Annotated in this window: 64 protein-coding genes and 1 pseudogene; 49 read left to right on the plus strand and 16 right to left on the minus strand. The window is 65.9% G+C overall.

The genetic code is table 11. The features are described from left to right. Positions 1 to 147: 147 nt before the first annotated feature. The 5 genes from DWV11_RS16500 to DWV11_RS16520 form a co-directional block, all read right to left on the minus strand. Positions 148 to 558: an ImmA/IrrE family metallo-endopeptidase gene (locus tag DWV11_RS16500; RefSeq protein WP_136017929.1), complete on the minus strand. Its 411-nt coding sequence runs from the start codon at positions 556 to 558 to the stop codon at positions 148 to 150. A gap of 30 nt (positions 559 to 588) precedes the next feature. Then, entirely contained in the window at positions 589 to 1590 is a 1002-nt protein-coding gene (locus DWV11_RS16505; RefSeq protein ID WP_136017930.1) for a hypothetical protein, read from the minus strand. Continuing rightward, positions 1574 to 2131 carry a DUF6932 family protein gene (locus DWV11_RS16510; protein WP_115790012.1) on the minus strand — a complete coding sequence of 186 codons (558 nt, stop codon included), beginning with the start codon at positions 2129 to 2131 and terminating at the stop codon, positions 1574 to 1576. The genes DWV11_RS16505 and DWV11_RS16510 overlap by 17 nt, the downstream gene beginning before the upstream one ends. Before the next feature lie 72 nt (positions 2132 to 2203). Then, positions 2204 to 3259, minus strand: a complete 1056-nt coding sequence (locus tag DWV11_RS16515; protein WP_136017931.1) for a hypothetical protein — start codon at positions 3257 to 3259, stop codon at positions 2204 to 2206. 20 nt (positions 3260 to 3279) lie between these two features. Further along, positions 3280 to 3912 carry a hypothetical protein gene (locus DWV11_RS16520; protein ID WP_136017932.1) on the minus strand — a complete coding sequence of 211 codons (633 nt, stop codon included), beginning with the start codon at positions 3910 to 3912 and terminating at the stop codon, positions 3280 to 3282. 229 nt (positions 3913 to 4141) lie between these two features. On the opposite strand from DWV11_RS16520, the gene DWV11_RS16525 reads away from it, so the two are divergent. From DWV11_RS16525 to DWV11_RS16695, 39 genes and pseudogenes are all read left to right on the plus strand, one after another. Continuing rightward, complete coding sequence (locus DWV11_RS16525) at positions 4142 to 4441, plus strand: helix-turn-helix domain-containing protein (RefSeq protein WP_115790015.1); 300 nt, start codon at positions 4142 to 4144, stop codon at positions 4439 to 4441. After that, positions 4438 to 4713 carry a hypothetical protein gene (locus DWV11_RS20175; RefSeq protein WP_168404738.1) on the plus strand — a complete coding sequence of 92 codons (276 nt, stop codon included), beginning with the start codon at positions 4438 to 4440 and terminating at the stop codon, positions 4711 to 4713. The genes DWV11_RS16525 and DWV11_RS20175 overlap by 4 nt, the downstream gene beginning before the upstream one ends. Before the next feature lie 68 nt (positions 4714 to 4781). Further along, a complete protein-coding gene (locus tag DWV11_RS20180) occupies positions 4782 to 5030 on the plus strand; it encodes a helix-turn-helix domain-containing protein (RefSeq protein ID WP_168404740.1) in 249 nt (82 codons plus the stop codon). After that, a complete protein-coding gene (locus tag DWV11_RS16535) occupies positions 5027 to 5587 on the plus strand; it encodes a hypothetical protein (protein WP_115790017.1) in 561 nt (186 codons plus the stop codon). Before DWV11_RS20180 ends, DWV11_RS16535 begins: the two co-directional genes overlap by 4 nt. After that, complete coding sequence (locus DWV11_RS16540; RefSeq protein ID WP_115790018.1) at positions 5584 to 5859, plus strand: hypothetical protein; 276 nt, start codon at positions 5584 to 5586, stop codon at positions 5857 to 5859. The genes DWV11_RS16535 and DWV11_RS16540 overlap by 4 nt, the downstream gene beginning before the upstream one ends. Then, positions 5856 to 6041 carry a hypothetical protein gene (locus DWV11_RS16545; RefSeq protein WP_115790019.1) on the plus strand — a complete coding sequence of 62 codons (186 nt, stop codon included), beginning with the start codon at positions 5856 to 5858 and terminating at the stop codon, positions 6039 to 6041. The genes DWV11_RS16540 and DWV11_RS16545 overlap by 4 nt, the downstream gene beginning before the upstream one ends. Before the next feature lie 112 nt (positions 6042 to 6153). Beyond that, positions 6154 to 6501, plus strand: a complete 348-nt coding sequence (locus DWV11_RS16550; protein ID WP_115790020.1) for a hypothetical protein — start codon at positions 6154 to 6156, stop codon at positions 6499 to 6501. After that, positions 6498 to 7907 (plus strand): ParB/RepB/Spo0J family partition protein, encoded by a 1410-nt coding sequence (locus DWV11_RS16555; RefSeq protein WP_115790021.1) that lies wholly within the window; start codon positions 6498 to 6500, stop codon positions 7905 to 7907. The genes DWV11_RS16550 and DWV11_RS16555 overlap by 4 nt, the downstream gene beginning before the upstream one ends. Further along, a complete protein-coding gene (locus DWV11_RS16560; protein ID WP_115790022.1) occupies positions 7900 to 8193 on the plus strand; it encodes a hypothetical protein in 294 nt (97 codons plus the stop codon). The genes DWV11_RS16555 and DWV11_RS16560 overlap by 8 nt, the downstream gene beginning before the upstream one ends. Next, complete coding sequence (locus tag DWV11_RS16565) at positions 8190 to 8471, plus strand: hypothetical protein (protein WP_115790023.1); 282 nt, start codon at positions 8190 to 8192, stop codon at positions 8469 to 8471. The genes DWV11_RS16560 and DWV11_RS16565 overlap by 4 nt, the downstream gene beginning before the upstream one ends. Continuing rightward, entirely contained in the window at positions 8472 to 8603 is a 132-nt protein-coding gene (locus tag DWV11_RS20495; RefSeq protein ID WP_281269630.1) for a hypothetical protein, read from the plus strand. 844 nt (positions 8604 to 9447) lie between these two features. Further along, positions 9448 to 9690 (plus strand): annotated as a pseudogene (locus DWV11_RS20435) (DNA translocase FtsK); the annotation flags it as partial. A 2-nt stretch (positions 9691 to 9692) separates the two neighbouring features. Then, positions 9693 to 9956 carry a hypothetical protein gene (locus DWV11_RS16575; RefSeq protein ID WP_115790024.1) on the plus strand — a complete coding sequence of 88 codons (264 nt, stop codon included), beginning with the start codon at positions 9693 to 9695 and terminating at the stop codon, positions 9954 to 9956. Continuing rightward, a complete protein-coding gene (locus DWV11_RS16580) occupies positions 9953 to 10345 on the plus strand; it encodes a DUF6085 family protein (RefSeq protein ID WP_115790025.1) in 393 nt (130 codons plus the stop codon). The genes DWV11_RS16575 and DWV11_RS16580 overlap by 4 nt, the downstream gene beginning before the upstream one ends. A 240-nt stretch (positions 10346 to 10585) precedes the next feature. Then, positions 10586 to 11755, plus strand: a complete 1170-nt coding sequence (locus DWV11_RS16590) for an HNH endonuclease (protein WP_115790027.1) — start codon at positions 10586 to 10588, stop codon at positions 11753 to 11755. Next, positions 11752 to 12555 carry a hypothetical protein gene (locus DWV11_RS16595; protein WP_115790028.1) on the plus strand — a complete coding sequence of 268 codons (804 nt, stop codon included), beginning with the start codon at positions 11752 to 11754 and terminating at the stop codon, positions 12553 to 12555. The genes DWV11_RS16590 and DWV11_RS16595 overlap by 4 nt, the downstream gene beginning before the upstream one ends. A 40-nt stretch (positions 12556 to 12595) precedes the next feature. Then, positions 12596 to 13039, plus strand: coding sequence for a hypothetical protein (locus DWV11_RS16600; RefSeq protein WP_136017933.1), 444 nt, complete (start codon positions 12596 to 12598; stop codon positions 13037 to 13039). A 613-nt stretch (positions 13040 to 13652) separates the two neighbouring features. Next, positions 13653 to 14129 carry a hypothetical protein gene (locus DWV11_RS16605; protein ID WP_115790030.1) on the plus strand — a complete coding sequence of 159 codons (477 nt, stop codon included), beginning with the start codon at positions 13653 to 13655 and terminating at the stop codon, positions 14127 to 14129. Continuing rightward, positions 14122 to 15582 (plus strand): hypothetical protein, encoded by a 1461-nt coding sequence (locus DWV11_RS16610; RefSeq protein WP_136017934.1) that lies wholly within the window; start codon positions 14122 to 14124, stop codon positions 15580 to 15582. The genes DWV11_RS16605 and DWV11_RS16610 overlap by 8 nt, the downstream gene beginning before the upstream one ends. Continuing rightward, a complete protein-coding gene (locus tag DWV11_RS20185) occupies positions 15579 to 15752 on the plus strand; it encodes a hypothetical protein (protein ID WP_168404742.1) in 174 nt (57 codons plus the stop codon). The genes DWV11_RS16610 and DWV11_RS20185 overlap by 4 nt, the downstream gene beginning before the upstream one ends. Next, entirely contained in the window at positions 15749 to 16906 is a 1158-nt protein-coding gene (locus DWV11_RS16615; protein WP_115790032.1) for a phage portal protein, read from the plus strand. The genes DWV11_RS20185 and DWV11_RS16615 overlap by 4 nt, the downstream gene beginning before the upstream one ends. Then, positions 16906 to 17589, plus strand: a complete 684-nt coding sequence (locus tag DWV11_RS16620) for an HK97 family phage prohead protease (protein WP_168404744.1) — start codon at positions 16906 to 16908, stop codon at positions 17587 to 17589. The genes DWV11_RS16615 and DWV11_RS16620 overlap by 1 nt, the downstream gene beginning before the upstream one ends. A 97-nt stretch (positions 17590 to 17686) precedes the next feature. Next, complete coding sequence (locus DWV11_RS16625) at positions 17687 to 18922, plus strand: phage major capsid protein (protein ID WP_115790034.1); 1236 nt, start codon at positions 17687 to 17689, stop codon at positions 18920 to 18922. A gap of 87 nt (positions 18923 to 19009) precedes the next feature. After that, complete coding sequence (locus tag DWV11_RS16630) at positions 19010 to 19423, plus strand: hypothetical protein (RefSeq protein ID WP_115790035.1); 414 nt, start codon at positions 19010 to 19012, stop codon at positions 19421 to 19423. Continuing rightward, the gene (locus DWV11_RS16635; RefSeq protein WP_115790036.1) at positions 19423 to 20217 is read left to right on the plus strand and encodes a hypothetical protein; all 795 of its coding nucleotides are present in this window, start codon (positions 19423 to 19425) and stop codon (positions 20215 to 20217) included. The genes DWV11_RS16630 and DWV11_RS16635 overlap by 1 nt, the downstream gene beginning before the upstream one ends. Next, on the plus strand, positions 20217 to 20693 hold the full coding sequence (locus tag DWV11_RS16640; RefSeq protein ID WP_115790037.1) for a hypothetical protein: 477 nt from the start codon (positions 20217 to 20219) through the stop codon (positions 20691 to 20693). The genes DWV11_RS16635 and DWV11_RS16640 overlap by 1 nt, the downstream gene beginning before the upstream one ends. An 8-nt stretch (positions 20694 to 20701) precedes the next feature. Next, positions 20702 to 20977, plus strand: coding sequence for a hypothetical protein (locus DWV11_RS16645; protein ID WP_115790038.1), 276 nt, complete (start codon positions 20702 to 20704; stop codon positions 20975 to 20977). Then, positions 20974 to 22002 (plus strand): phage tail tube protein, encoded by a 1029-nt coding sequence (locus DWV11_RS16650; protein WP_115790039.1) that lies wholly within the window; start codon positions 20974 to 20976, stop codon positions 22000 to 22002. Before DWV11_RS16645 ends, DWV11_RS16650 begins: the two co-directional genes overlap by 4 nt. After that, complete coding sequence (locus tag DWV11_RS16655) at positions 22002 to 22592, plus strand: hypothetical protein (RefSeq protein WP_136017935.1); 591 nt, start codon at positions 22002 to 22004, stop codon at positions 22590 to 22592. Before DWV11_RS16650 ends, DWV11_RS16655 begins: the two co-directional genes overlap by 1 nt. An 8-nt stretch (positions 22593 to 22600) precedes the next feature. After that, a complete protein-coding gene (locus DWV11_RS16660) occupies positions 22601 to 23032 on the plus strand; it encodes a hypothetical protein (protein ID WP_115790041.1) in 432 nt (143 codons plus the stop codon). A gap of 38 nt (positions 23033 to 23070) precedes the next feature. Beyond that, positions 23071 to 23199: a hypothetical protein gene (locus DWV11_RS20500; protein ID WP_281269632.1), complete on the plus strand. Its 129-nt coding sequence runs from the start codon at positions 23071 to 23073 to the stop codon at positions 23197 to 23199. Positions 23200 to 23221: 22 nt separating this feature from the next. Beyond that, on the plus strand, positions 23222 to 25390 hold the full coding sequence (locus tag DWV11_RS16665) for a phage tail tape measure protein (protein ID WP_115790042.1): 2169 nt from the start codon (positions 23222 to 23224) through the stop codon (positions 25388 to 25390). Further along, on the plus strand, positions 25390 to 26190 hold the full coding sequence (locus DWV11_RS16670; RefSeq protein ID WP_115790043.1) for a hypothetical protein: 801 nt from the start codon (positions 25390 to 25392) through the stop codon (positions 26188 to 26190). The genes DWV11_RS16665 and DWV11_RS16670 overlap by 1 nt, the downstream gene beginning before the upstream one ends. A 4-nt stretch (positions 26191 to 26194) precedes the next feature. After that, on the plus strand, positions 26195 to 28417 hold the full coding sequence (locus DWV11_RS16675; RefSeq protein WP_115790044.1) for a hypothetical protein: 2223 nt from the start codon (positions 26195 to 26197) through the stop codon (positions 28415 to 28417). 75 nt (positions 28418 to 28492) lie between these two features. Continuing rightward, on the plus strand, positions 28493 to 30691 hold the full coding sequence (locus tag DWV11_RS16680; RefSeq protein WP_115790045.1) for an SGNH/GDSL hydrolase family protein: 2199 nt from the start codon (positions 28493 to 28495) through the stop codon (positions 30689 to 30691). A gap of 129 nt (positions 30692 to 30820) precedes the next feature. After that, positions 30821 to 31258 (plus strand): hypothetical protein, encoded by a 438-nt coding sequence (locus DWV11_RS16685; RefSeq protein ID WP_115790046.1) that lies wholly within the window; start codon positions 30821 to 30823, stop codon positions 31256 to 31258. Between the two features lie 64 nt (positions 31259 to 31322). Further along, positions 31323 to 32009: a hypothetical protein gene (locus DWV11_RS16690; protein ID WP_115790047.1), complete on the plus strand. Its 687-nt coding sequence runs from the start codon at positions 31323 to 31325 to the stop codon at positions 32007 to 32009. Beyond that, positions 32009 to 32134 (plus strand): hypothetical protein, encoded by a 126-nt coding sequence (locus DWV11_RS20505; protein WP_281269633.1) that lies wholly within the window; start codon positions 32009 to 32011, stop codon positions 32132 to 32134. The genes DWV11_RS16690 and DWV11_RS20505 overlap by 1 nt, the downstream gene beginning before the upstream one ends. Further along, on the plus strand, positions 32134 to 32472 hold the full coding sequence (locus tag DWV11_RS16695; RefSeq protein ID WP_210725775.1) for a hypothetical protein: 339 nt from the start codon (positions 32134 to 32136) through the stop codon (positions 32470 to 32472). The genes DWV11_RS20505 and DWV11_RS16695 overlap by 1 nt, the downstream gene beginning before the upstream one ends. 59 nt (positions 32473 to 32531) lie before the next feature. Here the strand turns inward: DWV11_RS16695 and DWV11_RS16700 are convergent, their stop codons facing one another. Together DWV11_RS16700 and DWV11_RS16705 are read right to left on the minus strand one after the other, a co-directional pair. Next, entirely contained in the window at positions 32532 to 33002 is a 471-nt protein-coding gene (locus DWV11_RS16700; RefSeq protein ID WP_115790048.1) for a hypothetical protein, read from the minus strand. Next, positions 32999 to 33355 carry a hypothetical protein gene (locus DWV11_RS16705; RefSeq protein WP_115790049.1) on the minus strand — a complete coding sequence of 119 codons (357 nt, stop codon included), beginning with the start codon at positions 33353 to 33355 and terminating at the stop codon, positions 32999 to 33001. Before DWV11_RS16705 ends, DWV11_RS16700 begins: the two co-directional genes overlap by 4 nt. 488 nt (positions 33356 to 33843) lie before the next feature. Here DWV11_RS16705 and DWV11_RS16710 point away from each other — a divergent pair, with 488 nt between their 5' ends. After that, on the plus strand, positions 33844 to 35196 hold the full coding sequence (locus DWV11_RS16710; protein WP_115790050.1) for an ABC transporter substrate-binding protein: 1353 nt from the start codon (positions 33844 to 33846) through the stop codon (positions 35194 to 35196). Positions 35197 to 35288: 92 nt separating this feature from the next. On the opposite strand, the gene DWV11_RS16715 is transcribed toward DWV11_RS16710, so the two are convergent. The 4 genes from DWV11_RS16715 to DWV11_RS16730 are packed head-to-tail and all read right to left on the minus strand — an operon-like array spanning position 35289 to position 39330. Then, positions 35289 to 36074 carry an ABC transporter ATP-binding protein gene (locus DWV11_RS16715; RefSeq protein WP_115790051.1) on the minus strand — a complete coding sequence of 262 codons (786 nt, stop codon included), beginning with the start codon at positions 36072 to 36074 and terminating at the stop codon, positions 35289 to 35291. After that, on the minus strand, positions 36071 to 37072 hold the full coding sequence (locus tag DWV11_RS16720; protein WP_115790052.1) for an ABC transporter ATP-binding protein: 1002 nt from the start codon (positions 37070 to 37072) through the stop codon (positions 36071 to 36073). Before DWV11_RS16720 ends, DWV11_RS16715 begins: the two co-directional genes overlap by 4 nt. After that, positions 37069 to 38040: a branched-chain amino acid ABC transporter permease gene (locus DWV11_RS16725; protein ID WP_115790053.1), complete on the minus strand. Its 972-nt coding sequence runs from the start codon at positions 38038 to 38040 to the stop codon at positions 37069 to 37071. The genes DWV11_RS16720 and DWV11_RS16725 overlap by 4 nt, the downstream gene beginning before the upstream one ends. A 9-nt stretch (positions 38041 to 38049) precedes the next feature. Continuing rightward, positions 38050 to 39330 (minus strand): branched-chain amino acid ABC transporter permease, encoded by a 1281-nt coding sequence (locus DWV11_RS16730; RefSeq protein WP_115790054.1) that lies wholly within the window; start codon positions 39328 to 39330, stop codon positions 38050 to 38052. A 414-nt stretch (positions 39331 to 39744) separates the two neighbouring features. On the opposite strand from DWV11_RS16730, the gene DWV11_RS16735 reads away from it, so the two are divergent. Further along, positions 39745 to 40680: a Bax inhibitor-1/YccA family protein gene (locus DWV11_RS16735; RefSeq protein ID WP_115790055.1), complete on the plus strand. Its 936-nt coding sequence runs from the start codon at positions 39745 to 39747 to the stop codon at positions 40678 to 40680. A gap of 59 nt (positions 40681 to 40739) precedes the next feature. Here the strand turns inward: DWV11_RS16735 and DWV11_RS16740 are convergent, their stop codons facing one another. From DWV11_RS16740 to galT, 3 genes are read right to left on the minus strand one after another with little or no spacing between them, the layout of a single operon-like run. Further along, positions 40740 to 41978 carry an acetyl-CoA C-acetyltransferase gene (locus tag DWV11_RS16740; protein WP_115790056.1) on the minus strand — a complete coding sequence of 413 codons (1239 nt, stop codon included), beginning with the start codon at positions 41976 to 41978 and terminating at the stop codon, positions 40740 to 40742. 43 nt (positions 41979 to 42021) lie between these two features. Next, entirely contained in the window at positions 42022 to 43206 is a 1185-nt protein-coding gene (gene galK / locus DWV11_RS16745; protein ID WP_115790057.1) for a galactokinase, read from the minus strand. After that, the gene (galT, locus tag DWV11_RS16750; RefSeq protein ID WP_115790058.1) at positions 43203 to 44366 is read right to left on the minus strand and encodes a galactose-1-phosphate uridylyltransferase; all 1164 of its coding nucleotides are present in this window, start codon (positions 44364 to 44366) and stop codon (positions 43203 to 43205) included. The genes galK and galT overlap by 4 nt, the downstream gene beginning before the upstream one ends. Before the next feature lie 80 nt (positions 44367 to 44446). Between galT and DWV11_RS16755 the strand changes: the two genes are divergently transcribed. The 4 genes from DWV11_RS16755 (at position 44447) to DWV11_RS16770 (ending at position 48654) form a co-directional block, all read left to right on the plus strand. Next, on the plus strand, positions 44447 to 45385 hold the full coding sequence (locus DWV11_RS16755) for an aldose 1-epimerase family protein (protein ID WP_245953741.1): 939 nt from the start codon (positions 44447 to 44449) through the stop codon (positions 45383 to 45385). Positions 45386 to 45446: 61 nt separating this feature from the next. Further along, positions 45447 to 46784 carry an AI-2E family transporter gene (locus DWV11_RS16760; protein ID WP_115790060.1) on the plus strand — a complete coding sequence of 446 codons (1338 nt, stop codon included), beginning with the start codon at positions 45447 to 45449 and terminating at the stop codon, positions 46782 to 46784. A gap of 3 nt (positions 46785 to 46787) precedes the next feature. Continuing rightward, positions 46788 to 48026, plus strand: a complete 1239-nt coding sequence (ilvA, locus tag DWV11_RS16765) for a threonine ammonia-lyase (protein ID WP_115790061.1) — start codon at positions 46788 to 46790, stop codon at positions 48024 to 48026. A 10-nt stretch (positions 48027 to 48036) separates the two neighbouring features. Beyond that, positions 48037 to 48654, plus strand: a complete 618-nt coding sequence (locus DWV11_RS16770; protein ID WP_115790062.1) for a rhomboid family intramembrane serine protease — start codon at positions 48037 to 48039, stop codon at positions 48652 to 48654. A 92-nt stretch (positions 48655 to 48746) separates the two neighbouring features. On the opposite strand, the gene greA is transcribed toward DWV11_RS16770, so the two are convergent. Then, on the minus strand, positions 48747 to 49241 hold the full coding sequence (greA, locus tag DWV11_RS16775; protein ID WP_115790063.1) for a transcription elongation factor GreA: 495 nt from the start codon (positions 49239 to 49241) through the stop codon (positions 48747 to 48749). Positions 49242 to 49393: 152 nt separating this feature from the next. Next, positions 49394 to 49852, minus strand: coding sequence for a DUF4307 domain-containing protein (locus DWV11_RS16780; protein WP_115790064.1), 459 nt, complete (start codon positions 49850 to 49852; stop codon positions 49394 to 49396). A gap of 123 nt (positions 49853 to 49975) precedes the next feature. Between DWV11_RS16780 and mca the strand changes: the two genes are divergently transcribed. From mca to DWV11_RS16800, 4 genes are all read left to right on the plus strand, one after another. Then, positions 49976 to 50881, plus strand: coding sequence for a mycothiol conjugate amidase Mca (gene mca / locus DWV11_RS16785; RefSeq protein ID WP_115790065.1), 906 nt, complete (start codon positions 49976 to 49978; stop codon positions 50879 to 50881). 87 nt (positions 50882 to 50968) lie between these two features. After that, positions 50969 to 51241 carry a hypothetical protein gene (locus DWV11_RS16790; protein ID WP_115790069.1) on the plus strand — a complete coding sequence of 91 codons (273 nt, stop codon included), beginning with the start codon at positions 50969 to 50971 and terminating at the stop codon, positions 51239 to 51241. After that, a complete protein-coding gene (locus DWV11_RS16795) occupies positions 51213 to 53459 on the plus strand; it encodes a thioredoxin domain-containing protein (RefSeq protein WP_425452073.1) in 2247 nt (748 codons plus the stop codon). The genes DWV11_RS16790 and DWV11_RS16795 overlap by 29 nt, the downstream gene beginning before the upstream one ends. Further along, the gene (locus DWV11_RS16800; RefSeq protein WP_115790067.1) at positions 53456 to 53956 is read left to right on the plus strand and encodes a DUF2087 domain-containing protein; all 501 of its coding nucleotides are present in this window, start codon (positions 53456 to 53458) and stop codon (positions 53954 to 53956) included. The genes DWV11_RS16795 and DWV11_RS16800 overlap by 4 nt, the downstream gene beginning before the upstream one ends. The last annotated feature ends 79 nt before the right edge of the window (positions 53957 to 54035 follow it).

Raw genomic sequence — 54035 nt, forward strand, 5'->3', positions numbered from 1 at the left:
GTAGCCCGGGAACAGGATGCCGTGAGAAGCCCCGGGGCCAGAAATAACCGTCCTACCGGGGCCAAATAGAGTTGACATACTCATTCGGGCGACGCTTCTTCGGTCCTTCGGTTTCTGACATGGCTTCCCCTCCATGGTCTGATGCGATTAGAGCTGCTGCAGCTCCACTTTGAATAGGATCAGCAACTCTTCCTCAGTGAGGTTGGCGAAGCGATCCCGCAGGACTTCGGGAGTGACCCAAAGCTCATCCGCCAGCTCATTGAAACTGATCCGACTGGACCAGCTGAGGGCTTTGGCGAGGTGGTCTAGTCGGACCAGACGGCGTGCGGCCTCGGCCCGCACTTTCGCCTCGACGCCCGGAGGCTGGCAGCCCTCGTGGGCGTGCTCGATATGGATCAGCTCGTGGGTGAGCGCGCAGCGCCTCTCAACCTGGCTCAGGCGTTTATCGAGCCAGATTACATCGCGTCCATTGGTGCGCCCAGGCACACCATCGGGCATTGAAACCCAAGACAAACGGATATGAGCTAGCGCATTAAGAATCCCCCACGGATGAAACACTGGCCGATCGTAGCGCGCCCCTAGGACACTTTAGACCTCAAGCTCGGGATCGTCGTCCGCCCGAACAATGTCATTCAGGGAACCTTCCCAGGTTCTGATGTTGCGAGCCTTTAGAGAGCGAGAAGGGGCGCGTCCGGGCGCCTGAGTGATAGTCATGGAAGCGTCGATCTCGACTAGATCATCTGGATTCCACTCGGCCCATGGACGCCCCCCAAGGTCGGAGACGTCAATTCCCACCTTCCCGAATTCGGAATCGAGCAGTTCCCATTTCTGGCCATGGCTGACTGTGCGAAGCACCCCGTGGACTTGGACGTCTTCGGCGTCTAGCTTTTGCCCCGAGATTAGGCGCGCAATCCAAACAGCGTCCCTGGACGAAAGACTAAAATCGACCGTGGCATGCAGAGGCTGGGCCCACGTGAATTCCATGTTGAACCGGCTCCCGGAAGTGACCTGAGCGAACACTTTCAATGCACTCGCTACTCGAGGACCTAGCTCTCGGACTTCGGCAGAAAACCGTTCGGTGAGTCCCGATTCTTGTTCTGTCGCGGCGTGCATGAGAACGCCCAGGGACGTCATCACTTCATCAACCAACTGGCTGTCGGTCTCGTTGATAATTTCGCCTCTGCGTCGGAGTTCGCTAATTGGATCGACCTTCGGCGCGAGGTCAAGAATGATGGAGCCCTGTCGGGGTGCCGCACGCAGGCCGAGGACAGTCTTGTTGCTGATGTCGCTCGGGATGCGTCCTCGTATAGCTTTGAACCCGCGCAAGGACGCACCGACGCTCGAAACCAGTTTTTGAAGTGCTGACCCCATAAGGGAGACATCTTCAAGTGAAGCTTCGTGTCCGTCGACGCCCGGACCCGTTAGGCGCATTGCACCGGCTGAGGGTGCTGTCCGAGCCAGCTCGTGGTGCCCGGCATGTCGTTCTATGCTCACTCGGCCGAGGTCGGTGGAAGAAAGAACCGGCTGCCCTTCGATTTGGTCCTTGAACAGCGCGAAGAGCTCGGCGTTGCTGTCAGGCAGTGAAACCATCCAGAACCACCTCCACATATCCGCGCACTGGCAGTGCGTCCTCTTCCGTTGCCAACGTCTTGCGGTCGGCTTTATACCGTTGCAGCCAGTCGTCCCAATACCCGCGATTGGCAAGTTCGATGTGGTCCCGGTCTGTCTCGGGTCCGTTGCTCGGTCGAGGCCTCCATGGCAGCACGTACGAATCAACGCAGAGCCCCTTTTGCTTGAAGACTCCACCACCGGCGAACAGGCCCACTGTCTGCTTTGCCTGTTCATCTTGCAATTGATCGTACTCTTTGGCTCTGACGATATAGACGGCATCGACATCCGAGGGCTTTTCCTTTGACGACAGAAAGGATCCACCGATCCAGACAGCGGCGACCGGTACCACTGAACGCAGCCAAGAGGTCGTCTGCTGGAAGTGGGACCAGACTTCTTGCCGGTGCGTTATCCCGTAATCGGCGGGGGGACAGTATTTCTCAGCAACCTGTTCCATGGTCCAGCGATGACGGCCGGGGGCCAGGAAGTCGTCTGAGATCTGACCATTCAATTTGTCCCCCATTATTGCCGCTCTTTCAATCCCTAGATACTGTGCAATTCTCGACTGCGGTTGCTCGAAGTCAACCTTCCATAGTTACTTGCCTAGTAGCTTGGCGGCTACAGCTGCGGCGTTTTCCATTGCGCCCGCTGACGGGGCGACCGATGGCTCGCCCTTCATTGCCGGGTGATCGCCGAAGGCCCGCAGCGCGAAGGACTTTCTGAGATCATCCTTGACCGCCGAGTTATCGATGGGTGCGAGGTATGCCTCGAACGTCTTGAGTTGGACAGCCAGGGCGCCGGCCCAGTTTGCCAAGCTCCGGTGGTGGTGCGCCGGCCGCGCAAAGTAACCGGCTAGACCGAAGATTGCCGCGGTTACGATCACCCGTTGTAGCAGATGCACATAATCCGACGGTTCGATCTCGAATACGCCAAATTCCGGTAGCACCAGAAACGCCGCAGTCGTTAGGCCTGCAACAACGCCGCCTGCAATTGTCGCCCATCTGAATCCGTTGGCCGAGGTTTTTTCGCTCGCTGCCAACTCGGCATAGAAGGAGGACAGTGCAGCATCGCCCGCGGTGCCCGCTGCGGTCGAAGCCGACGAGGCTGAGGTTTCTGCGGTCTCGGCAGATGCTTCAGCTTTCGCGACCGCGTCTTTGGCCTTCTCTACCGCCCTGGAAAGCTCGCTTGCTTTCTCAATCTGGCTAAGTGTCAGGCCTACTCCCTGCATTTCCCCAAGGAGGCGCAGCGCGGCCGTTGGCCCAAGGAACTCGGAAAAGCGTCCTTCCGCCCGCTCCACAGCCGTCCGGATCTCGCGCTGCAAGCCAATTGTCGTGACGTTGACGTACTGCAAGTTCGAGCTGGTCGAAAGGTAGCTTCGTAGGTGGTGAATTTTGCTTTCAATGCTCTGCAGCGTGTCGTCTGTGACCGGCTGCCGTCCACGAAGGTTTATTGGTGCCTTGACGTAGGCCTCAGCGACCAGTTCCCCTCCAAGTAATGAACTCAGGAGGGTCAGCGTGTTACTAAGGGCCTCCGAATCGATACCATCCTCGGGCAATGTGTTACCGAGGAGCCCCTGCAGGTCCCGTAGGAATCGGTCAACTATCTCGCGAACCCTGCGGAGGTTCTCAGCGCGGACCTCGTACTCTGCCATTGCATTCCCAGGCAGTTCCATCAGGACTCTCCTCCTTCTGGATGACCTTCCTGTGACTCTTCGCCTCGTTCATCCCATTCGCGCTGGCGCTCGATGTGCCTGGTCGAGCCGCCGCTGTACGCGGCGAGGTCCTGCCAGTTGTCCGGAAGGGGAATGTTCCCGTTCTCGTCCTCGTCCGGGTGCTTCACGGCGCGCAGCCGGCGCTCACCCGTCTTCTGTCCAGCGCCAGGGTCACCGGGTTCGGCGTCCTGGTCTCTGACGTCGGCCGGCTGTTCGGGGTCTTCGGTGCTACTTGCATTGGCGTTCTTCTCCAGGTCCACGAGGACCCGCGCCATTTCGATGATGACTTTTCGCGACTTCGGCGAAAGGTTATCGACTCCGGGCGGCAGGTCGTCGGCAAACGGGGGACCGGGGACAGGCTGTCCCGCGGCAGTGAACGCAACCGCTTCGCTGACGCCGGCGAGCCAGGCGATCGCTCGGATGGTCTCGGTAGTGGGTGCGGACTTGTAGGCACCCGTCCGGATATTGCCAAGCGTCGTGCCAGCAAGCCTGAAGCCATGCTCCTGGGCCTTGAAGCTCAGTTGGCGGATCGAGGTGTCGTGGCGCCGTACGGCGAGGTCCACGAGATCCCGGAGGCTCTGCGGTTGATTCACGACGCCGACTCTCCCCTGTGACTTGGCGCTTTTGGAAGTTCCAAACACCAAACGAAAAACAAGTAACTTGTTCATCTTTGCAGACGGCGCCCGGGAAAGTCCGCTTGTCGTGTTTACAAGTAGATGTAAAACGCGCTACAGTGCACTTGTCATTCCAACAAGTGGAGGTGTAGAAATGGTTCTGCAAGCAACAAGGCGGCGCCCGCCGCAAAATCGGAAGGATGTTTGGATGAAGGTCATCGACCCAGCCCGCATCCGTCGCTGGCGAAAGCAAGAGCGCTATTCGCAGGCCCAGCTCGGAATGCTGGTCCGGCGATCGCAGAACACCATCCACCTTCTTGAGACTGGCGGTATGAAGACCTGTACGGAAGGTCTTGCCCTCGCGCTCGCGGCGCGTCTCGGCGTGCCCTGGGAGGAGCTGTTCGAAGCGGAAGAGCATGATGTTTTGCATCGAATTACAAATGCGCCAAAGCGCGTTTCGAGCAAAGCGCCGAATGAGGGGCCCCACTCGAGGAAGATCCCGGCATGAGCAGCGGCCCTGGCTACAACACGGCGTGGCTCGCCAAGGCTCCGGAGAGCTGGAACCGCGTGGAGCTGCTGCGTTGGAACTCGGAAGCGATCAGTCTCGTCGCGCTGACCTCGGACTACGACCGCGAGAACATCACGTTCCCGGTCTCCGACCTCGACGCCATGATCGACCTACTCCAGCACGCGAAGACCGCGCTCGCGGATCTCAACAAAGACCCCGGTGCGGCGGCATCTTCCCCCGCTGCCGTCGCACCGGTTATTCCCCAGGCATAGGAATGGCCCTCACCTGGTCGCAACAGATGAGGGCCGAGAAATACCGATCACCAAAGAAAGGAACTTCCATGGGAAGCGTAGCAACATTCCCCGGCCCGAGAGAGGCCAAGGCCGACGGGCGCGGGGTTACCGCGCTGCTGACGATCATCGACGCGGCCGAGGTCCTTGGCGTCTCCAAGCATTACGTGCAGGACCGGATCAAGGATGGCGAGCTTCGCATCGTCGAGCTCGGATCGAACATCCGTGCCAAGCTCCGTGTGCGCGCCGACGACCTGCAGGCCTTCATCGACGGCCGCACCTCGGCAGGTGCCGCATGACGGCGACGACCGAGCGCGAGCTGCTGCCGCGCAACCTCTATTTCGATGCGGTGGACCGCCAGCTTTACACCGAGGGCCTCGCGACGAAGGTGATCCCGTCGGAGGTCGGACGCCGGCACAAGCTGCTGCAGACCTCGATCAAAGACGCCGAGCAGCTGATCGCGGCTTTCCGCTCGGCGTACCACTTCGACCGCCCGGGGAATATCGAGCTGGTCCTTCCGCAGATCGCGGACACCCTGGACGACCTGACCAAGCACGCCCGGAACTTCATCGCCGACGTCGAGACCAGCGCGGAGCGCTACCGCCGCGTGAACCGGTCAATCAACTTGGCCGATGGGGATCCCGCCGAACCCGCGGACACTGCCGTCGAGCCTGACCCTATGGCTCCGGCAGCACCCGCAGAAGCTTCCTCGCCCGCGTCCGCCATCGCGGACGGGAAAACCATCCCCGCGCCGAAGCCCGGCCCGGGCCTGGTCAACATCGCGGTGTTCGACCCGGCCAAGTCGCCGGCCGCGCAGCTCTTCGAACTCGATCGAGCGATCGGAGCCAGAAGATGAGCAAGGCGCGCGTGAAGCGGTTCGCCGTCGTGCGGCCGATCGGGACCAAGCCGTTTCCGGAGCGGCCCGAGCTCTGCTACCGGGACAACCGGGAGCTGACCGAGCAGCTCGGGAACTTCGCAAAGCAGAAGTGGCCGGCTCCGCAGCAAGTGACGGTGGACGTCTTCGCGGAGCAGATCATTGTGGACGGCCGGGTGGCCGGCGATTACTCGCTGCACGAGCACCACAGCGGCGCGGACCGGACCGAGGCGCTGCCCGGAGTGGGAGCGTGAGGCGCCCGACGGCGCGGGTCGGCCGGAATCGCCGCCGCGTCTGCCTCTACACCACCGCGGTCCTGGTCGGCGCCGCCCTGTTCCTCACAGCCCCGATCGCCAATGGCCAGTACCTGGCCGGCCTGCTGCTGCTCCTCGCCGGCACTGGTGGCTTCGTCCTCGATTCCGAGCCGCAGCGGTGAGCGCGTTCGACCACGCGCTGCTCCGCATCGAGTGGGGCATACGCGGCCTCGCGTGCCTGCTGCTGGCCGAGGTCATGCTCGAATCCGCGATCTACACCGCAGGGGGCACACTATGACCAGACACGACGGCGGCGCCCCACCACCAGGCACCGCCCCAGCAACCCCCAGCGGGGACGCTGTCCCGGACTTTACTCAGAAGGCCCAGGAGAACGCCCACCACGAGGACCCCATCACGGAACAGGCATGGCTCGGCAACGAGCCCGACCTGTTCCCGTGCTGCGGCTCGTCACCGGCGTCCTCAGCCACTCGCCTCCTCCGCATCGAGCGGACCGCCCGCCGCGCCCTCACCGCCTTCGAGAACGGCGAGTTCGAAGCCGGCGTCACCCACATTGAGAACACGCTCAGCCTTGCCATGCTGCACCGTGCTCTCGAACTGACCACCGAAGGACTCAAGCAATGACCACCAGATTCGCCGAGCTGCCCATCGAGCAGCTGGAGATCCACCCGAAGAACGTCAGAAGAGACGTCGGCATCGTAACCGACCTCGCGAACAGCATCACCGCCCAAGGCATCATGCAGCCCTTCGTCGTCGCGCCGGTCCCGGAGACACCCGGATTCCCCGAACTGAACGGCCGCTACATCATCATCGCTGGCCACCGCCGGCACACCGCCGCCAAGCTCGCCGGCATCGACGTCGTCCCCTGCGTAATCCGCGAAGACCTCGACACCGAACCGAAGCAGCTCGAAGCGATGCTGGTCGAGAACACCCAGCGCACCGACCTGACCGTCATGGAAGAGGCCCGCGCTTACCAGGCGATCCTCGACTTCCCGGGCTACAACCTCAAGACCGTATCGAAGGCCGTCGGGCGCTCGCAGAAGCTCATCAAGGACCGGGCCAAGTTGACCACGATCCCGGACGCCGCCGTCGAAAAACTCGAGGCCAAGCAGATGACCCTCGATGACGCCATGGTGTTCGCTGACTTCGCCGACGACGAGAAAGCAACGCAGCGCCTGCTCGACGCCCACGGCACCTACAACTGGAACTGGGAAGTCCGGAACGTCAAGCACGCCCGCGAAGCCGCGCAGCGCATCACCGAATCCACCACGAAGCTCACCGGTCTCGGCGCCACCATCATCGAGCGCCCTGAAAACCTGAACAGCAAAGAGTCCGAATGGGTCTCAGCCCGCTCCTACGCCGAGTACGAGGACTTCGACAGCGCCCAGCACATCGCCGCCGGCCACACCGCCGTCGTCGATCGCGACACCAGCGGCCTCGTGCTCTGGCTCATGCCGGCCGACCAGGCACCCGAACGCCCGGAGGAAACGGAACCCGAACTGACTCCGGAGCAGCTCGCTGACCAGCAACGCCGCGAAGAGATCAAAGCCGGCCTCAGCATCGCCGCCCATGTCCGCCACGAACACCTGCGCTCGCGGGCGCTGGAGCCGACGCAGGAGCTGCTGGACTACGTCCGGGAACTCAGGATCAAGCAGATGGTCAAGGGGCTGGAGCCCTCGGAGCTGGAGTTCTACCTGAACCTGTCGCGGGACTCCAAGCCTGCGGTTATCCGCGAATGCCTGGAGCAGTTCACGCAGCAGCAGCTCGACGTGCTGCAGCTGATCGTCGGCAACTGGTACGCGGAGCAGGAACTGCTCAGCGTTTCCGGTTGGGGACCGAGCCAATATGGCTCCGACTATGCCAAGGGCTGGCGCGAAAAGGTTACCGGCGTCTTCGGTTACGAGCTGTCCGACATCGAGCGCCAGGCAATCGAGTATGTGGCCGAGAAGCGCGCGGCCGAGGCCGAGACCAAGGAAGCGGCCGGCGCCGAAGACGACGAAGACGAGTGGGAGGACGAAGACGATGAGTAAGAACCTGGAGAATGTCACGGACCTGCCGGAGCGGAAGCCCTCGCCGTCGGACCCGTTCGACGTCGGCGCCGAACGCAGCTACCCGCGGGCCAGCGTGAGAAGACAAGCGGATGGCCGTTGGCGCCTCACGCTCTGGGACGCCCCTGGAGTGTTCCACGTGCTGGAGGGCACCGGGGACGAACTCGGGCCGGACTATCCGGACCCGTACAGCGCGTTCGGGATGGGCTGGCTCATCATCGGCGCTCACCGTAAGACCGGCACCCGCCTGAACGGCATGGCAGCATGACGGCCACCCTCACCCGGGCCATGGTCTACCGTTCCCGCTGGCACGAGGCCCGGATGATCGTGGACGCCTGCGCGGCCCGCATCCGGTTCCTCCGCCGGCGGATCGATGACCCGGCCACGGACGAGCACGCCCGCGCCTTGCACGGCCGCCGCCTGGAGCAGTACGAGACCGAACTCGCCAGGGGACGCCGGGCAGAGTCCGCGGCGTGGGCTGAGGTCAGCGCCGAGGAGCTCGCCGCCGAAACCGCCCGGGCCGCTGCCCGGTACAAGGGGCACTGAATGCCGGACATGTTCGAACCCGACGCAAGCGCGCTGGCCGCCCTGCTGTCCAAGCCCCGCGTAGTCACCAGGTGCGAGTCCTGCAAGGCCCCCCTGAACGACCAGACCGGCGAATGCAAGTGCTCAGCCTGACCACCACCACGAGAGGAGTAGCCCCGTGATTATCGATGTGAACACCCCGGACTTCCGGGCCGCGCTGCAGTCCGTCATCCCGCACGCTGCGACCGGCCAGGCCATGCCCGAACTCAAGGCCGTGGCCTTCACGGTCACCCCGCACAACGTGTACGTCTCCGCTACCAACCGGATCAGCGTCGCCCTGGCGATCGCGTCCGTCTACCAGTCCGACGGGCTGACCGGCAGCGTCGCCGATGACATCTTCGATCTGTCCCTCGACACGGCCAAGGAGCTGCTGCAGCTCTTCAAGTCCGCCGGGTCCAAGGAAGAGGGCGAGATCGGCAACGCGCTCCGGATCACCGTCGCCGAGGACAAGCTCACCTTCCTCGACGTCTCCGGCCTGTTCCCGGGCAAGCTCTTCCAGGTCCCCAGATCCGACGTCGAAGCAGCCGCCCGCAAACTCATCCCCACCCTGCTCGGCTCCATCCTGGCCGAAAAGACCGTCCCGGCCCGCCTCGCCACCCACGGGCCCGCGATCCGCGCCTTCGTCGCCGCCGGCAGCGCCTACGGCCAACCGATCCTCATCGAGCCCACCGGCGACGACACCCGCATCGTGATCAGCTGCGGCGAGTCCTTCCTCGGCCTCCTGATGCCCGTCCGGGCCAGCGACGACACCCAACTGGCTGCCGAGCTCAACCAGTGGCGCCAGAACTGGCTCGACCGGCTCCCCGAGATCCTCGACATCGAACCCCAGACCGCCGCCGACCTCCTCAAGCACGGCCGCGGACCCGGCGGCGGCCCCGTGATCATCAACGCCGCCGACCTCGACCAACTCACCAACGCGCTCGCCGAGGAAGTCCAGGACATCTTTGAGGACTTCGCGCTGCTGCAGCAGGCCGTCGAGCTGGTGGTGACAACTCAGTTCGGCTCGACGTCGATGGTGCAGCGCAAGCTGCGGATCGGGTACGCGAAGGCCGCCCGGCTCATGGACCGGCTGGAGTCCGCCGGCATCGTCGGCCCGGCCGACGGCAGCAAGTCCCGCGATGTCCTGTTCAAGCCGGAAGACGTCGCCAAAGCGGTCGAAGCCCTGGAAGGCGGCGAAGCAGCATGATCAGAAACACGCACATCGAAGAAGCGTTGGACAACATCCGAGGCGCCGAGGAAGTCCATGGCCACGAGCCCGAAGACCGCATGGTGCTAGCCCAGATCGCGCAGACGCAGGCAACTCTCGCACTCGCCCACGAGCAGCGCACCGCGAACATGATCGCTGCATTCACCGCGATGGAGGACAGCCAGGGTGCGACCTTCCTCGGCGACCAGCTAAGCGGGGCGAAGCTGGCCAACCTGATCGTAGAACGGCTGGGCGAATGACCGCGGCCACGGACGCGCTTGCCGCTGACCCAGAAGGCCGGCGCCTGGTGCAGGACATCCTCGACCGCAAGGTGATGACTGCTGACCCGAGGATCGAAGCCGCCGCTGAGGCCTACATCGCCCAGAGGAAGAGGCGGATCGTTGTTCGGGACATGATCATTGCCATCCTCGCCGCCGCAGACGCAGTTGACCCGCTCCGGCAGCCTGGGCACGTCATAGACCTTCGCGAGACCGGCTACGGGCTGCAGCACCCGCCAGAATGCCGGCCGAACCTCTTGGACTGTGAGCTTGACGTCTTCCTGTCCAAGCTCGACGAGGCACCAGCAGCACCGGGGCAGTACCGTGTGGAGCTCAGTGACGGCGAACTGATCATGGAGCCCGCCGAGTGATCCGCGGCCCGATCTGCGTCAACACCGCCAGGATGCTCCGCTACGCCGTCACAGCGGCCCGTGCGGACTTCAAGAGAGCCCAGGACCTCCCTGAGGATCACCGCGAGGGCTTCCTCGACCGCATGTACCAGCACGGCGGGTACATGTTCGGTGCCACCGAGCAACAGGTCTACGTAATCGTCCTTAGCCGCCTACTGGGGCGGGCTAGGGCATCCACCGAACAGGGCCCGGAAGGAGATCATGTTCTTCCAGGTCGATGACCAGTTCCACGTCAACCAGAAAGCGAAGGAGCTCGCCCGAAAAGCGCTCATGAACGACGTCCGCGGGCTCGCGGCCGTCGGTCTCTGGACGATCGCCGGTTCGATGTGCCAAGCGGCGCTCACGGACGGTGTCACCACGGTGGAAGACCTCGTATCGATCACGCTGAACCACGCAGTAGCTGTTGAGCTCGCAGGCCTCCTGGTCTCCGCAGGGCTCTGGCACGCAGAGGGTCACGCTTGCGATCGCTGCCCCAAGGTCGCCACAGGCACCTACCTCTTCCATGACTGGTTTGCGCTCGGCTACGACAAGGGCGAGCAAGTCAAGACGAAGCGGGCCAAAGCGAAGGAACTCAAGGACCCGAACCTGATCGCGGCCGTCTGGGCACGTGACTGCACCGACGACCCGGCGAATCCCGCCGTCGGCCTCTGCCGCTACTGCCAGACCGAAGTCCGCCGACAGGACCGCAAGTCCGAGATCCGCCCCGAAATGGACCACGTAGACCCGCGCAAGGCCTGCGGCGTCCGTAACGTCGTCCTCGCCTGCAACAAGTGCAACCGCACCAAAGCGACCCGCACGCCCGAGCAGGCAGGCATGACCCTGCACCCCGCCCCGCGCTCGCAGGAGCCCGCCCAGGACGCCGAGAACATCTCGCCCGCGCTCGCGGCCGCTGAGGCTCCTCAGGCCCCGGCAAGGCCCGCACAGCCGAACGTGGTGCAGATCAGGCCAGCAGATCAGGCTGATATCAGACCCGGATCGGCGCTGATATCAGAGGAAAAAGCTATCCCCGTGGGCGCGCGCGCGGGCACGCGCCCGGGTGGGGCAGGGCAGGGTGGGGTACCCGAAGGGTTAAGAGACGGGGTTACGCAGACTGAACACGCCCCCAGACCTTCCAGAAGACGGGGCAAGCGCAGAGGTAGGGGCAAGAACGCGCCTGCTGCCCCTGGGCAGCAGGCAACCCAAGCAGGACAGCACCAGAACACACTCAGGTCTCAGCACGATGCAGGAGAAGCTCCAGCTGTGTCAGCACCGGGCCGGTTCGGCTCACCCTGGCACGGATGGATCGGCAAGCCTTCCGAAGTCACCGAGACCACTTGCTATGACCACAACGAAGAACAGCCCTGCTGGAAATGCTCGGAGGAGAGCGCGTGAACACCGATCTTGAGTACAAGTACCGGATCAACGCCGGCGCCGCGGTCGAGCTGGTCCCGTACCGGGTGGCCGTCCTGTTGACCGACTACCAGCCGTTCTGCATGTACCACGCCGAAACCCCAATCCATGCCGTGAGGAAGACCCACCTCTGCCCGGCCTGCACCGCGGACCTCACGAAGGCCTTCCGGCTGATCGCCGACAACTGGACAGGGCTGCAGGATGGCCTCGCCCGCGCCGGCCGCGCTGCGTCATCAGAGCGCGTGGGAGGCTCGACTGATCCGTCCATCGGGCCACTGCCGATCAACACCGACGTATCCGACGCCATGGGCCTCGCTCGATCCGCCGTGTGGTCCACCGTTGGCCAGCTGATCCAGGACCGCCCCGACCTCCGGCTGCCCGAGGACCACAGCACCGATGTCCTCGCTGACTGGATCGCCCGCCGGCACATCGACTACCTGGCATCGCACCCGGCCCGGGAGCACCTCGCCGCAGTGTTCGCTACCGTCGCGGACGCGGCCCGGGCTGTCCAGCACCAGGCGTATCAGTGCGCGCCGGTCGAGGTCGAGATGAAGCACAGCCACTGCCACCAGTTCACCGACGATCCCGCCGGCGGCCGCACTCCATGCCCGGGCCAGCTCGTCGGGATCCTGTTGCCCAGTGGCAGGCAGGTGGTCGAATGCAGCGCCGACCCGCTCCACCGCATCCCAGCCGATGCATGGTTCCAGATCCAAGCACGACGGGCGCCGCGGCCGGCCCGCACAATGAACACCCTGAAAAGGAAGTACCTGAGGAGAACGTGAATACACTCGCTATCACGACCTATCGATTGGAGGCATGAGGGTGGACGTCGTTGACAAAATCCTGCCCGCTGCGGCTGGACTCCTTGGCGTCGCACTTGGCGGCGGGATTCAGTTGCTTCTGGCGCAGCGCCTGGCGAGGCGGGAGGACGCTCGCGAGACCCGCAAAGCCGTTGCCGCATTCCGCCACGCGGTCCATCTTTACCTCCGGTTCGTTCGCTCGCTCGCGCTTCATCCAAAGGAAGATGAAGTGGCCGGGAAGGAACTGGGCTCGAGGTACCGGGCTGGTGTAGCCGCCGCCCATGAACTCGTTGCGTTGCCTAATGGTGCAGTTGCGCAGATGGGTGTCGCGGCATTGGGCCTGCTGGACCAATACGCCGAGGAAATTGAAGGAATAACCAGCGGCCGCAAAGGCCCATGGGCAGAGCCAACCGAACTCAATGCGATCCTGGATGAATTGCTAGAGATGGTAGCGGTCGAGCAATGACACGCGCACGAACTGGGATATCCAGAAGGTCCTTGACTTAGACGGGTAAGTTATCTGGTGAGCTGGTGTTTCGCATCCAACCACCGAATTGAGCCTCGACCGATTAGCCGGTCGGGGCTCTTCCCGTATGTGCAGGTGGTGAACTGGTGGCCGCGCTTGATGAATGGGACCCACGCCGTGGGCGCAGTGGCCGGCCATGGCAACGCCTGGTCAAGACCTATTGCGTGCCCGGCTCGGTGTGCGCGTGGTGTCGGCAGCCGATCGTGTTCGGCCTGCGTCCTCGTCATCCGCTCGGCCCGTCTCTGGATCACATCGTGGCCCTGATCGACGGCGGCCACCCGACGGCACCATGGAACCTCCAGCCCATGCACCTCGGGTGCAATGTGAAGAAGGAAAACCAAAGACGAAGGCAGGCCAAGGCCGCTGTCGAAAAGCGTGCCAGACCTCGCACGAAGCTCCGCCCGCGATGAAGAAACCCACAGGTCAGGCCCCGTTTTTAGGATTTGGCCACTGTGGGCGACCCGCGCATCTTCCATTTTTTCTCTCCCCTTGAATATCCCGGGAAGCGCCCTTTTCGGGAGGGCGGACCCTTAGCGATCGGAGGTGGCTCCCCATGGGCGAAATCAACCTCAAGCACGGCAACGCCGGCCCCGGTGTCAGTGGATACCGGAAGGGCTGCCGCTGTCCCGGCTGCGTGGGCAAGAAGCGCGACGCGAACGCCGCCTACCGGGCGCGGAAGAAGCTGGAAGCAGCTGGCGGCGTCATGCCGTCCGCGCCCGGGATGCTGCCGCCGGCCGTCGAGGCCTCCACTCTGGCGATCGCCTGGGCGGCGCCGGCCGGGCCCATCGAGTCAGTCCTCACCGAAGAGCTCGACGCGCTGATTGGGGAACCCCCGTTCAAGAAGACTCTGACCGTGCTGGCCAAGTACAACGCCCGCGTGCTGGACCAGATCCCGAACCTTGACCGGCCGGACCTCATCAGCGGCATGCAGTCACGCCTGTTCAACGTGTTCGACCGGCTACGTCGCGTCGAGACTCCCGTCGGGTCTGACAGTTGGGACCTGGCCGCGCTGCTGAAGGAAGATGACTAGCCCCAGGAACCCGCCGCCTCGGTACGCCACTCAGAGGAACCCGGACCGCAAGACTCTTGGCGGAGCCGTCTGCAAGGTCATGACCGCCCTGGGCAACGACCCGATGCCGTGGCAGCGGGATGCCCTGGCCGTCGCATGCGAGATCGACCCCGCGACGGGCGGCTTCTACTACGACACCGTCATCATCGTGGTGCTCCGACGTGCCGGCAAAACAACCATCTCCCGCGGCAAGACCAAGCACCGCGCCCTGACCACCCAAGATGCCGTCATGGTGTACACGGCGCAGAACCGCATCAAGGCGCTGTCTCGCCTGCGGAAGGACTTCTACAAACCGTTCCAGCGCTCGCCGTTCGCCGGGGCCATGGCAAAGCCACGGTGGCGCGGGGGCGAGGAAGCGCTGCAGTGGAAGAACGGCGCCGAGCTGGCGATCGACGCCGTAGGGAAAAACTCCGGCCATGGTGAGACGCTGCACGAGGGACACATCGACGAGGCGTATGCACACGTCGATTCGACCCTCGAAGGCGGCCTCGCCCCAGCGCTAATGACCGTGGTCGGATCGCAGCTGTGGATCCTCTCGGCGGCCGGCACCAGTAACTCGACCTACCTCAAGGGGAAAGTCGATCTTGGCCGGGCCCTGGTCGAATCCAAGCTCCAGTCCCGCACCTGCTACATCGAATACAGCGCGGACCCGAACGCGGACCCGGACGACCCCGAGACCTTACACAACACCCACCCCGCGGTGGGCCACACCCTGGACGCAGACAGAATCATGGGTCAGCGCGTCGCCAAGGATGAGGACTCGCTGCGGGAATGGGAACGTGCCTGGTACGGGTGGTGGCCGGTAGCGAAGGCCCCGCCCCGAGTGATCCCCACGGCGGGGTGGGAGTCGAACTACGTCGATGGCGAAGAGCCAGAGACATGGACCGGGACACCGTTCTGGGCGATCGACACTTCGCCGGATCGGGACTACACGTCCATCGCAATGGCGGCCAAGTCCACGGACCCCAAGGCCCGCTGCTATGTGGAGCTGTACGACACCTTGCTGGGGACAGCCGGGGTTGTCGATCAGATGGTCAAGCTCCGCAGCGACTTCGGCGGGAACATCATCGCCATGGACGGGAACGGCGCAGCGAAGTCATTGAAGAAGGACCTCGAGGACAAAGACTTCGAGGTGGTCCTGGTCTCCGGGCCGAGCCGCGTGGACGCCTGCGGCGGCTTCTACGACGACGCGCTCATCGGCGCGCTCCGGTTCGAAAACGACCCCGAACTCAACAAGTCCATGGGCAACGCCGTCAAGCAGTCCGTCGGCGGCGCCGCATACATCTGGGGAAGAGGCCGATCCCTCGGGGACATCTCCGGATTCTACGGCGTGACCTTCGCGCGATGGCTATTCCACGAGAAGGCCGCGGAAACCTACGACCCGCTAGACACCATCTTGGGAGGACGCCAATGAACCTGACGACGATCCTTGACCTGCTCGGCGCGCTGCTGCTCATTGTCGCGCTCGGTCTGGCCGTCGCCGCCTGGTCCGTGCCGGCCGCGCTCGCAGCCACCGGCGCGGCCCTGCTGTTCCTGTCATGGCTGGCAGACAAGCTGAACAAGAGTAAGGGGGGCAGCACGTGAGCCTGTTCCGCCCCTCTCCCGAGCGCCGTTCCTGGGACTCCGCGTTCAGCAGCTTCGGTGTCGGCGGCGGCACGGTCCTAGGGAACTCCATGAAGTCGGCGCTGCGGCTCATCCCGCTGTACTCAGCCACGGGCCAGATCGCTGACTCGCTGTCCATCATGCCCGTAGCGGCCTACGAGACCAGCGGCGGCAGCAAGCAGAAGCTGGCGACACAGCCACAGCTGGTCTGGTCCCCGCACATCAACCCGGTCTTCACCCGCGTGGAATGGCTGCACCAGTTCGCCACCTGTTACCTGCTGCGCGGCAACGCCTACGGTCTCATCGTGGCGATCGACGAGACCGGCACACCGAGCAAGATCCAATGGCTGCACCCGGACGCGGTGACCGTCGATGAACAGTCAGCGGTCCCGAAGTACTACTACAACGGGAAGCTGCTCGACCTGGCCACCGTCGTGCACGTCCCCTGGTACCCAGCACCCGGCAGCATCGTCGGGCTCTCGCCCATCGGGCAATTCAGGATGCAGCTCGAAACCGGGTACGCCGCGGCGAAGTACGGCAACGACTGGTTCCGGCACGGCTCGATGCCATCCGGGCATCTCAAATACGGCAAGGGCCCGCTGGACCAAACAGCATCGGCGCGCACGAAAGCCCAGTTCAAGGAAGCTGTAGCGGGCAATGACATCTTCGTGTCTGGCAACGATTGGGAATGGACAGCGCTCTCGGTCAAGCCTGAGGAAGCCCAGTTCCTGCAGACGATCAAGGCCACGGCAAACGACATTGCCGCGATCTACCGGGTGGATCCCGAAGACATCGGCGGCCAGTCCGGGAACTCGCTGACGTACTCGACCTTGGAAATGAACCAGATCAAGTACCAGACCCGGGCGCTGCAGCCGATCTTCACGAAGCTCGAGCACCACCTCACTCGACTCCTGCCCAATTTCCAGTACATCAAGTTCAACCCGGACGCCATAGTCCGAACGGACCTCAAGACTCGCATGGAGGCTCACGAGATCGCCCTGCGGACCGGCATGGAAACCCAGGACGAAGGACGCGAGACCGAAGACAAGCGGCCTCTCACACCGCAGCAGAAAGCCGAATGGCTGACCAACTACGGCAACAAACCCACCCCAAGCAAGAACGGAGGCGCAGCCTGATGCGCGAACTCGAACAGCGGCACATCTCCCGCCCGGTAGAGTTCCGGGCCACTGACAGCGGCCTGGGAGTTCTGACCGGCTACGCCGCCGTCTTCAACCGCTACTCCCAGAACCTCGGCGGATTCGTCGAGCAGGTGGACCCCGCGGCTTTCACCAAGTCCCTGTCCGACGGCGTCCCCGTGGTAGCCCGGTTCAACCACGAGGACAACCTGCTACTGGGAACCACCGAAGGCGGGACCCTTGCCCTCGAAGTGGACGGCACCGGCCTGCGCTATGAAGTGCAGCTACCGGACACCAGCGCCGGCCGGGACGTCCGGGCGCTCGCCGAGCGCGGCGACCTCCGCTATTCCTCCTTCGCGTTCCGCACTCTGGCCGACGACTGGGGCTACACCCCTGAGGGTTTCCCGCTGCGGACCCTCCTCGGCGTGCAGCTGGTCGACGTCGCCCCGGTGACAAACCCCGCGTACCGGGATACCACCACCGGCCTGCGCTCGCTGGCCGACCACTTCCACCTCGGTATCGACCTAGTCAAGGCCGCCGCCGAGAAGGACGAGCTGCGCAAGCTGCTCGACTCGCAAGACCCCGGAGCCCACGGCGACGGCAACCCGGAAGAGCAGCGGCAGGTAGACAACCACCGCTCGATTCCGAACCTGAGGAAGCGGCTCGACCTTCTGAGCCTCTAGCACCACCGTGGGCAGGTAGACAACCACCCGCACTTTCCCATACCCACCAAGGCCCGGCACCAGCTGGGCCTTCGCCATTTCCAAGGAGGAAAGCGCGATGACCATCGCAATGGCACAGCTGCTGATCGAGCAGCGCAAGAACCTTGAATCCCAGGCCCGCGAGATTCTCGAAAAGGCCGAGGGCGAGAAGCGCGAACTGAGCGCCGAAGAGAACGTGAAGTTCGACAAGATCAGCGCGGACATGACCGCACTGCGCGCCCAGTCGGACAAGATCGTCCAGTTCGAGACCGAATCCCGCGCAGCGGAGGAAACTCTGCGACTGGCCGGCCACAAGAACGTGGAGCAGCGCGGCGGCGAAGACAACCGTGACGCGGTCAACCTCCGCAAGCTACTGAAGGGCGAGGTCCGCGAAGCCGACTTCGTCAGCACCGACGACGAGTTCCGCGCGATCTCCGAACGCTCGCTCTCCAAGGGCACGGCAACGGCCGGTGGCAACACCGTCCCCACCACCTTCGTTGGGAAGCTGCTCGAACACATGATCGAGACCGCTTCCCTGCTTGAGGCCGGCGCGACGATCATCACCACCACCAAGGGCGAGAACATGGAATGGCCGGTCACGACCAGCCACGGCACCGCCGCCCAGGTCTCGGAAGGCCAGGCGATCCCGGCCGCTGATCCGGCGTTCGGCAAGCGGACTCTTGGCAGCTACAAGTTCGGTGACCTGATCGAGGTCCCGCGAGAGCTCGCTGACGACACCGGCGTGGATCTGGAAAGCTACCTTGCCCGTATGGCCGGCCGAGCCGTCGGAAACGCCCTCGGGCAGAAGCTGATCGTCGGTACCGGCACGGCCGAGCCCGCGGGCCTCTTCAACTCCACCACGCTCGGCGTGACCTCCGGTACGGGCGTCGTCGGCGCTCCGACGTTCGACAACCTGATCGACCTGTTCTACAGCGTCATCGGTCCTTACCGGAAGTCGCCGTCTGCGTCCTGGCTCATCAAGGACGGCACCGCCGGATCGATCCGCAAGCTCAAGGACACTTCGGGCCGGTACCTGTGGGAGTCCTCCACGGTCGCCGGTCAGCCGGACCTCATCCTGTCCAAGCCGGTGCAGACGGACCCGTACGTCGCCGCCACCGGCCTGAACAACAAGTCCGTGGCCTTCGGCGACCTCTCCGCGTACATCGTGCGCCTGGTCAACGGTGTGCGGTTCGAGCGCAGCGACGAATACGGCTTCAACAAGGACGTCATCACCTTCCGCGCCATCCTGCGCGGCGACGGCCTGCTGGCCGACCAGACCGGCGCTGTGAAGCACTTCGTGGGCGCCGCTTCCTGATCCTCTGATCAGCCACGTGGTGGCGCGCCAAACCCCCTGGCGCGCCACCACCCATACCACCCAGCCACACCAAAAGGAGGCCCCCGAATGGCACCCCGTACCAAGGCCGCAGACGTCGAAACGACCACCGTCCCGCCAGCAGAAACCGGCACTGTACCGCCAGCGGAAACCACGGCTCCCGAGTCCGCAGAGACCCGCCAGGAGTCCGCGCCCGATCCGGCCGCCCCGGAGTCCGAACCGGACGCCGCGGAGGTCGCGGAGCCGCTGCGGACAGTCCGCATGCGCGCAAAGATCTCCGGCACCCGTAACGGCGTCGACTGGCCCGAGAAGGGCGAACTCATCGAGCTCCCCGCCGACGAGGCCCAGACCCTCATCAACCACGGCCAAGCCGAGGACACCGAGACCGAGACCGCGGAAACCCCGGTGGCCGAGGCCCTCACCGCCACCGCCGGCCGCCGCTCCATCAAGGCCAGCCTGGATAAGGGCGCCGGAGAGAACTAGTGACCACCATCGACCTCGGCGCCAAGGCAACTGTCCGATGGCCCACCGCCCCGGCACAGGGCCCGTACGCGCTCGCGGTCACCCGCCCGGACGGGCAGCTGGTAGCCCCGGCCCCGGACGTCACCGGGACAGGGGCCACCACGGCGGCCGCATTCGTTCCGACCATGCCAGGGCGGCACCTGCTCAGCTGGTCCAAGGACGGCGAGGCGGCATACACCGATGTCCTCGACGTCTGGCCGGCCGATCCCCGGTACCTGATCCCGCTCGACCAGGCGAAGAACGGGCTGAGCCTTCCGGCCAACGCGGACCCCGCGAAGTACGAAGACCTCCGCCTGTTCATTGCTGCGGCAACACCGGTGATCGAAGACATCACCGGCCCGCTGCTCGCGGCGACAAAGAGCTTCATCGGGTGGGGCGGCGGGTCCTCAGTCGTCCTGCCCTACCTGCCGAACGCCGTGCTGAGCGTGAGCGTGGATGGGCAGCCCGTGGCCGAGTACTTCCCGGACCCCATGACCGGCATCGTCTACGCGGGCACCCGGAAGGCGCTTAGCTACTTCCCTCGCGGTGAGCTCGTCGTCGCCTACACCATCGGCGACGCAGAGATCCCGCCGAACGTGAAGCTGGCCGCTCGCGAGCTGGTCCGGCACTGGTGGCAGATCGGCATGCAGGGCAACGGCGGCGGCACCCGCGGCAGCGCCCCCGAAGCCGATGCCTTCACGCCGTCGGGCTTCGCGGTACCGCGCCGCGTGATGGAGCTCTGCCAGGCCAACGAGAAGATCGGCGGCTTCGCCTGATGGACCTGAACCAAGCCACTCTGGCGCTCGCGTTCAAGAAGGCCTTCTACGAAGCGATCAAACAGTTGATGGCCGACGATCCGGCGACACCGCATGTGTACGTGGTGTTCGGGACGCCGGCGAGCTACGAGCCGGACGACATCGTCAGCTTCGGCAGGGTCACCAGCGGCCAGGCCGTTGCGACGCTCACCACGAATCGAAGCCGTGAGGAAACCCTCACGGTCGAAGTCCGGATCTCTTGCTTCGTCGGCGGCGCCGAGGAAGCGGAGATTGCTGCTTCCGAGCGCTGTTACGAGCTGCTCCGCATGATCGAACGCCATGTCCGCATGACCGACACCACGGTCGGCGGCACGGTCAGGACTTGCTTCCTGACTTCCCACGAGTCCGACGGCGAGACCCCCGAGGAATTACTCGAGCAGGGCCGCGTCATCGACGTCACCGCAACCTTCACCGCCGCCGCGCGGGTACGGGCCTAGGAGGGCCAATGAAGCTCAAGAACATCTCGCCCCTCGGCGCCCTGGACGTGCCCCTGCTGCACGCGATCGTGGAGGCCGACGAGGTCATCGACGTCACCCCGGAGCAGGCGCACACGCTGCTGCAGCAGCCGGCGAACTTCGAACCGGCCGACAAGGCAGCGAAGACCGTGGCCGCCGATCTGGCGGCCGAACAAGACGAGGCCGGGGCGAGCACCCCGGACCCGGCAAACGAGGACGCCACGGACCCGGCCAGCGGCGCAGGGGAGGAAGGTGAGGGCCAGTGACTACCCAGCTTGATTGCTCGCTCGGCTTCAAGAAGGAAACCACCTACGGCACCGCCGTGACTGTTGACCGCTTCGCCGAGTTCACCGAGGAATCCCTCGCATGGAATCCGACGTTCGCCCAGGGCGCCGGCATGCGTGTTGGCTCCCGCGTGGCGCGCTCGAAGCGCCGCGTGCTGGCCAAGCAGTCGGCCGGCGGGGACTTCACCGTGGAGATGGTTCACAAGGGCCTCGGCCCCATCCTGGAAGCGCTCTTCGGTACTGCCACCTCGACGGCGGTCCCGGGCCAGGCCGGTGTCTTCCAGCAGCTCTTCACTCCGACGACCACGGACCCGCTGCCGTCGTACACGATCCAGAAGGGCATCCCGACGATCGGCGGCGGCGCGGCCACGGCCATGACGTTCCTCGGCGCGGTGTGCTCGTCCGGCGAGTTCTCGGCCACCAACTCCGAGATCGTCAAGCTCAAGACCACGTGGGACGCCCGCGAGGTACAGCCCGGCATCGCCTACGCGGCGCCTTCCTACGTCGTCGCCCCGGAGCTGTTCCACTTCGCCCAGGGCGCGATCACCATCGGCGGTACCCAGACCGTGCCGACCACCACCGCGCTCGCCAGCGGCGGGACCGTGGCCGCGCAGGTCGAAGAGTTCACGGTGTCCTTCGACAACAAGATCGACGAAGGCGGCTTCAACCTCGGCGGGGGCGGTAAGCGCAGCCGCAAGCCCGTCGTCGGTCTCGCCGAGGTCAAGGGCAAGGTAACGGCGGAGTACTCCGACACGGTCCTGCGGGACGCCTACCTGAACCAGACCCCGCTGGCCCTCACCCTGACCTTCACGTCGTCTCTGGTGATCGGCACCTCGGCGAACCCGGTCCTGCAGATCCACATCCCGGATCTGCGCCTGGAGGGCGAACTGCCCAAGGCCGGCGGCGGCTCGCCCGTGAAGCAGGAAATCGACTTCACGGTCCTCGATGGCCTGACGGCCGCCTCGCCGATCTACGTCGCCCTGGTCACCACCGACACCACCATCTGATGGCCCGCGCCCCACACCAACGAGGGGGCGGCCCGGACCTGCCGGAGATCACGATCACCTCGCCGAATCTCCGGCAGGTCATGGCCGACGTCAAGGCCATCTCACCGAAGCTGCTCCGGAACCTCCGCCGGGACCTCCGCGGCGTCGGCGACGACATCATCAACGACCAGAAAGCGATCCTGTCAGGCGCCCTCCCAGGCAACGCCAAACGGGCAGGCAAGCAGCTCCGCCGCATCAAGACCAAGCGCGGCAAGTCCTACCTTCGCGCCGTCAACGTCTACCAGGCCGAGACCGCCAAGCGCTCGCGGTCCACCGGGATGCGCAACCGGATCAAGTCCTCGCTGAAGACCCGAGTCGTGTCCGGGGCTACGCGCTCCGGGATCAGCATCCGCGCAGACAAGAACGTGGGCGGCGTCATGGTCAAGGGCTGGAACAAGAAAGTCATTCGCCATCCGGTCTTCGGAAACCGGGAGAGCTGGGCTACCCAGTTCGGGCAGCCGTACTGGTGGGAACCCATCAAGGCCGGCCGGGTCAAGGCACAACAAAAAGCGCTCGCCGCGATCAGCGACGCGCTGGACGGAAAGGGATAACCCACCTCATGAAGCTCATAGTCGCTGGGATCAAGTACCCGCTGCAGGAGGCGCTCCAGGGCGCGACGCTGCGGAACCTGTACGTGCTCAAGATGCAGACTGGCATCGTCCTGAAAACCATCCGGGACACCTTCAAGGGCATGGAAGCGGCCCGGCAGCAGGCCGAGAAAGAAGGCCGGGAAGTTGACCCGCTGGACTTCGTCGAGAACGAGGAAGGGCTGCTGGCGCTGCAGGCCATGGTGTGGCTGTGCAAGAAGCACGCGGGGGAGTCCAGCCGCGACGGCGGCCCGCTCGGCGTGGGCGACGCCGCCGACTTCCCGATGTCGCAGATCGGTTTCGAGACCGAGGACGCAGAGGCCCCGAAGCCGGACCCTACGGAAGCCCGGACGGATTCCGATCCGGGCGCCGCGCTTCCAGCTCTGGAGCCTTCGAACACATAGACGACATCGAAGCGTCGATCTTCCGCTGGATCCACATCGTGTCCCACGTCTGGCCGGGTATCACACCGCTGAACGTCTATGACCTCACGTACACGATGTGGATCAAGTTCGTCCTGAACGCGCAGGCATGGGAGAAAGCCCAGGCCGAGGCCCGCCAGAAGAAGTAACCACTAGGAAAGGCGGCGGGCAGTGGCAACGCAGCAGCTGATGTTCGACATCATGGCGCAGGCGAAGGGCGTCAACGAGACCTTCAACGACGTCGTCAGCTCGGCCGATTCCATGGCCGGCCGTCTCGGCGCAGCTGGCGCGAAGGCCACGGAGAAGCTGTTCAACCCGATGACCGCCGGGGCGGCTGGCGGCATCGCTGGAGCGGCCCTGATGGCGGGCATCCATACCGCGATCGATCGCAGCGGGGTTACGTCCAAGCTGCAGAACCAGCTCAACCTCTCCGGCCCGGCCGCCGCTACCGCCGGCGCCGCGGCCGGAGAGCTCTATAACCAGGGCTTCGGCGATTCCTTCGAGACCGTCTCGGCCGGAATCGGGGACGTCATGTCCTCGATCAGCGGGATGCGCACCGCCTCCCAGACTGACCTGCAGGCCGTCGCCGGGTCCGTGATGGCCGTGGCCCAGACCTTCGAAATCGACACCGCCCGCGCTGCTCAGGTCGCCGGGCAGATGATAAACACCGGGCTGGCCAAGGACGGCGTCCAAGCCGCGGACCTCCTCGCAGCGTCCCTGCAGAAGGTACCGGCCAACGTCCGCGAGGACGTCCTGGACGCCGTCGATGAGTACGGCCCCATGTTCGCCAACCTCGGCATCTCCGGAAACCAGGCGATGACCATGCTGGCCGACGCCAGCGCTAAGGGTGCCTTCGGCATCGACAAGACCGGCGACGCGCTCAAGGAATTCACGATCCGCGCCACCGACATGTCGAAGACAACCGCAGGCGCCTACGACCAGCTGGGCCTGGACCAAAACGAAATGACCGACGCCCTGCTGGCCGGCGGCGACAAAGCCCGCGGAGCGTTCGACAAGATCATCCAAGGCCTGCAGTCCATGAAGGACCCGGCCGCCCAGTCCCAAGCGGCGCTCGCCCTCTTCGGCACCCCGCTCGAGGACCTCGGAACCGCCGAGATCCCAGGCTTCATCGACCAGCTGGGCAAGGCCCGCGACGGCATGGGCGACACCGCCGGCGCCGCCGGGGCCCTCGGTGACTCCATGAACTCCGGACCGGGCGCAGCGTTCACCACATTCCAGCGCACAGCAGAGTCCACCCTCGGCGAGCTCGGCGCGCAGATCCTCCCGATCCTGACTCCCGTGCTCGAAGGGCTAGCCCAGTTCGCCCCCGTGATCGGCCCCGCCGTGATCGCACTAGGCGCGCTCGCCGCCATCATCGCCGTCGTCAACTTCGTGATGGCACTGAACCCGATCACGTGGATCATCGTCGGGATCGTGGCCCTGATCGCCGCGATCGTCGCCCTGGTCATGAACTGGGATCAGGTGGTCGTCTTCCTGACCACGATCTGGCAAGGCTTCGTGGCATGGATCATGGGCGTCCTGGCCGGTTTCGTCGGCTGGTGGAACGGTCTATGGGCCGGATTCTTCGCCTGGACCTCCGGACTTTGGTCCGGTTTCACCGCGTGGGTCTCAGGGCTCTGGCAGGGCTTCATCAACTGGATCATCGGCCTGGTCGCTGCATTCGTTGCAGGCTGGAACGCCAGCTGGGCCGCGGTCGGCTCGTTCATCTCCGGGATCTGGTCCGGAATTGTCAGCGGCGCCTCGAACATGGTTTCCGGGCTGATGTCCTTCATCGGCGGAATCCCGGGATCGATCATCGGATTCTTCGCCGGCGCAGGGCAGTGGCTCTGGGACGCGGGCGTGAACATCGTCCAAGGCCTGATCAACGGCGTCTCCTCGCTGGCCGGTTCGATCGGTTCATTCTTCCTCAACCTGCTGCCCGGCTGGATCGTCGGCCCCTTCAAGATGGCCCTTGGCATCGCGTCCCCGTCGAAGCTGTTCGATCGTTTCGGTGTGAACATCGGCGAGGGCGTCTTGGTGGGTGTTGATCGAATGCAGGACCGGATCGACTCCCGCATGGCCAACCTGGTCACTGTCCCCGATGTCCCGGACGTAGATCCCGGGAACGTCGGGGGCGGCCCCGGCGGCCGGCCAGGACCCGGCACGGGAGACCCTGGCAGCAGCGGCAGCCGGGGCTACGACGGCGGGCTCACCGAGGAAGACCGGCAGCTGTTGCGGGACTTCATCGCCGCGGCCGAGCGCCCGCTGGTCGCCACGGTCAACGGACGTGAGTTCCTCACCGCCGTCCGCGACGCTGAACGGAAGGGAGACCGACGCTAATGCCGGCATATCTGGGGAACTTCGGCGCGCTCATCGCGATCGAGTGCGAAACAGCGACCGTCGAAGCAGCCACCGGCTACACCTTCGAGACCAGCCTTGAAGGCCGGCGGCGGGCGCAGTCCCGCCGCCGGCGGCCGCGCTCGTGGGAACTCGACATGGGCCTCTCATCGTCCACGGAGACCGCGAACGTCCGGGCCCTGGACGCTGGGGAGTTCGGCATCGGTCCGTTCGTCTGGTGCACCGAGGAAGCCCAGGTAACGAACATGCTCACCCCCGAGCAGTCCACCTGTGACCCGTCCACCATCTTCACTTCGGGGGTGACGGGCACCGGCCCGCTGGACCTCGGCGCGGACGGCAAGGCCGGGCGCACTTTCACGAACCCTGTCCCGGCCACGCCGTTCTACTTCGGCTCTACCAAGGTCGCCGTCCTGCCCGGCGTGCAAGTCACCGCCTCGGCCTACCTGGTCGGAGCTGGCGCGCAGATCCGCATCGGCTTCTACGACGCGGCCGGGACCCTGATCAGCACGACCACCGGTACCGGGACCGGCATCGCAGGTGTCGCGACCCGCGTGAAGCACTCGGCCGTGCCGCCCTCCAACGCGGCCTCCGCCCTGGTCCTCGCCGTCAACGCGACGATCGGAGCCCGCCCGGCCCTCACATGGACGACAGCGATCGCCGCATGGGCTCCCGGGGGCGGGTGCCCGAAAGCAGTCGTGTCGAAGTTGGAGAACTCTGCCCGGCTGCTGGGCAATACGCAGAGCTACGGCCAGGTGAAATTCACGGTCACGGAGGTGGGGTAATCACATGCAGGCAGGCACGCTCGCCGGCGGCGACGTTCTGGAACTGACGTCCCGCATTGTGGTCTCTGGTGTCGATCGCGCACACGTTACGTGGGATGTGGACCGCGACCTGGACGGCGACCTGCCCGCGCAGGTGGTAGCGCGGGCTGGCATCAAGCAGGCAACGGGCAAGATCATCTGGGCCGAGGCGCCGGACCTCACCGATAGGGCTGTGAACCCATGGAACAAGAACGGCCAGTGGTTGCCCTCCCGCGGCGAGATCGTCACGATCTACGCCGGCGACGGCGTCACCGAGTGGCCCCAGTTCCAGGGCGTGATCGACGAGACAAAGGGCGACGTCGGCGGCTCGGTGGAGTCCACCATTGTGGACTACATCGACTACCTCAACAATGCTGTCTCTCACGAGACCGTGCTGCGCCTTCACCCGCCCAAGACCGAGGGCGGCACCTTCATGGGCGTCGGCATGACTCCGGCCTATGCGGTGGACCGTGCGGCTCGTGCGTGCGGTTTCTACGCCACCCCGGGGATCGAACCCGGGGCAGTGCTCTCCGTGCCCTGCCAGACGTCGATGTGGCCCGAATGGGGCGTCCTGACCGAAGCTGACGCGTATGCGGGCAGCAGCGCCACCCACGCCGAGAACCACCGGGCGTCGTGGGGCTGGTGCGTCGGGGACTTCACATGCACCTACACCCCGCAGGGCAGCATGGCCCGCACGGACCCGATCCAGCTGACGGCCCGGATCAGCACCGAGCACAACGGCAACTTCACGCTGAACGCCTGGTTCGGGACCACGAAGGTGCAGCTCGCCGTCACTGGCTCCCGGACCGCAATCGCCCGACTCGATAGCACCGACGTCGTCACCCTCGCGATCGAGTCCGACTACACGATCGTGACCCTGCTCGTGAAAGCAGGAACGTGGACTCTCAAGACGAACGGCGGCGCCACCGCCTCCGCATCACAGTCGATCCCCGGCGGCGCCTCGCTCTCGTCCATCACCACCACCGGCGACAACAACGCGAGGGTGGCGGCCCTGCAGGTGAGCAAGCCCCCGACGGGCTCCGAGTACCGCTCACTCGGACACGTCGGAAGCTTCTATCAGGAAACATCGCTCTTCTCCGGACTCATGGACGTCCTACCCTCCTACGTGGACGTCCCGGCCGTGGACAAGATGACCGAGATCTCGAAGGCCACCCTCGCCCCGTTCTGGTTCAACGAGATCGGCCAACTTCGATTCATCGGCTCCGACGTCCTCCGCGCCCAGGCATCATCCCAGACCGTCACCACCTTGGATGACATTTCCTCGCTCGCGTGGGAAGACACCCGGCTGGGCATGCGCTCGCGGGTGCGGGTGAAGTACCGGTTTCCCGGGCTGAACCGCAGCCGCTACAGCAACGTGCTGCTGTGGCAGGGTACAGGCGAAACGATGGAGTCCAACCAGGACAAGGACCTCTTCGCGGAGGCCGAAAGCGATGTGGACTGGGCCGAGATCGACCACGGGGCAGTGTCGTCGGACGGCGGGCTGACCGCGTTCAACCAAGGCCGCGGTACGTGGATGGGCGGAGTCCTCGAAGACTCCGCGGGCAACTGGTCCGATGCCAGTGCCTACATCACTGCCGGCATCTCGACGATCGACGAGCGCACGAGGCTGCTCACGCTCTCGACGAGCACGCTTCCGTCCGGTAAGAAGTTCGCCCAGGTCACCGCTGACTCGACCAGCTACTTCCCGCGCTTCCGGGGAATGGACCTGCCCGTGCTGCGCGGCCGGGCCCGGGTGAAGTGGATCGACAAGACCTACACTTCGACGATCACCGGGCCTTATGGCTTCGCAGAGTTGGAGCACGACGCCGGCCCTTGGGGAGTGCAAACCACCGGCGTCCTGGTCCAGCAGCGGATCGCGGACTTCATCGCGGGGCAGGTCACCCAGCCGGCCCCGACGATCACCGGGATGCGCGTCGCCTACGACCCGCGCCGCCAGCTCGGCGACGTGATCACCATCAGCTCACCCGGGCTCATGGGCGTGACCATCACGGCCTTGATCGTCGGTATCCGCAACAGCGGCGGCGACAGCTTCACTCAGTCCCTCACGGTGAGGATCATCAGCGCCACGAGCCTCTACACCTCCTACTCGGAGTACAACGAGGCACTGCCCGCGGCCCCGCTGACCTACGCCAACTGGCAAGCACTGGGACCGCTGCCGCAAACCTACCTCGCATTCAACGACGCATAGCGTCACCCACCCCCAACCGGAAGGCCCCGACAAACGTCGGGGCCTTCCCCGTTCCACCATGGGAGGCAATCCACCTTGACCACCTACACCACCCCGCACAGCCTGCCCCTCATCGAACCGGCAACTGATCCGATCAAGGACGCCGCATCGGTCTCGGCGCTCGCGGACGACATGAACGCCCTGGCGGCCGCTGTGAATGCTGCACTCGAATCGGTGAAGGCAATGGCGTCCCCGTTCAAGGGAACGATCGCCGACGGCGAGAACCTGGGTACCTACTACGGCTCGGCATACGACGGGTATTGGGCGGTCACCAGCGACACGAAGGCGGCCACACTGGTCGACGCCCCGCCGAACGCCAAGGCCGGTGACATCCACGTCTACCGGATCGGCTCCACAGCCTCGAACCAGCTCTACAGCGAGTACGGGGCAACGGGCCGCGTGATGTTCTCCTCGGCGACGTCAACGGGACGCCTGCGCCCCTGGGTGAACCTCGCCGCGAACATCGATCACGGGCTGTACCCGGACACCTTGTACCCGACGTTCAACGACATCACGGTCTCCTCCCGGTTCACGGTGTGGTCCGGCTCCGCGGCCACCAGCTACGGCGCACCCTCGGCCAACACCGGAACGGTCACGACGATTATCTTCGGGAATGCGGGCTGGCAGGAGTGGCGCACAACCACCACCGGCGGCGCCGGCCCCCAGACATGGGTGCGCGGCAAGAGCTCCACCGGGTGGGGCCCCTTCTACCTGACGTCGGTACCGCCGGACGCCGCCGTGCCGCCGACGCCGGCCGGAAACAGGATTGTCCCGGTTTCGGTAACCCGTGGCTGGGGCGGCGGCACGACCACAGGTTCGGGCTTCTCCAAGTACTTGCAGACCCTCCCGCCAAGGGCACGCCGGGCCCGCGTCGTCGTCCGCAACATGGATCCGAGGTACACCGTCGCCGACTCGGCGGCGGCAACCCTGTCCACGGTCTGCCTCGGTCTCTCCTCCGGGGTCTCGAGTAGCGCCCAGACCGGCGTGGTCACAGTGGCCACGGGCGCCAGCACCGGCACGAACGGCTACTTCTCGCCGTGGGTCGATGCCTCGGCTTTCGCTGGGAAGGACGTCATCGTCGGGATTGACTGGTCCTCGGCCGGCACGGTGCAGACCAACATCGGTACGGGCTGGACTGGGTCCGGGACCGGCGCGGCCTCCACGAGTGCGAACGGCAGCGCATCGGGAACGTTGCCGTTCCACGTCTATGTGGAGGTCGAGGTCCCGGCGAGCGTCCCGGTCATCGCAGTGTGGGGAGACTCGATTTCCTGCGGCGTTGGCGCGACGCGCCAGGTGTACGACTCCTGGGTGAACCAGTTCTGCAGGGCGATCGGCGCCGCGGCAGTGCACTTCGCACACTCTGGCGACACCATGGACGGCTCCTGGGAGTCCACCAGCGTGAAGTGGAAGGAGTACGGCGCCAACTACCAGGCCGCCGATGTAGTCTTCGCCGCGATGGGCTCCAATGACGACTTCGGCGGCGCGGACCTCGCGACCATGCAAGCCCGCTTCCTCGCGGCCCTGCCATCCCTGAAACGGTACGTCTCGCCGAACGTGATCGCCGTGACCATCACCCCGCGTGATGGAGTCACGGGCGCGATGGAAGATGTCCGCCGCGCCTACAACGCTTGGCTGCCCACCCAGGATGTGCGCCAGGTCCTGCCGTTCGCAGCGACAATCTCAAGCGACGACGAGACCATCAACGCCGGATACAACAGCGACGGCATCCACCTCAACACCGCCGGCTACGCTGCGCTCGCCGGGGTGATCCCGCACGGGATTGTCACGTGGCCGGTCACCGTGGACAACTCCGTCGGCCGGCGGGCGCTCGTGTGGGACGAGGCGAACAAGCGGCAGCAGATGATCTATGGCGACACCGGCGCCCGGGACATCACCGCGGACTTCGACCCTGCCAACACAGACGGCGGCGGAAATGTGTGGCTGTCCAGGACGGACAACATGGTGCACCTGCACATGCATAACCGCACCCTGGACGCGACGAACAACGTCTACACCTTGCTCGACGGTTTCAAGCCTGACAGGAACACGCTGATCAACGCGCCGCTGTACCCGAGCAACGCCGGGAACCGCATGAACATCAACGCCTCCAGCGGCCTAGTGCAGATTTTCGGACAATCGACCGCCGCGGTGTCCTACTTCCGGGTGAGCTGGCGCACGGCAGACGCCTGGCCAGCCTCCCTGCCCGGAATCGCGGACGGTTCGCTGCCTAGCTAGGCCTGCTGAAGTGGGACGGCCAAGCCAAGTCGAATCGTTCTCACGCCCCGACCGGGGCCCATTCCACGTACCCAGAGAGGGGTAGCCAATGCCGCTGAAACTCGATAATCGCTGGGGTTGTCGAGCCTCATGAGTGAACAAGTCATCCTCGCCATCATCGCCGGCGTCGTTGCGGTCCTAGTCGCATATCTGGAGAAGATCCGGCGTGACGCCCGGGACTCGAAAACCGACTCGGCAGCAGCCCGCCAGCTCTCCCACGAAGTCCACGAATCGATGAACAACCGATCCGACGACAAGGGAAAACCGATCCCGCTCTCAGACCGGCTCGACCAGGTAGCAACCAAGGACGACATCGCAGCGCTCGCGGCCGCCGTCAAGGATCACGGAAGCAAACTGATCGACCAGCGCAGGGACATCCTCGGGATCCGCGAGGACGCCGCAGCCACCCGCGAGGAGATCGGCCAGCTGCACGGCCAAGACAGGGCGCTGCGCGCCGAGCTCGCCGAGCAGGGCCGGCAAGTGGCTGACCTTCACTCTCGCTACGGGAACGGCAGACGCCGTCAATAACAACACCCCACCCAAACCCCCAGGCGCTCGCCGGGGGCTTTCTCATATTCAAGGAGAACTCACCATGGGTAAGACACTTGAGCAGTTCATCAAGGACGCGAACGGCCGCCGGATCGTGATCACCGGCATGAGCACCGCGGAATGCGTCGCCCTGTTCTGGGCCTTCAACCGCGAGGTCGGAACCGCGGAGACCTACAGCGCCCGCGGTGCCTGCAACCTCTGGACCACCGAGGGCGGCGACCCTTACATCTGGGAGACCTACGATCGCGTCACCACCGGTTACCGGCGCGGCGACTTCCTCGTCTGGTCCGGCAAGGAAGGCGCCTACCCTAACGGCGGCTTCGGCCACATCGCGGCGCTCCTGAAACTGTACGGCGACGGCACCGGGGACTTCCTGTCCCAGAACCCTGGCGCGACGTCTGTCCGGCGCCTGTCCCTATCGGGCGTCATGGGCGCACTTCGGTACAAGGGGATCGCAGTGAAGCCAACTTCGACCCCGGCACCCAGGCCGCCGGCGAAGCCCAAGACGTCCCTGCTGCTGCCCGCGGCCGCGGCCTCGTGGAACGTCTACCCGGTCGGCAAGGCGCCCGTCCGGGGTAACCAGGTGGGCACGCTCGCGCCGGCCCGCTTCGGCGGCCTCCGATACACCATCAAGGGATGGCCCCAGAAGAACGTCGCCCTGATCGATACGCGCGACTTCGGCCGAGTCAAGATCTACGTCGGCCCGGAAACCGGCGCCGTCATCAGCTGATGCGCGCTCTCGCCGCTGCGGCGGCCGTCTGCTTCCTCGCAGCGGCCGCCGCACTCGCCACCTACGCCGCCAGCCTCATCGGCATGACGGCAGACACCCTCGATCTCATCTCAAGGAGCTCATGATGCTTACCTCATTTCTGCGCACCATCGTCCCGGCCCTCTGGGGCTCCTTCGTCGGCTGGCTGCTCGGACTGCTGCCCATCCTGGAGCCGCTGCGGCCGCAGCTGATCGAATACTCAACCCCGCTGACGGCCATCGTTGGCGCGGTCATCATCGCTGCATGGTACGCCCTCTGGCGATGGCTGGAACCCCTCTTGCCTGTCTGGCTTGTCCGTGCCGTCCTCGGCTCCGCGAAGGCCCCTGTGTACCCGAGCAAGGCCATCGCTGAAACCATCGACGCCGAGGGCGTACAGACCTACCGCCCGAGCGTCAAGACCCCGGGCCCGGACCACCGAGCCTGAAACGAGTAGCGCCCCCGGCCATCATCATGATGACCGGGGGCGCTTTGTCGTTGCCGGTTTCAGCTAGTCGGCGTGACGTTGCCAAAGCTCCATGCAGAAACATCCCGGAGGCACACCCGGAGGGCGCTGAGTTCGAACCAGGTGTTGCCGAATTCCACAAGGGCCTTTTCGAAGTGGATGTATTCCCTGTGGTAGCCGATGCGCTCTTCCTTGCTGGTGTTATCTCGGTGCTCCGCTTCGAGACGTTTCTGAGTCTCCGCAACAGTCCGAAGGTGGTCCGCCATGACAGAGCTGGCCGGTTCGATCTGTGCGATCTGGGCTTCGGCCCACCTGTTCCTGGTGACAGCGATGCCTGAGATCAGCTTCCCGTGGACCACCAGGGTAAAGCCGGCGCTGGCGTCGTCGTCGTCACCGTTGATCCCGAAGACCAGGTCCAACGCCATGTCAAGTGAAGAATCAGTATCGAACCTCAGCTGCTCGGAATATCGAGCGCGTGCTGCCTTTGCCTCCGGGTCGTCGTACTCGATCATGTCTGCTCCTGTTCGGTTGTCGTGGCAGCCTGCGCCGCGGCGCCGACCTTCTGGTAGAACTCGTTGGCAAGCTTGGCAATCCGGGCTGCGTCGAGCTGCTGCCCGCCGTTGCGGGGCGTCACCGTGGCCATGACATGCGGCTGCCCATCAACACCGACAGAGACCTGCACGAGCCAACGCTGCCCCCAAGTCATCAGGGATGCCCCGGTGCGGAAGGAGACCATCTTGGTGAAGGGCGACGGCTCGACCTTCTTGTAAGGGCCGGACTCTACAACCTGCATGACGGCGCCGAAGACGCCTTCCACGGTGCCAGGCACCGCAATATCGAACTTCTGCTGAGAATTGGCATTCATAGCCAAAGCCCCCCATCTCATCGGACTGCGTCTTGCGGCAACGGAGAGCCGCATGTCCCACATCGTAGCGGGCGCTCGCGGGGACCGATTCCGGTGGCCTATCTGGTGGCCTAAGTTCTGGATAACCTGTTCCAACGGGGGTCAATGCGAGGGGCGAAAATCCCGGATTCTTGCGGAAGTGGCTGACCGGTTTCGTGCTGGTCCGCCCAGATCGGAAACTTAAAATCCGCAAAGTCAGGGTTCGAGTCCCTGCTGGGGCACTACCGCCGCGGCCCGTTCTGCGCCCCCGCGCTCCACCGGGATTCCGCAAAATTCACACACTATTCTCAAGCCCGGAACAGGATTCCCCACAGGCAACGAGTGTTATAGGGATGTGACCTGATTCACTTATCTTCCCGGTCTGATTGCACTAGTTTGAGTCGTATTCAGGACTACCTGATCTATCGCATCAAAGGCAGTTCGCACCTTTCGATCGAGGAGACAAACATATGTTTGACCTTTCCCACGCGGCTCCGCGTGCAGCCAAGCTCACAGTGCTTGGCATCGGCGTCGCGTTCCTGGCTACGGCCTGCGGTGGTTCGCCAGCGCCCAGCGCGTCGTCGTCCAGCGCGCCGGCAGCCGGAGGTATCTCCTGCCCTGCACCGAGCGCAAGCGCGAGCGCAGGCAGCAGCGAGGCCCCCTCCACGGGGCCGGTACCGCCGTCGACCACCACGACCGATGTCCCCCTGAAGCTGGGGTCCCTGTTGCCGACGACCGGCAACCTGGCTTTCCTCGGCCCACCTGAAATCGCCGGTGTGAACCTCGCCGTCAAGGAAGTGAACGCCGCGGGCGGCGTGCTCGGCAAGCCGGTCCAGGTGACCCACCGCGACTCCGGCGACACCAAGACCGACACCGCCACCCAGTCCGCCACCGCGCTGCTGGCAGGCGGGGCGCAGGCCATTGTCGGTGCCGCGTCCTCCTCCGTGTCGAAGACCGTGATCAACCAGATCACCGGCGCCGGCGTCATCCAGTTCTCGCCAGCGAACACCTCCCCGGACTTCACCACCTGGGACGACAAGGGCCTCTACTGGCGCACCGCTCCGTCGGACGTCCTGCAGGGCAAGGTCCTCGGCAACTACATCGCCACCTGTGGCGCCCAGACCGTTGGCATGATCGTGCTTAACGACGCTTACGGAACCGGCCTGCAGAAGTACGTGAAGGAATCCTTCGAGGGCGCAGGCGGCAAGGTCGTCTCCGAAGAGCTGTACAACACGGGCGACTCCCAGTTCCAGGCCCAGGTGGACAAGGTGGTGGCAGCGAAGCCGGATGCGATCGTGCTGATCACCTTCGACGAAGCGAAGTCCATCATCCCGCTGCTGGCGGCCAAGGGCATCCCCGGAAAGCAGCTGTTCCTGGTGGACGGCAACACCTCCGATTACAGCAAGGTCTTCAAGGCCGGCACCATGACCGGAGCCCACGGCACCTTCCCGGGTACCTTCACGAAGGACGCCTTCAAGAAGTCGCTCCTGACGGTGGACCCGAAGCTGAAGGACTTCACCTACGGTGGCGAGTCCTATGACGCCGTGAACCTGATCGCGCTGGCTTCCGAAGCAGCCAAGAGCACCAAGGGCGTGGACATCGCCAAGAAGCTCAAGGAAGTCTCCGAAGGCGGCGAGAAGTGCTTCGACTACGCTTCCTGCGTGACCCTGCTGCGCAACGGGAAGGACATCGACTACGACGGCAAGTCCGGTCCGGTCACCTTCTCCGACGCCGGCGACCCCACGGAAGCCTACATCGGTATCTACGAGTACAAGGATGACAACACCTTGAGCCCGGTCCAGGAAGAGTTCGGCAAGCTGTAAGCCGGCCCCTCCAGCCACAAAGGAAGCCCCGGAGCGAACGCTCCGGGGCTTCCTTTGTGTGGTCTCGGGTTGGTGTGGTCTTCGGGTTGGCCCTACTGGCCCTCGCCCTCCACGGTGTCCGCGAGGGTGCCCAGGTACAGCTGGATGACCTTGGGGTCCTTCATGAGCTCCCTGCCGGTTCCGGTGTACGCGTCCTTGCCCTGGTCCAGGACGTAGCCGCGGTCGCAGATCTGCAGGCAGCGGCGGGCGTTCTGTTCGACCATGATCACGGACACGCCTGCCCGGTTGATTTCGTGGACCCGCAGGAACGTCTCGTCCTGCTTGACCGGGGAGAGGCCTGCCGAGGGTTCGTCGAGCAGCAGCACGGCCGGATCCATCATCAGGGCCCGTCCCATGGCCACCATCTGGCGTTCACCGCCTGAGAGCGAGCCCGCACGCTGGGCACGGCGCCGGCCGAGCTCAGGGAAAAGCTCGGTGACGAACTCGAAGCGCTCCGCGAAGGCCTTGGGCCGCTGGAACAGGCCCATCTGGAGGTTCTCCTCGATGGTCAGCGCCGCGAACACGTTGTTGGTCTGCGGCACGAAGCCCAGGCCCTGGGCAACCAGTTTGTTGGCCTTGAGCCCCGTGAGGTCCTTGCCGTGCACCACCACCGAACCCGAGTGCACCTTCACCAGGCCGAACATGGCCTTGAGCAGGGTCGACTTGCCGGCGCCGTTCGGCCCGATGATGCCGATCAGTTCGCCCTTGCGGGCCTCGATACTGCAGCCGTTGAGGATGTTGACGCCGGGCAGGTAGCCTGCCACCAGGTCCGTGACCTTGACGACGGCCTCCCCGGCAGGCTTGCTGCTTGCAGCCGGCATGGCGCTGGTGGCGCTCATCTGCCTTCCTCCTCTTCCAGATGGGCTTCGACGGCCTCCGGCGCGATGATGCCGGCGTCCTCCGTGCCCACGATCGATTCTTCGTCCGCTTCGAGTTCGGCCTCGAGCTCCCGGATGCCTTGTGCGTCGCCGAGGTCGACGTCGTGGTGGGCGCCCAGGTAGGCATCAATCACTGCGGGGTCCTTCATGACTTCGCCGGGCGGGCCTTCGGCGACGATCCGCCCTTCGGCCATTACCACGACCCAGTCGGCGATGTGCCGCACCATGTTCATGTCGTGCTCGACGAACAGGACGGTCATGCCTTCGGCCTTGAGGTTTTTGATGTGGTCCAGGAGGGACTGTGTGAGCGCCGGGTTGACGCCGGCCATGGGTTCATCCAGCATCACCAGCTTGGGCTGCACCATCAGGGAGCGGGCCATTTCCAGCAGTTTCCGCTGGCCGCCGGACAGGGACGCCGCGTAGTCGTCCTTCTTGGCATCCAGCTTGAACTTCTCCAGCAGCACGTCGGCCTGCTTGGTGATCTCCCGTTCCCGGCCGCCCCAGATGTTCTTGAACAGGGCCTTGGACAGCCGTTCGCCCGGCTGCTGTGCCGCTCCCAGCCGCATGTTCTCCATGACGGTCAGCTTGCCCATCACCTTGGTCAGCTGGAAGGTGCGCACCATGCCCATGCGTGCCAACTTGTAGGAGGAGACGCCGGCGATGTCTTTGCCTTCGAAGGTCCACGCCCCGGAATGGGGGGTGTCGAAGCCTGTCAGCAGGTTGAACAGGGTGGTCTTGCCGGCGCCGTTCGGGCCGATCAGTGCGGTGATTTTGTGTCGCGGAATTTCGAGGTGTTCGACGTCGACGGCGCTGATGCCGCCGAAGTTCCGGGTGACGTTGTCTGCCACCAAGATCGGGTCCCGCTTCTTGCAGCCCGGGAGGTTTTCGCCGACGGCGATTGCCCGGGAATCTGTCATGTAGTCGATGTTCCCTGGGTTCTGATCGTTGGTCTCGCTCATGCGAACGCCAGCTCCTTTTTGTTACCGAAGACGCCCTGCGGCCTGAAGATCATCAGGAGCATCAGGGCGAGGCCCACCAGGATGAAGCGCAACTGGCCGGCCTGGACGATCGAGAGGAAAGTGATCGCACCGGACTCGATGAGTCCTGCGAGCAGGTTTTGGGTCAACGACAGCACCACCCAGAAGATCATGGCGCCGACAATCGGGCCCAGCACCGTGGACATGCCGCCAAGGAGCAGCACCGTCCACAGGAAAAAGGTGAGCTCAGTTGCGTAGTTGGCCGGCTGCACCGATCCGCGGGGGAGGGTGAACAGGAGCCCGGCCAAGGCGCCGAGGATGCCGCCGATCACCAGGGCTTGCATCTTGTAGGCGTAGACGTTCTTGCCCAGGGAGCGGACGGCGTTCTCATCCTCGCGGATACCCTTGAGCACGCGGCCCCAGGGGCTGCGCATCAGGAGCCAGACGAGGACAGCGCACAGGATCACGATGGTCCAGCTGACGATGCGGACGTAGAACTCCCGGTTGCTCCACCCGAAGATGTAGGTTCCGGCCGGGAAGGGGTTGAAGGAATCGAATTCCCGCTGGAAAGAAGACAGACCATCCGCGGAGCCGGTCACCCGGAACAAGGTATTGGTGGTGACGATGTACCGGATGATTTCAGCCGCGGCGATGGTGACGATGGCCAGGTAGTCGGCGCGCAGGCGCAGGGTGGGAACGCCGAGCAGGAGCCCGAAGGTGACTGAGCAGAGCAACGCGATCAGGAACCCGACCACGAACGGAACCTTGAAGGTGAGCGTCGAAATGGCGAAGCCGTAGGCGCCCACCGCCATGAAACCGGCCTGGCCGAAGTTCAGCAGGCCCGAGTAGCCGAAGTGGACGGCGAGGCCAAGCGCGGCAAGGGCGTAGGCCGCCGTCGTCGGGGTGACGATTTCGCCGAGGGCGAGAGAGAGGATGTTTCCGAAATCCATTGCTTGCTCCTAACCCACACGCTCACGCCGGCCGAGGATGCCCTGCGGACGGAAGAGAAGGACCACGATCATGACGACGAGTGCGCCGACGTACTTCAGGTCCGGTGGCAGCACGAGGCTGGTCAGTTCGATGAAGATGCCGACAACCAATGACCCGACCAGGGCGCCGAACACGGTGCCGAGGCCGCCGAGGGTCACGCCGGCAAAGATGGCAAGCAGGATCTGCGTTCCCATGTCCCAGGTGACGCCGGGACGGTAGTACGCCCAGAGGATGCCGCCCAAGGCGGCCAGGAACCCGCCGACCACCCAGACAACCCGGATGACGCGGTCCACGTCAATGCCCGAGGCGGCGGCCAGTGCCGGGTTGTCCGCCACGGCGCGCGTGGCCTTCCCGAGCCGGGTCTTGAGCAGGAGCAGGCCGAGGCCCGCGATCACCACGGCGGAGATCAACAGGGACCAGAGCGTGTTCGGCGAGACCGAAATCGGCCCGAGCTGCACGTCCGTGACCTGCGAACCGGGGAGCTGCTGGGTGTCGCCGCCGAAGAAGAACTGGAAAACGTACCGGGCAGCCAGGGCCAGGCCGATCGAGACGATCATCATCGGCACCAGGCCGGTGCCGCGGCGCCGCAGCGGACGCCAGAGTCCGGCGTCCTGGATGTACCCGAAGGCGGCTCCCACGACAAGGGCCAGCGCGATCGCCAGCCAGACGGGCAGCCCCCAGGCGTTGAAGGCGAAGACACCGAGGGCGCCGATGGTCACCATCTCGCCGTGGGCGAAGTTGGTCAGGCCGGTCGTTCCGAAGATCAAGGACAAGCCCACCGACGCCAGGGCCAGGAGCATGCCGAAGCTCACCCCGGCCACGAGGCGGTTGAGCAGGTCCTGCCCGAAGTCCTGGCCTTGGACCACGATGCCCTTGCCGAAGGCGAAGATCACCGACAGATTGGACGTCTGGCTGAAGGAAACGTCCCGCGGGTTCTGCTGGCCTTCGGCGAGCTTGATGCCGTTCGGCAGGGTGGAGGTATCCAGTTCAACGGTGTAGGTGCCCTTGGACGGCACCGGGATGGTCCACGAGCCGTTGGCGCCCGATGTCGCCGTGCCTTCGAAATTGTTGCCTCTGGCCGTGATCCGGACGCCGGGGATCGGCGCGCGGGCGTCGTCGCGGAGGAAGCCGCTGATGCTGTTTTGGAAACCTTGTTGAGCGGGCGACGGCGAAGGCGAAGGGGTGACTGCCTGCGCGGCGGGTGCTGCCAGCAGCAGTGCTGCCACGAGGATCGCGAAAAGCGCCCCCACGACGTGCCGCAGTCCCGCATACGGTCTCTTGGACCGCTTTCTGCTTGTGCTTCTCAAGATGGAGAACCTTCCACATTGGGGGTGGTCCCGGTGCGCCATTGCAGCCGGAGCGAACGGTCATGGGCCAGGCGCACAGCTTCCGTAGCCTCCGCTGTGTGACATGCATCACCCATGCGTGCTTATGCTACCGCCGAGCGAGCGCGAATAATGCTGTGCGCGGGGGCTCCGGAGGTCGCGATCAGATAACAACTGTGAAGTCCAAGGCAACAATATGTTCAGCGTGGCTAAAGGAAATCCGCCAAGTGCCGGGGTGTTCCTAAACTGTGGCGGCAAGTGGAACTTTCCCGGTCCGCCGTGCGTAGGACTTGGTAGCGTGAATTATCACTTCGCCCCTATTCAGGAGGACAACCCACCATGGCACTCGGCGGCAACCCGATCTTCAACGGAAAGAACTTCCGTGGGGCCACGCAGGCACCGCCTGTTCCTGCGAATCCTTACGGCCAAAGCCCCTACGCCCAGAACCCCTATGGCCAGAATCCGTACGCCCAGAACCCCTATGGCCAGAACCCCTATGGCCAGCCGGGCTGGCAGGCCCAGCAGCCGGGCTTGAGCAGCGAGCAGCTCGAGCAGATGTACCAGCGGCCGGCCGCCGGTCCGGTCGAAACCGGCCGCATGACGTTCGACGACGTGATCATCAAGACCGCGGCCTGCCTCGCCGTGGTGGTCCTCGGCGCGGCTGTGACGCTGTTTGTGCCGATGGGCACCGCCAGCCTGTTGATGATTGTGGGCGCGCTCGGCGGCTTTGTCCTGGCCATGGTCAATACTTTCAAGAAGCAGCCCTCGCCGGCCCTGATCCTCTCCTACGCGGGCCTCGAAGGCCTGTTCCTGGGTGGGCTCACCCGGATCCTGGACGGCTTGTTCCCGGGCGTCGGACTGCAGGCCGTCATAGGAACCCTCGCGGTGACCGGTGTGACTCTCCTGCTCTTCAAGAGCGGCAAGGTGCGCGCCACCCCGAAGGCAATGCGTTTCTTCATGATCGCCCTGATCGGCTACGCCGTCTTTGCCCTCATCAACATGGTGATGATGTTGACGGGTGCCGTCACCGAGCCCTTCGGCCTGCGCACGAGCGTAGAGATCGCGGGCATTCCGCTGGGCGTCATCATCGGCCTCCTGGCCATTGGCCTGGCCGCGTTCTCGTTGATCATGGACTTCACCAGCATCGAGGAAGGCGTCCGCGCCGGCGCCCCGGAACGGTACTCCTGGATGGCTGCCTTCGGCCTGACCGTCACCCTCGTGTGGCTGTACGTCGAAATCATCCGCCTGTTGGCGATCCTGCGCGGCGACGACTAGCCACAGCAACAAGCAAGGAGAGAGGGCCCCGTTTCGGCGGGGCCCTCTCTTCTTGCGTCTCAGCTGAGCCGTTCGAACACCACGGCCATGCCCTGCCCGCCGCCAACGCACAAGGTGGCCAGGCCGAAGGTGCCGTCGCGTTCCTGCAGGCCGTTGAGCAGGGTGTTGGTCATCCGGGCCCCGGTCATGCCGAACGGGTGGCCCAGGGCGATCGCGCCGCCGTGGACGTTAAGCTTCTCCGGATCGATGCCCAGTTCGCGGGCGCTGGCCACCACTTGCACGGCGAAGGCTTCGTTGAGTTCCACCAAGTCGATGTCCGCCATGGTCAGCCCGGCCAGGTCCAGGGCACGTCTGCTGGATTCCACCGGGCCCATGCCCATGATCTCGGGGGAGAGGGCGCTGGCCGCGGTGGAGACGATCCGCGCGAGCGGTGTCAGGCCGAGTTCGCGCGCGCGGGAGCTGCTCATGACGACGACGGCGGCCGCGCCGTCGTTCAGCGGGCACGCGTTCCCGGCGGTGACGGTGCCCTCCCGGCGGAACACCGGCTCCAGGGCGCTGACGCCCTCCAATGTCACACCTGGCCGGGGCGAGTCGTCCCGCTCCACCGTGGTGCCGTCCTTGCGGGTGTATGGGGTGATTTCGCGCTCGAAGAAGCCCGAGGCGATCGCGGCTTCGGCCCGGTTCTGGCTGAGCACACCCCATTCGTCCTGTTCCCTGCGGCTGATCCCGTAGGTGGTGGCAACATTCTCCGCCGTTTGGCCCATGGCGATGTAGATGTCCGGCAGGCGGTCCCCGAGCCTTGGGTCCGTCCATGGAGTGTTCGACGCCGCCCGGGCCGCCGTGCGCTGCTTGGCCGCCTCGAAGCGCGGGTTGTGCGCGCCGGCATCGCTCTCTCCGGCGCCGGCCCAGTTCTGGTACCGCGACACGGACTCCACGCCGCCGGCGAGGAAGGCATGGCCCTCCCCGGCCCGGATCGCGTGGAAGGCCATCCGCAGGGTCTGCAGGCTGGAGGCGCAGAAGCGGTTGACCGTGACGGCGGGGACGTAGTCGAGTCCGCACAGCACGGACACCACGCGGGCCATGTTCGAGCCGGCTTCGCCGCTGGGTTCCGCGCACCCCAAATAGAGGTCGTCCAATCCGGGCCCGGGGCCCGCGCCGGCGTCGAACGCCGGGATCTTGCCCAGCGCCGCCGTGACCATGGCGGCGGCCAGGTCGTCCGGACGCTCGTCCTTGAGGGAGCCTTTGAAGGCCCGGCCGATCGGGCTGCGGGCCATGGACACGATGACAGCCTCAGTCATGGGCCCAGCTTACGCCCGCGCCAAGTCCGCGGACCGTGCCCGCTCAGGCCAGCCGGGAAGCCCCGGCGGCCGGGGTGACCGTAAAGATGTCCGGCGCGGTGTAACCGGCCTCCGCGAAGGAGCGCTCGACGGCGTCGCGCACCTGCTGCTCCAGCCCCGCCGGGGTCAGGGCGATCGCGGAGCCGCCGAAACCGCCGCCGGTCATCCGCGCGCCGATGGCGCCGTTGGTGCGCGCCGTATCGACAGCGAGGTCGAGTTCCGGGCAGGAGATCTCGAAGTCGTCGCGCATCGAAACGTGGCTCGCGTCCAGGAGCCCGCCGATGCTGCCCGCGCCTCCTGCCGCCAGCTGCTCCACTGTCTCAAGCACGCGCGCGTTCTCCGTGACCACATGCCGGACCCGGCGGAACGTCACGTCGTCGAGGACCCGGGCGGCGTCGTCGAGCTGTTCCACCGCGAGGTCGCGCAGTGCCGGGACGCCCATGAGCCGGGCGCCCAGCTCACAGGACGCGCGGCGCGAGGCGTAACCGCCGTCGGCGTGGGAATGCGACACCTTCGTATCGATGACCAGCAGGACCAGGCCCGCGGCTTCGGCGTCGAACGGGACCAACTGCACGCTCTGGTCCCGGCAGTCCAGGAACACCGCCTTGCCTTTGCTGCCGCGCAGGGACGCGGACTGGTCCATGATGCCGGTCGGTGCGCCGACAAAGCCGTTCTCGCCCTGCTGGGTGGCCAGCACCATGTCCTCGGCGGCCAGCCCCGCGCCGGTGAGTTCGTTCAGGGCGCTGATGACCGCGCATTCGATGGCGTGCGAGGAGGACAGGCCGGCACCCAGCGGAACATCCGAATCGAGGAGCAGCTCGAATCCCGGGACCGTGATATTCCGCTGCTGCAGGGCCCAGGCGACGCCCAAGGGGTACTTGCTCCACCCCTTGCCGGACCCGGGAGTGAGCTCCGCCAGGTCTGCTTCCACGACGCCCTGCTCGCCGTAGGTGGACAGCAGGCGCACGGTGGAATCATCGCGCAGCCGGATGGCTACCTTCGCAGTTTTGTCGATCGCGAAAGGCAGCACGAAGCCTTCGTTGTAGTCGGTGTGTTCGCCGATCAGGTTCACGCGCCCCGGTGCCTGCCAGACGCCGTCGGGCACTGTCCCGAAAGCCTCTTCGAAGCGGGCGGCGAGTCCGTTGTGGAGCTGCCCGCCGGTGTGGTCAGCTGCCCGGGTGCGGGTCATGCGCGTGCTCCTTCCTGAAGAGTGTCCTTGGCCGGGAGGGTGCCGTTGAGGGCGGGGCTGGCAACTGCCCTCAGCCTTTCGGCCACGGCTTCGGGGGTGGTGTCGTTGATGAAGGCTCCCATGGCCGCCTCGGAGCCGGCGAGGAACTTCAGCTTGTCCGCGGCGCGGCGGGGCGATGTCAGCTGCAGGTGCAGCCGTCCGGAGTCGCGCAGCGCGGGTTCCAGGGGTGCCTGATACCAGGCCGAGATGTAGGGCGTGGGCGTGGGGTAGAGCCGGTCCAAGCGCTTGAGCAGCTCCAGGTACACCACGGCCAGTTCATCGCGCTCGGCGCCGTTCAGGGCGGCCAGGTCCGGAACGTGCCGGTGCGGGACCAGGTGGATCTCCAGGGGCCAGCGCGCTGCGAAAGGGACGTATGCGCTGAAGTGCTCCGCCGCCAGGACCATGCGGCTGCCGTCGCTGCGTTCCGCACCCAGGATGGATTCGGCCAGGGTTTCCTTGCCGCCGCTCCGTTCGAAGTGGACAGCTGCTGCGGAGGCCAGGACCCCGGCGCGCGGGGTGATGTAGGGGTAGGCGTAGATCTGACCGTGCGGGTGGTGCAGGGTGACGCCGATCTCTGCGCCCCGGTTTTCGAAGGGGAAGACCTGCTTGATGCCGGGCAGGGCGCTCAGGGCCTCAGTGCGCTGTGCCCAGGCCTCGATCACGGTGCGGGCGCGCTGTTCGCTCAGCTCGCCGAAGGAACCGGTGTGCTGGGGCGTGAAGGAGACCACTTCGCAGCGGCCGTAGGCGGGAGCGCTGTACCCCCAGCCGTTGTGTCCGTCGGGCTCTGGCAGCTTTCCCGTGGCCGGGCCAAGCGAGGGAAAGCGGTTTTCGAAGACCACCACGTCGTAGTCCGGCGCCGGGATCTCCGAGGGGTTGTCCGGTGTGGTGGGGCAGATGGGGCATTGGTCTGCCGGTGGCAGGTGTGTGCGGCTCTGGCGGTGGGCGGCGACGGCCACCCAGTCTCCGCTCAGGGCGTCGAAGCGGACTTCGCCCGGCTCGGCGCGCGGCGGAAGGCTGCGGTGGTCCACCAAGGAGGCGGGGTCCCGCGGCGGAGTGCCGGCGTCGTCGAAATACATCAGCTCCCGGCCGTCGGCGAGGAAAGTGCTGCTAAGGCGAGTCATGTCACAATCATTCCACAACTAACCAAAAGTGCAAATAAATTAACAAAACATCACATCTGCCGATGCAGTACGGTTATGCCATGCCTACCGAGATCGCCGGTGAAAAGACCGAATCCCGCCGCTTTGCCAGCGGCCGCCAGTACGAGATCCGCCGGGGCGACGCGCTCGCCGTCGTTACCGAGCTGGCTGCCGGCCTGCGCCTCTTCAGCCGCGGCGGCGTGCAGCTGACCGAAAGCTACAACGACGACGAACTCCCGCCCGGCGCCACCGGCATCACCCTTGCGCCCTGGGCCAACCGCGTCGAAGACGGCGTCTGGTACCTGGACGGCGCCAAGCAGCAGCTCGACATCACCGAGGTGAGCCGCAACAACGCCAGCCACGGCCTGCTGCGGAACGCGGCGTACGCCTTGGTGGACGAAGACGAATTCTCGGTCACCTTGGAAGCCGTGATCTTCCCGCAGCACGGCTACCCCTTCCTGGCCCGGCACCGGGTGCGCTACGAGATCGACGCCGACCTCGCCTTGCGCGTCTCGCAGACCCTCATCAACGATTCACGCGCCGCGGCTCCGTTCGTGCTTGGCGCCCACCCGTACTTGCGCCTCGGCGACACCGCCCCGGAGGAACTGCTCCTGACTGTCCGGGCGGCCACCCGCCTGGTCGCGGACGAGCGGCTCATCCCGCGCGGCACCGCGCCCGCGGACGGCGTCTACGCGCTGGGTGGCGGGGCCGCCGTCGCGGACCTGGACATCGACGTCGCCTACACGGACCTGGAGTTCGACGGCGGCACGGCCCGCCACGTGCTCAGCGCCCCGGACGGGCGAAGCGTCACCTTGGAACAGGACGGGAACTGCGGCTATGTGCACGTCTTCGTGACCGGCAATTTCCCGGGGCGCAGCAAAGCGGTGGCGATCGAACCCATGACCGGCCCCGCGAATGCCTTCAACACGGGCGAGGGACTCCGCTGGCTGGAGCCCGGTGCCTCCTTCACCATGCGGTGGGGCATTTCGGCGGCGCTCTGAGTGCAATTCCACCCGGGCCCGGCGGTTTCCCATCCGGGCCAGGCTGCGGAATTATGGGGGCATGACGCCCACACCAGACGCCGCCCCCGCCTCGCCGCCTGCGCATCCCGTGGCGGTTCCGCCCCGGCTTTCCGAGCACGAGATTGCCCAGGACATTCCCTACGGCGTGCGGATCGCGGCAGCCTGGGCCTGGCGGGTCGGGCTGATCCTGCTGGTGGGCGGGGCATTCATCTGGCTCCTGTCCAAGGTCAGCTTCCTTATCATCCCGCTGATGGTCGCCTCCTTGCTGGCCGGCCTGCTGCACCCGGTCACCGCATGGCTGCGCAAGGGCATGCCGAAGGGCCTCGCCGTGGCCATCACGGTGCTGGGCTTCATCGGCCTGATCGCCGGCGCACTCGCGCTCGTGGGCCGGCAGCTCGCCACCGGCTTCGGCGAACTGTGGCAGCAGGCGCTGACCGGCATCCAGCAGGTCCAGTCCTGGCTCGCCGACGGGCCGTTGCACATCACCGCCGACCAGATCGACAAATACATCGAGGACGGCGTCAACGCGCTGCAGAACAACAGCAGCAGCATCCTCAGCGGGGCGCTGTCCTTCGGCAGCACGGCTGGCCACTTTGCGGCGGGGCTGGTCCTGGCGCTGTTCATCCTGATCTTCTTCCTGCTGGAAGGCTCACGGATCTGGAGCTTCCTGGTGCGGCTGCTGCCCAAGCGGGCCCGCGCAGCCACCGACGGTGCCGGACGCCGCGGCTGGGCCTCGATGGTCAGCTACGTGCGCATCCAGATGTTCGTGGCCTTCGTGGACGCAGTGGGCATCGGTGCCGGTGCCGCGATCATCGGGGTTCCGCTGGCCCTGCCACTGGGTGTGCTGGTGTTCATCGCCTCCTTCATCCCCGTGGTGGGTGCCCTCCTCACCGGCGCGATCGCCGTGCTGCTGGCCCTCGTGGCGAACGGCTGGGTCAACGCACTGGTCATGCTCGGCATCGTGCTGCTGGTCCAGCAACTCGAAAGCCACATCCTCCAGCCGGTCGTCATGGGCAAGGCCGTGTCCCTGCATCCGGTGGCCGTCATCCTCTCCGTTGCCGCCGGTTCCTACCTCGCGGGGATCCCCGGCGCGCTCTTCGCCGTGCCCCTGCTGGCCGTAGCAAATACGGCGGTACGCTATATTGCCGCCCGGACGTGGGAACATGATGAAGGACTGTCCGCCGCCTACAAGGAGGCCGGAGCCGAGGTGGAGGATCCCGACCAGGACCCCACCATCAAGGACACCCGGCCTGCCGGCCTGCGCCCTGCGCACGGCGGCAAGCAGTCACCGGGCGGCAGCGTTGCCCCCACCCATGAAACGGCCGTCCGGCCAGGCCACGGCCAGGACCCGGCAGCCGAGACCGACAAAGGAGAGTAATCCGTGAACACCCTCGAAACCCTGCCCGTCACCCTGGACGATGTCCTTAAGGCGCAGGAGCTGCTCGAGGGCATTATTACCAAGACGCCGATCGAAACGTCGCGGGCGCTTGGCGCCATGGTGGGCGGCGAAGTGTTCTTCAAGTGCGAGAACCTGCAGCGCGCCGGCTCCTTCAAGGTCCGCGGCGCCTACGTCCGCATGGCCCGCCTTTCTGCCGAGGAGAAGGCCCGCGGCGTCGTGGCCGCTTCGGCCGGCAACCACGCCCAGGGCGTGGCCGTCGCCGCCAAGAGCCTGGGCATCAAGGCCCGTATCTACATGCCCCTCGGTGTCGCCCTGCCCAAGCTTGCCGCAACCCGCAGCCACGGCGCCGAAGTGGTGCTCCACGGCCACAACGTCGATGAGGCGCTCGCCGAGGCCCAGCGCTACGCCGACGAAAGCGGCGCGGTGTTCGTGCACCCCTTCGACAACGTCGACGTCGTGGCCGGCCAGGGCACCATCGGCCTGGAGATCCTGGAACAGGTTCCCGACGTCGACACCGTCCTGATGGGCGTCGGCGGCGGCGGGCTGTTGGCCGGCGTCGCGGTGGCCATCAAGGCCAAGGCCAAGGAACTCGGCCGCGAGATCCGGATCATCGGCGTCCAGGCCGAAAACGCGGCGGCCTACCCGCCCTCCCTCGCCGCCGATGCCTTGGTGCCGCTCAAGAAGGTGTCAACCATGGCGGACGGCATCGCCGTCGGACGTCCCGGACAGCTGCCCTTCAGCATCATCCGCGAACTGGTGGACGACGTCGTCACCGTCAGTGAGGACTCCCTCGCCCGGGCGCTGATCTTCCTGCTCGAACGCGCCAAGATGGTCGTGGAGCCGGCAGGTGCGGTCGGCGTGGCCGCGCTCATGGACGGCACCATCGAAAACCCCGGCAAGGTGGCCGTGGTGCTCTCCGGCGGCAACATCGACCCCATGCTTATGCTCAAGGTGATCCAGCGCGGCCTCTCGGCGGCCGGGCGCTTCATGACCGTGCGCATGATGCTCGACGACCGTCCGGGTTCGCTGGCCACCATCGCCCGGATCATCGCCGAAAACGACGCCAACGTTACGGGCCTGGACCACACCCGCGTGGGCGGCGCCATCAGCATGGGTGACGTCTCGATCACCATCAACCTGGAAACCAAGGGCCACGAGCACAGCAAGCAGGTGCTCGAAGCGCTCCGCGCCGAAGGCTTCCAGCCGATCGTGGTTCACTGACGGGGCCGGCATGGCCTACCTCGGCGGCAGCACCCCGGAGCCGTCGGCCCCCGGGAAGGAATCCCTCGCGGCGCGCGCGAAGGGAGGGCTGCTCCTCATGGGCGGCTTCGTGGCGCTGCTGGCCGTCATTGAGTTGATCAACACCCTGCTCCTACACGGGCTCAACCGCACCTTCGGCCTGCGCCCGCGGAGCTTGGACGGGGTCTTGGACATCCTCACGTTCCCCTTGCTCCACGCCAACTTCGGGCACCTGTTCTCCAACGCCCTGCCGTTGATCGTCTTCGGCTTCCTGGTGTTCCTTTCAGGACTGCGGGTCTTCCTGATCACCATGGCGCTGAGCTGGCTGGGTTCCGGCGTGGCGGTCTGGCTGATCGGCGGCGGCGTGACGGTCGGTGCGTCGGGGCTCGTCTTCGGCCTGTTCGCCTTCCTGCTGGTGCGCGGGGTCCTGAACCGCAACTGGTGGCAGTTGCTGCTGTCGGTGGTGCTGTTCCTGGCCTACGGCGGCATCCTCTTCGGGATCCTGCCCAGCGTGATGGGCGTCGTGTCCTGGCAGGCACACCTGGGCGGTGCGGCGGGAGGCGTCCTCTCCGCTGTGCTGCTCCGGCCAGCCCAGGTAGCCCGCAGTTGATGTCGGGTTGACGCCTCTGGATCTACGGTCCAACGCAAAACGCCGGCCCTCCCGCACAAGGGGAGGACCGGCGTCGCGCTTAAAGCGCTGGCTTAGCCGGTGAACGGCTTGGCGGACACGATCTCCACCGGGATTTCCTTGCCGTTCGGGGCAGTGTAGCTGAGCTTGTCGCCTTCCTTGTGGCCCATGATGGCGACGCCGAGCGGGGACTTCTCGCTGAAGACGTCCAGGTCGGAATCCCCGGCGATTTCGCGGGAGCCAAGCAGGAACGTTTCCTCATCACCGGCGATGCGGGCAACGACGAGCATGCCGGGTTCGACGATTCCGTCATCGGCCGGGGCTTCGCCCACCTGGGCATCGCGCAGCAGCGCGGTCAGCTGGCGGATGCGGGCTTCGATCTTGCCCTGCTCTTCCTTGGCAGCGTGGTAACCGCCGTTTTCCTTCAGGTCGCCTTCCTGGCGCGCAGCTTCGATCTTCTGGACGATTTCCGCGCGGCCGGCCCCGGACAGGTGCTCCAGTTCGGCCTTCAGGCGGTCATATGCGTCCTGGGTAAGCCACGCTGCAGTTGCGCTGTTGGTGGTAGACACGGACTTCTCCTTATGGATCTGCAAGCAAAAGACCCCGCAGCGGTGGCCACTCGTGGAACTCAGTAACCAGCTCAGCGGGGTAGAGGTATTGATCCAGTGTAGTCAATCCTGTGGACAAACCAAAAGCCAAAGGAGTCGCGCGTCACACCGTCCTAGTGGCCGCTGTCCACGATCCAGCAATTGTCGACGACGCCGGAAACGGCTTCGGACTCGGTCCGCAGCGCCAGCCGGTGGATGGTGGTGCGGCCGCCGTCCGCGCCGTCCTTGGGCTCGTTCGGGCCGATCTCCACGACCTTCCAGCCGACCACCGCGAACTTGGAATCCAGCGCCTTCACCGCGCACTTGGCCGTTGCGCCGGGGTACTTGGCGACCTGGAAATCCACCTCGATCTGCGTGGCATCCGTGGCGTGGAATCCGATGTCCTTGAAGGTGACCGGCGCGGTGGCGCTGGTGGTGGCGATCCAGGCCATGAAACCGATGCCCAGCAGCAGCGCAACGATGACCAGGTTCCGCATCCCCTTGCGCCCGAGGCGCCGCTTTTGGCCGCCGTAGCGATTGGCTAGGCTGGTACTTGCCGGCAGCGCCGTAGCCGAGGGGTCTTCCGAAGTCACCTGTCCAGTTTAGTGCGCATCCGGCGGCACCCTTGCACCGCCCATCACCTGCCACCCGCACGCAGGCCAAGCAGTGCCGGCGGCACCCCGGCCGGCAGCACCAGAAAGAGGAATGCCTGAAGGATGAGCACATCCACCAGCTCCGCCGCCCCGCTCCGCCTCCTCGCGGTCCACGCGCACCCGGACGACGAATCCAGCAAGGGTGCGGCGACCATGGCGATGTATGCCGCGTCCGGCGTCGAGGTGATGGTGGCGACCTGCACCGACGGTTCGCGTGGTGACATCCAGAACCCCGGCATGGAGGACGCGCCGCACCCCAAGCGCGATATGGCCGGCGCCCGCCGGCTGGAAATGAATGCCGCCGCGAAGATCCTCGGCATCCGCCAGCAGTGGATCGGTTTCGTGGATTCCGGCCTGCCCGAGGGCGATCCGATGCCGCCGCTGCCGCAGGGCTGCTTCGCGCTGCAGCCGTTGGAACGCGCCGCCGCGCCCCTGGTGCGCTTGGTCCGTAACTTCAAGCCCCACGTCATCCTGAGCTATGACGAGAACGGCGGCTACCCCCATCCGGACCACATCATGGCGCACAAGGTGGCCGTCGAGGCGTACCACGCGGCGGGCGATCCCGAGCGCTACCCGGGCACCGGGGAGGCCTGGGCCCCGGCCAAGCTCTACTACGACCGCGCCTTCAGCCCCGAGCGGTTCCGCGCCCTCCACTTCGCCCTGGAGGAAGCCGGCCTGCAGTCGCCGTACGCGGCCCGCCTGGCCGCCTGGCTTGAGGCAGACGCCGAAGGCCACACCCCGCCGCGGCCTGCCCACCAGACCACCACCCAGGTGGACTGCGGAGACTACTTCGAGCTCCGCGACGACGCGCTCCGTGCCCACCGCACGCAGATCGACCCTGAGGGCTTCTTCTTCGCGGTTTCTCCGGAGCTGCAGCGCACAGTGTGGCCATGGGAGGACTACACCCTGGTGCACTCCCGGATCGAGGCCCAGCTGCCCGAAAAGGACCTGTTCGCGGGGCTAAGATAGAACGTGCCGGCGATTTCTATCAGACGTAGAAATCGGGTTCTGAAAACACCGTCCGGCAGCCAGCACCTCCCACAGAAGGTTTGAACCGTGCACCACTTGCTCCTCGTCCTGGCCACGACCCCGGCACCTTCGCCGTCTCCGTCCCTGCGGCCGGGCCTGTCGGAGGACCAGGTGACGCCCGGTACCTGGGGCTTCATCCTCACGGCCTTCATCGTGGTGCTCACGACCTTCCTGATCGTGGACATGGTCCGCAGGATCCGCCGGGTCCGCTACCGCGCCCAGGCCGAGGAAGCCCGCCTTGCCGCCGAGGGCGGCGCCGATGCCGAGGCCGATGGTGATGGCGGCGCAGCAACCCGCTGAGCAGCGCCCTGACGCCGGCCGTTCTTCGGCGGAGCCGGGCAGCTTCAACGCCCTCGGTTCCGAGCCGTCGGCCTACCTGCGCCAGCATGCCCACAACCCGGTGCACTGGCAGCCCTTCGGGGATGACGCCTTCGCGCTCGCCGCGGCCCGCGACGTCCCCGTCTTCCTGTCCATCGGCTACGCGGCGTGCCACTGGTGCCACGTCATGGCCCATGAGTCGTTCGAGGACCAGAAGACCGCGGACTACCTGAACGCCCATTTCGTGGCCATCAAGGTGGACCGCGAGGAACGCCCGGACGTCGATTCGGTCTACATGGCCGCCACCCAGGCCATCAGCGGCGAGGGCGGCTGGCCCATGTCCGTCTTCCTCACCCCGGAAGGCCTGGCCTTCCACGCCGGAACCTACTTCCCGCCCGCGCCGCTGCCCGGCCGCCCGTCCTTCCTGCAGGTGCTCGAAGCGGTCCGCGAGGCCTGGCTGGAACGCCGCGACGCCGTCGAGCAGAACGCCCGAGGGCTCGCCGCCGGGATGGCCGACGCGCAGGCGGGGGCCGCCGTCGTCCTCGATGCCGTCCCGCAAGCGCTCGACGCAGGGCTGCCGGCCGAGGCTGTCCGCGTGCTGGCACGCTCGGAAGACCCCGACGACGGCGGCTTCGGCCGCGCACCCAAGTTCCCGCCGTCGGCGGTGCTGGAGTTCCTCATCCGCCACGCGGCGGTCCCGTCCGTGACGTCGGACGCGGCCCGGGACATGGCCGGGCGCACCTTGGCTGCGATGGCCCGTTCCGCCCTCAGGGACCAGCTGGACGGCGGATTCGCCCGCTACTCCGTGACGGCCGATTGGTCGGTTCCGCATTTCGAGAAGATGCTCTACGACAACGCCCAGCTGGTGCGGGTGTACGCCCATTGGGTCCGGCTGGGCGGGGACCCGGTCTTCCCGGCGGAGGAGGCCGGGGCCGTGGCCCGGGAGGCCGCGGCATGGATGATCGATGCGCTGGGACTCGGCGCGGGTGCGGAGGGTGCAGCCGCGGGGGGCGGCCTCGCCTCCTCCCTGGATGCCGACACCGTAGTGGACGGCGTCCACCGCGAGGGCGCCACCTACCTGTGGAACCCGGTGCAGTTGCTCGGCGCCCTGGGGCCGGAGGACGGGCCCGCGGTGGCGCGGCTGATGAACGTTGCCGCGCGCGGGACAGTGTCCGCCGACGGCTCGCCCTTGCATCCGGGCCGCCGATTCAACGCCGCCGAGGCCGGCCTGTGGGAGCGGTGCCGGCCCGTGCTGCTGGCCGAACGCGCGCGCCGCACCCAGCCCGAACGGGACGACAAGGTGGTGGCCGGCTGGAACGGACTGGCCGTCGCCGCCCTGGCCGAGGCCGGGGCCATCCTCGACGAACCCCGGTTCGTCAAGGCGGCGGAGAACATTGCCGGCTACCTGCAGCGGGTCCACTGGGGACCCGGACCGTCCCTTGGTGATGGCCCCGGGCGCCCGCGGCTCAGCCGGGTCTCCCACGAAGGGACGGCCCGCGGAATCGGCGGCCTCCTGGAGGACTACGCCTTCTGCGCGGAGGGCTTGCTGTCGCTCTACGCGGTCACAGGGCGGGTCCGCTGGTACGCCTTCGCGCAGGAGCTGCTGGCGGAAGCCGCAAGTCGCTTCGCCGCCGGCGGCCGCCTGTCCGATTCGGCGGGGGAGTCCGGACAAGTGCTCCGCGCGTCCGGCGAACAACCGTCCCTGGACCCTTTCGACAACGCCGCCCCGAGCGGTGCCGCCGCCTTCGCCGGCGCCCTGCTGACATCCGCCGCGTATTCGGGCTCGCACGCCCAGCGGGCCATGGCCGGGAACATCCTGAACCTGCTGCCGCCGATCGCCACCCGTGCTCCACGCGTGGCCGGCTGGCTCCTGGCCACCGCGCAGGCCGCCCTGGCAGGGCCGCTGGAGGCCGCCGTCGCCGGACCGGACGGGCCTTTGCGGCGCGAACTGCACCGCAGGCTGCTGCTCTCGCCGAGCCCCGGTCTGGTGGTGGCCGTACAGGACCCCGACGACGGCGGGCAGCTTCCTGAGAAGGAACCGGTCCCGCTGCTGGAGTATCGCACCGCCGCGGCGGACGGGTCGCCGCAGGTGTACCTGTGCCGGGACATGGTCTGCCGGCGGCCGGTGGCCTCGCTGGCGGAACTCGAGGAAGAGCTCGCCGCCATGACGGGCAGCCCGACGGACACGGGGGAGCGATGAGCGGCGTGGAGTGGCGCGGATTGATCGCCCTGTTGCTCAATGAAAAGACCAGGATTGCGTTTGCCGAAGTGGTCCTCGAAGAGGCCGAACGGGAAGGCAAGCGGCTCTCTGCCTTGGAGAGGAGCAAAGCGCGTGCGGCCCTGACGGACGCCGGAGTGCTTGCCGGTGCGGAACCAGTTCCCGGCGTCAGCCGGGATTACCTTCAGCGGTTTCTCCGGCGTCCCGGACGTGCGGCGGACGGAACCGGCCTTGATCGGTTCCTGCGGAAAGACGGGCGGATCGACAGGTACCCGGCGAACCAGGAACAGCGGCGTCTGCTCCTGGCATGGATCGCAGGGCAGGTCCTGGCGCCGGGCGAGGTCCTCGATGAGCCGGTGTTCAGCGCCCGGCTTTTGGAGTACGCCGACGACCACGTGATGCTTCGGCGCTACTTGGTGGACGCCGGCCTGGTGCAGCGGACGCCCGACGGCAGCACGTACTTCCTGCCGGGAAGCTAATATGTAGTCGTTTCTGTCAAGAGGCAGGGGGAAGGGGGCCCGGGTCGGTGAGCCTGGGGCCGCTTCTGGGATGTAGGCC

The organism is Arthrobacter silvisoli, assembly GCF_003369445.1.
Classification (GTDB): Bacteria; Actinomycetota; Actinomycetes; order Actinomycetales; family Micrococcaceae; genus Arthrobacter; species Arthrobacter silvisoli.

What these genes read in the sequence shown, in the direction of transcription:
- DWV11_RS20505 (WP_281269633.1), top strand. Translation starts at nt 32,009, where the DNA reads ATGCGCGCTCTCGCCGCTGCGGCGGCCGTCTGCTTCCTCGCAGCGGCC.
- DWV11_RS16695 (WP_210725775.1), top strand. Translation starts at nt 32,134, where the DNA reads ATGCTTACCTCATTTCTGCGCACCATCGTCCCGGCCCTCTGGGGCTCC.
- DWV11_RS16770 (WP_115790062.1), top strand. Translation starts at nt 48,037, where the DNA reads ATGGCCTACCTCGGCGGCAGCACCCCGGAGCCGTCGGCCCCCGGGAAG.
- DWV11_RS16610 (WP_136017934.1), top strand. Translation starts at nt 14,122, where the DNA reads ATGACTAGCCCCAGGAACCCGCCGCCTCGGTACGCCACTCAGAGGAAC.
- DWV11_RS16700 (WP_115790048.1), bottom strand. Translation starts at nt 33,002, where the DNA reads ATGATCGAGTACGACGACCCGGAGGCAAAGGCAGCACGCGCTCGATAT.
- galK (WP_115790057.1), bottom strand. Translation starts at nt 43,206, where the DNA reads ATGACCCGCACCCGGGCAGCTGACCACACCGGCGGGCAGCTCCACAAC.
- mca (WP_115790065.1), top strand. Translation starts at nt 49,976, where the DNA reads ATGAGCACATCCACCAGCTCCGCCGCCCCGCTCCGCCTCCTCGCGGTC.
- DWV11_RS16690 (WP_115790047.1), top strand. Translation starts at nt 31,323, where the DNA reads ATGGGTAAGACACTTGAGCAGTTCATCAAGGACGCGAACGGCCGCCGG.
- DWV11_RS16540 (WP_115790018.1), top strand. Translation starts at nt 5,584, where the DNA reads ATGAGCAAGGCGCGCGTGAAGCGGTTCGCCGTCGTGCGGCCGATCGGG.
- DWV11_RS16735 (WP_115790055.1), top strand. Translation starts at nt 39,745, where the DNA reads ATGGCACTCGGCGGCAACCCGATCTTCAACGGAAAGAACTTCCGTGGG.
- DWV11_RS16660 (WP_115790041.1), top strand. Translation starts at nt 22,601, where the DNA reads ATGAAGCTCATAGTCGCTGGGATCAAGTACCCGCTGCAGGAGGCGCTC.
- DWV11_RS16575 (WP_115790024.1), top strand. Translation starts at nt 9,693, where the DNA reads ATGATCAGAAACACGCACATCGAAGAAGCGTTGGACAACATCCGAGGC.
- DWV11_RS16710 (WP_115790050.1), top strand. Translation starts at nt 33,844, where the DNA reads ATGTTTGACCTTTCCCACGCGGCTCCGCGTGCAGCCAAGCTCACAGTG.
- DWV11_RS16705 (WP_115790049.1), bottom strand. Translation starts at nt 33,355, where the DNA reads ATGAATGCCAATTCTCAGCAGAAGTTCGATATTGCGGTGCCTGGCACC.
- DWV11_RS16740 (WP_115790056.1), bottom strand. Translation starts at nt 41,978, where the DNA reads ATGACTGAGGCTGTCATCGTGTCCATGGCCCGCAGCCCGATCGGCCGG.
- DWV11_RS16515 (WP_136017931.1), bottom strand. Translation starts at nt 3,259, where the DNA reads ATGGCAGAGTACGAGGTCCGCGCTGAGAACCTCCGCAGGGTTCGCGAG.
- galT (WP_115790058.1), bottom strand. Translation starts at nt 44,366, where the DNA reads ATGACTCGCCTTAGCAGCACTTTCCTCGCCGACGGCCGGGAGCTGATG.
- DWV11_RS16795 (WP_425452073.1), top strand. Translation starts at nt 51,213, where the DNA reads ATGGTGATGGCGGCGCAGCAACCCGCTGAGCAGCGCCCTGACGCCGGC.
- DWV11_RS16590 (WP_115790027.1), top strand. Translation starts at nt 10,586, where the DNA reads ATGTTCTTCCAGGTCGATGACCAGTTCCACGTCAACCAGAAAGCGAAG.
- DWV11_RS16560 (WP_115790022.1), top strand. Translation starts at nt 7,900, where the DNA reads ATGAGTAAGAACCTGGAGAATGTCACGGACCTGCCGGAGCGGAAGCCC.
- DWV11_RS16505 (WP_136017930.1), bottom strand. Translation starts at nt 1,590, where the DNA reads ATGGTTTCACTGCCTGACAGCAACGCCGAGCTCTTCGCGCTGTTCAAG.
- DWV11_RS16655 (WP_136017935.1), top strand. Translation starts at nt 22,002, where the DNA reads ATGGCCCGCGCCCCACACCAACGAGGGGGCGGCCCGGACCTGCCGGAG.
- DWV11_RS20175 (WP_168404738.1), top strand. Translation starts at nt 4,438, where the DNA reads ATGAGCAGCGGCCCTGGCTACAACACGGCGTGGCTCGCCAAGGCTCCG.
- DWV11_RS16720 (WP_115790052.1), bottom strand. Translation starts at nt 37,072, where the DNA reads ATGAGCGAGACCAACGATCAGAACCCAGGGAACATCGACTACATGACA.
- DWV11_RS16640 (WP_115790037.1), top strand. Translation starts at nt 20,217, where the DNA reads ATGGACCTGAACCAAGCCACTCTGGCGCTCGCGTTCAAGAAGGCCTTC.
- DWV11_RS16620 (WP_168404744.1), top strand. Translation starts at nt 16,906, where the DNA reads ATGCGCGAACTCGAACAGCGGCACATCTCCCGCCCGGTAGAGTTCCGG.
- DWV11_RS16555 (WP_115790021.1), top strand. Translation starts at nt 6,498, where the DNA reads ATGACCACCAGATTCGCCGAGCTGCCCATCGAGCAGCTGGAGATCCAC.
- DWV11_RS16550 (WP_115790020.1), top strand. Translation starts at nt 6,154, where the DNA reads ATGACCAGACACGACGGCGGCGCCCCACCACCAGGCACCGCCCCAGCA.
- DWV11_RS16800 (WP_115790067.1), top strand. Translation starts at nt 53,456, where the DNA reads ATGAGCGGCGTGGAGTGGCGCGGATTGATCGCCCTGTTGCTCAATGAA.
- DWV11_RS16725 (WP_115790053.1), bottom strand. Translation starts at nt 38,040, where the DNA reads ATGGATTTCGGAAACATCCTCTCTCTCGCCCTCGGCGAAATCGTCACC.
- DWV11_RS16670 (WP_115790043.1), top strand. Translation starts at nt 25,390, where the DNA reads ATGCCGGCATATCTGGGGAACTTCGGCGCGCTCATCGCGATCGAGTGC.
- DWV11_RS16755 (WP_245953741.1), top strand. Translation starts at nt 44,447, where the DNA reads ATGCCTACCGAGATCGCCGGTGAAAAGACCGAATCCCGCCGCTTTGCC.
- DWV11_RS16525 (WP_115790015.1), top strand. Translation starts at nt 4,142, where the DNA reads ATGAAGGTCATCGACCCAGCCCGCATCCGTCGCTGGCGAAAGCAAGAG.
- DWV11_RS16535 (WP_115790017.1), top strand. Translation starts at nt 5,027, where the DNA reads ATGACGGCGACGACCGAGCGCGAGCTGCTGCCGCGCAACCTCTATTTC.
- DWV11_RS16510 (WP_115790012.1), bottom strand. Translation starts at nt 2,131, where the DNA reads ATGGGGGACAAATTGAATGGTCAGATCTCAGACGACTTCCTGGCCCCC.
- DWV11_RS16630 (WP_115790035.1), top strand. Translation starts at nt 19,010, where the DNA reads ATGGCACCCCGTACCAAGGCCGCAGACGTCGAAACGACCACCGTCCCG.
- DWV11_RS16685 (WP_115790046.1), top strand. Translation starts at nt 30,821, where the DNA reads ATGAGTGAACAAGTCATCCTCGCCATCATCGCCGGCGTCGTTGCGGTC.
- DWV11_RS16675 (WP_115790044.1), top strand. Translation starts at nt 26,195, where the DNA reads ATGCAGGCAGGCACGCTCGCCGGCGGCGACGTTCTGGAACTGACGTCC.
- DWV11_RS16580 (WP_115790025.1), top strand. Translation starts at nt 9,953, where the DNA reads ATGACCGCGGCCACGGACGCGCTTGCCGCTGACCCAGAAGGCCGGCGC.
- DWV11_RS16645 (WP_115790038.1), top strand. Translation starts at nt 20,702, where the DNA reads ATGAAGCTCAAGAACATCTCGCCCCTCGGCGCCCTGGACGTGCCCCTG.
- DWV11_RS16605 (WP_115790030.1), top strand. Translation starts at nt 13,653, where the DNA reads ATGGGCGAAATCAACCTCAAGCACGGCAACGCCGGCCCCGGTGTCAGT.
- DWV11_RS20495 (WP_281269630.1), top strand. Translation starts at nt 8,472, where the DNA reads ATGCCGGACATGTTCGAACCCGACGCAAGCGCGCTGGCCGCCCTGCTG.
- DWV11_RS20185 (WP_168404742.1), top strand. Translation starts at nt 15,579, where the DNA reads ATGAACCTGACGACGATCCTTGACCTGCTCGGCGCGCTGCTGCTCATT.
- DWV11_RS20180 (WP_168404740.1), top strand. Translation starts at nt 4,782, where the DNA reads ATGGGAAGCGTAGCAACATTCCCCGGCCCGAGAGAGGCCAAGGCCGAC.
- DWV11_RS16565 (WP_115790023.1), top strand. Translation starts at nt 8,190, where the DNA reads ATGACGGCCACCCTCACCCGGGCCATGGTCTACCGTTCCCGCTGGCAC.
- DWV11_RS16625 (WP_115790034.1), top strand. Translation starts at nt 17,687, where the DNA reads ATGACCATCGCAATGGCACAGCTGCTGATCGAGCAGCGCAAGAACCTT.
- DWV11_RS16715 (WP_115790051.1), bottom strand. Translation starts at nt 36,074, where the DNA reads ATGAGCGCCACCAGCGCCATGCCGGCTGCAAGCAGCAAGCCTGCCGGG.
- DWV11_RS16760 (WP_115790060.1), top strand. Translation starts at nt 45,447, where the DNA reads ATGACGCCCACACCAGACGCCGCCCCCGCCTCGCCGCCTGCGCATCCC.